The organism is Desemzia sp. FAM 23989 (genome assembly GCF_045528345.1).
In the GTDB taxonomy this organism is placed as follows: Bacteria; Bacillota; Bacilli; order Lactobacillales; family Carnobacteriaceae; genus Desemzia.
Genome location: NZ_JBGQQT010000005.1, coordinates 57,672 through 112,835, shown reverse-complemented (window position 1 = coordinate 112,835; position 55,164 = coordinate 57,672). Strand labels below are relative to the sequence as shown.

The 55,164-nt window shown below is 37.6% G+C and carries 73 protein-coding genes and 1 pseudogene (2 of these 74 running past the window's edge); 13 read left to right on the top strand and 61 right to left on the bottom strand.

All coding sequences use genetic code 11. From position 1 onward, the window contains the following. From ACEN36_RS04860 to ACEN36_RS04660, 41 genes are all read right to left on the bottom strand, one after another. Positions 1–41, bottom strand: the 5' end (the start) of a protein-coding gene (locus tag ACEN36_RS04860; RefSeq protein ID WP_407126085.1) for a phage tail protein. 670 nt of this gene lie to the left of the window's left edge; the window shows 41 of its 711 coding nt (coding positions 1–41); it begins with the start codon at positions 39–41; the stop codon falls past the left edge of the window. Beyond that, a complete protein-coding gene (locus ACEN36_RS04855) occupies positions 41–2,227 on the bottom strand; it encodes a hypothetical protein (RefSeq protein WP_407126084.1) in 2,187 nt (728 codons plus the stop codon). Before ACEN36_RS04855 ends, ACEN36_RS04860 begins: the two co-directional genes overlap by 1 nt. A 3-nt stretch (positions 2,228–2,230) precedes the next feature. Then, entirely contained in the window at positions 2,231–2,479 is a 249-nt protein-coding gene (locus tag ACEN36_RS04850) for a hypothetical protein (RefSeq protein WP_407126083.1), read from the bottom strand. Positions 2,480–2,550: 71 nt separating this feature from the next. Beyond that, on the bottom strand, positions 2,551–2,991 hold the full coding sequence (locus tag ACEN36_RS04845; RefSeq protein ID WP_407126082.1) for a hypothetical protein: 441 nt from the start codon (positions 2,989–2,991) through the stop codon (positions 2,551–2,553). 19 nt (positions 2,992–3,010) lie between these two features. After that, entirely contained in the window at positions 3,011–3,667 is a 657-nt protein-coding gene (locus ACEN36_RS04840) for a hypothetical protein (protein WP_407126081.1), read from the bottom strand. Then, positions 3,667–4,035: a hypothetical protein gene (locus ACEN36_RS04835; RefSeq protein WP_131832568.1), complete on the bottom strand. Its 369-nt coding sequence runs from the start codon at positions 4,033–4,035 to the stop codon at positions 3,667–3,669. The genes ACEN36_RS04840 and ACEN36_RS04835 overlap by 1 nt, the downstream gene beginning before the upstream one ends. 4 nt (positions 4,036–4,039) lie before the next feature. Continuing rightward, positions 4,040–4,501 carry an HK97-gp10 family putative phage morphogenesis protein gene (locus ACEN36_RS04830; protein WP_207558022.1) on the bottom strand — a complete coding sequence of 154 codons (462 nt, stop codon included), beginning with the start codon at positions 4,499–4,501 and terminating at the stop codon, positions 4,040–4,042. Further along, the gene (locus ACEN36_RS04825; RefSeq protein ID WP_407126080.1) at positions 4,461–4,781 is read right to left on the bottom strand and encodes a head-tail adaptor protein; all 321 of its coding nucleotides are present in this window, start codon (positions 4,779–4,781) and stop codon (positions 4,461–4,463) included. Before ACEN36_RS04825 ends, ACEN36_RS04830 begins: the two co-directional genes overlap by 41 nt. A gap of 1 nt (position 4,782) precedes the next feature. Next, the gene (locus ACEN36_RS04820; RefSeq protein WP_407126079.1) at positions 4,783–5,313 is read right to left on the bottom strand and encodes a hypothetical protein; all 531 of its coding nucleotides are present in this window, start codon (positions 5,311–5,313) and stop codon (positions 4,783–4,785) included. 53 nt (positions 5,314–5,366) lie between these two features. Beyond that, positions 5,367–5,630, bottom strand: coding sequence for a hypothetical protein (locus ACEN36_RS04815; protein ID WP_407126078.1), 264 nt, complete (start codon positions 5,628–5,630; stop codon positions 5,367–5,369). A 16-nt stretch (positions 5,631–5,646) separates the two neighbouring features. Next, the gene (locus ACEN36_RS04810; RefSeq protein WP_407126077.1) at positions 5,647–6,498 is read right to left on the bottom strand and encodes a P22 coat protein - protein 5 domain protein; all 852 of its coding nucleotides are present in this window, start codon (positions 6,496–6,498) and stop codon (positions 5,647–5,649) included. Further along, a complete protein-coding gene (locus ACEN36_RS04805) occupies positions 6,498–7,133 on the bottom strand; it encodes a phage scaffolding protein (protein WP_407126076.1) in 636 nt (211 codons plus the stop codon). The genes ACEN36_RS04810 and ACEN36_RS04805 overlap by 1 nt, the downstream gene beginning before the upstream one ends. Positions 7,134–7,383: 250 nt before the next feature. After that, positions 7,384–7,563 carry a hypothetical protein gene (locus ACEN36_RS04800; RefSeq protein WP_131832652.1) on the bottom strand — a complete coding sequence of 60 codons (180 nt, stop codon included), beginning with the start codon at positions 7,561–7,563 and terminating at the stop codon, positions 7,384–7,386. A 63-nt stretch (positions 7,564–7,626) separates the two neighbouring features. Further along, a complete protein-coding gene (locus ACEN36_RS04795) occupies positions 7,627–7,821 on the bottom strand; it encodes a hypothetical protein (protein WP_407126075.1) in 195 nt (64 codons plus the stop codon). 2 nt (positions 7,822–7,823) lie between these two features. Continuing rightward, a complete protein-coding gene (locus ACEN36_RS04790) occupies positions 7,824–9,632 on the bottom strand; it encodes an ADP-ribosyltransferase (protein ID WP_407126074.1) in 1,809 nt (602 codons plus the stop codon). Continuing rightward, the gene (locus ACEN36_RS04785; protein WP_407126073.1) at positions 9,607–11,094 is read right to left on the bottom strand and encodes a phage portal protein; all 1,488 of its coding nucleotides are present in this window, start codon (positions 11,092–11,094) and stop codon (positions 9,607–9,609) included. Before ACEN36_RS04785 ends, ACEN36_RS04790 begins: the two co-directional genes overlap by 26 nt. 13 nt (positions 11,095–11,107) lie before the next feature. Then, positions 11,108–12,322 (bottom strand): PBSX family phage terminase large subunit, encoded by a 1,215-nt coding sequence (locus tag ACEN36_RS04780; RefSeq protein WP_407126072.1) that lies wholly within the window; start codon positions 12,320–12,322, stop codon positions 11,108–11,110. Next, complete coding sequence (locus ACEN36_RS04775; RefSeq protein WP_407126071.1) at positions 12,312–13,148, bottom strand: terminase small subunit; 837 nt, start codon at positions 13,146–13,148, stop codon at positions 12,312–12,314. The genes ACEN36_RS04780 and ACEN36_RS04775 overlap by 11 nt, the downstream gene beginning before the upstream one ends. A gap of 71 nt (positions 13,149–13,219) precedes the next feature. Then, positions 13,220–13,774, bottom strand: a complete 555-nt coding sequence (locus tag ACEN36_RS04770) for a YfbU family protein (RefSeq protein ID WP_407126070.1) — start codon at positions 13,772–13,774, stop codon at positions 13,220–13,222. 143 nt (positions 13,775–13,917) lie between these two features. Further along, a complete protein-coding gene (locus tag ACEN36_RS04765) occupies positions 13,918–14,439 on the bottom strand; it encodes a hypothetical protein (RefSeq protein ID WP_407126069.1) in 522 nt (173 codons plus the stop codon). Positions 14,440–14,471: 32 nt separating this feature from the next. Then, positions 14,472–14,648 carry a hypothetical protein gene (locus ACEN36_RS04760; protein ID WP_407126068.1) on the bottom strand — a complete coding sequence of 59 codons (177 nt, stop codon included), beginning with the start codon at positions 14,646–14,648 and terminating at the stop codon, positions 14,472–14,474. A 256-nt stretch (positions 14,649–14,904) separates the two neighbouring features. Further along, a complete protein-coding gene (locus ACEN36_RS04755) occupies positions 14,905–15,210 on the bottom strand; it encodes a MazG-like family protein (RefSeq protein WP_407126067.1) in 306 nt (101 codons plus the stop codon). Then, on the bottom strand, positions 15,207–15,392 hold the full coding sequence (locus tag ACEN36_RS04750) for a hypothetical protein (RefSeq protein ID WP_407126066.1): 186 nt from the start codon (positions 15,390–15,392) through the stop codon (positions 15,207–15,209). Before ACEN36_RS04750 ends, ACEN36_RS04755 begins: the two co-directional genes overlap by 4 nt. Further along, positions 15,389–15,598 (bottom strand): hypothetical protein, encoded by a 210-nt coding sequence (locus tag ACEN36_RS04745; protein WP_407126065.1) that lies wholly within the window; start codon positions 15,596–15,598, stop codon positions 15,389–15,391. The genes ACEN36_RS04750 and ACEN36_RS04745 overlap by 4 nt, the downstream gene beginning before the upstream one ends. Then, positions 15,595–15,825 (bottom strand): hypothetical protein, encoded by a 231-nt coding sequence (locus ACEN36_RS04740; RefSeq protein WP_407126064.1) that lies wholly within the window; start codon positions 15,823–15,825, stop codon positions 15,595–15,597. Before ACEN36_RS04740 ends, ACEN36_RS04745 begins: the two co-directional genes overlap by 4 nt. Next, complete coding sequence (locus ACEN36_RS04735) at positions 15,825–16,109, bottom strand: hypothetical protein (RefSeq protein ID WP_407126063.1); 285 nt, start codon at positions 16,107–16,109, stop codon at positions 15,825–15,827. Before ACEN36_RS04735 ends, ACEN36_RS04740 begins: the two co-directional genes overlap by 1 nt. A gap of 11 nt (positions 16,110–16,120) precedes the next feature. Then, complete coding sequence (locus ACEN36_RS04730; protein ID WP_131832593.1) at positions 16,121–16,426, bottom strand: hypothetical protein; 306 nt, start codon at positions 16,424–16,426, stop codon at positions 16,121–16,123. A gap of 11 nt (positions 16,427–16,437) precedes the next feature. Then, the gene (gene ssb, locus ACEN36_RS04725) at positions 16,438–16,974 is read right to left on the bottom strand and encodes a single-stranded DNA-binding protein (protein WP_079650656.1); all 537 of its coding nucleotides are present in this window, start codon (positions 16,972–16,974) and stop codon (positions 16,438–16,440) included. Continuing rightward, a complete protein-coding gene (locus tag ACEN36_RS04720) occupies positions 16,967–17,164 on the bottom strand; it encodes a hypothetical protein (RefSeq protein WP_131832592.1) in 198 nt (65 codons plus the stop codon). Before ACEN36_RS04720 ends, ssb begins: the two co-directional genes overlap by 8 nt. An 11-nt stretch (positions 17,165–17,175) precedes the next feature. After that, complete coding sequence (locus ACEN36_RS04715) at positions 17,176–17,469, bottom strand: hypothetical protein (RefSeq protein ID WP_407126062.1); 294 nt, start codon at positions 17,467–17,469, stop codon at positions 17,176–17,178. Positions 17,470–17,480: 11 nt separating this feature from the next. Continuing rightward, entirely contained in the window at positions 17,481–18,314 is an 834-nt protein-coding gene (locus tag ACEN36_RS04710) for an ATP-binding protein (RefSeq protein WP_407126061.1), read from the bottom strand. Further along, positions 18,283–19,059 carry a phage replisome organizer N-terminal domain-containing protein gene (locus tag ACEN36_RS04705; RefSeq protein WP_407126060.1) on the bottom strand — a complete coding sequence of 259 codons (777 nt, stop codon included), beginning with the start codon at positions 19,057–19,059 and terminating at the stop codon, positions 18,283–18,285. Before ACEN36_RS04705 ends, ACEN36_RS04710 begins: the two co-directional genes overlap by 32 nt. Before the next feature lie 2 nt (positions 19,060–19,061). Beyond that, the gene (locus ACEN36_RS04700; protein WP_407126059.1) at positions 19,062–19,724 is read right to left on the bottom strand and encodes a putative HNHc nuclease; all 663 of its coding nucleotides are present in this window, start codon (positions 19,722–19,724) and stop codon (positions 19,062–19,064) included. A 12-nt stretch (positions 19,725–19,736) separates the two neighbouring features. Next, the gene (locus ACEN36_RS04695; protein WP_407126058.1) at positions 19,737–20,714 is read right to left on the bottom strand and encodes a DUF1351 domain-containing protein; all 978 of its coding nucleotides are present in this window, start codon (positions 20,712–20,714) and stop codon (positions 19,737–19,739) included. Next, positions 20,714–21,553 (bottom strand): ERF family protein, encoded by an 840-nt coding sequence (locus tag ACEN36_RS04690; protein WP_407126057.1) that lies wholly within the window; start codon positions 21,551–21,553, stop codon positions 20,714–20,716. The genes ACEN36_RS04695 and ACEN36_RS04690 overlap by 1 nt, the downstream gene beginning before the upstream one ends. Positions 21,554–21,621: 68 nt before the next feature. Further along, positions 21,622–21,915, bottom strand: coding sequence for a hypothetical protein (locus tag ACEN36_RS04685; protein ID WP_407126056.1), 294 nt, complete (start codon positions 21,913–21,915; stop codon positions 21,622–21,624). Beyond that, the gene (locus ACEN36_RS04680; protein WP_407126055.1) at positions 21,912–22,061 is read right to left on the bottom strand and encodes a hypothetical protein; all 150 of its coding nucleotides are present in this window, start codon (positions 22,059–22,061) and stop codon (positions 21,912–21,914) included. The genes ACEN36_RS04685 and ACEN36_RS04680 overlap by 4 nt, the downstream gene beginning before the upstream one ends. 17 nt (positions 22,062–22,078) lie before the next feature. Then, a complete protein-coding gene (locus tag ACEN36_RS04675) occupies positions 22,079–22,204 on the bottom strand; it encodes a hypothetical protein (RefSeq protein ID WP_407126054.1) in 126 nt (41 codons plus the stop codon). A gap of 19 nt (positions 22,205–22,223) precedes the next feature. Next, positions 22,224–22,403, bottom strand: coding sequence for a transcriptional regulator (locus ACEN36_RS04670; protein ID WP_407126053.1), 180 nt, complete (start codon positions 22,401–22,403; stop codon positions 22,224–22,226). Between the two features lie 3 nt (positions 22,404–22,406). Then, positions 22,407–23,120 carry a BRO family protein gene (locus tag ACEN36_RS04665; protein WP_407126052.1) on the bottom strand — a complete coding sequence of 238 codons (714 nt, stop codon included), beginning with the start codon at positions 23,118–23,120 and terminating at the stop codon, positions 22,407–22,409. Between the two features lie 13 nt (positions 23,121–23,133). After that, a complete protein-coding gene (locus ACEN36_RS04660) occupies positions 23,134–23,325 on the bottom strand; it encodes a transcriptional regulator (protein ID WP_407126051.1) in 192 nt (63 codons plus the stop codon). A 281-nt stretch (positions 23,326–23,606) separates the two neighbouring features. On the opposite strand from ACEN36_RS04660, the gene ACEN36_RS04655 reads away from it, so the two are divergent. The 5 genes from ACEN36_RS04655 (at position 23,607) to ACEN36_RS04635 (ending at position 26,801) form a co-directional block, all read left to right on the top strand. Beyond that, positions 23,607–23,930: a helix-turn-helix domain-containing protein gene (locus ACEN36_RS04655; RefSeq protein ID WP_407126049.1), complete on the top strand. Its 324-nt coding sequence runs from the start codon at positions 23,607–23,609 to the stop codon at positions 23,928–23,930. A gap of 10 nt (positions 23,931–23,940) precedes the next feature. After that, a complete protein-coding gene (locus tag ACEN36_RS04650) occupies positions 23,941–24,285 on the top strand; it encodes an ImmA/IrrE family metallo-endopeptidase (RefSeq protein WP_407126048.1) in 345 nt (114 codons plus the stop codon). Between the two features lie 126 nt (positions 24,286–24,411). Beyond that, positions 24,412–24,963 (top strand): hypothetical protein, encoded by a 552-nt coding sequence (locus ACEN36_RS04645; protein WP_131832577.1) that lies wholly within the window; start codon positions 24,412–24,414, stop codon positions 24,961–24,963. After that, entirely contained in the window at positions 24,963–25,589 is a 627-nt protein-coding gene (locus tag ACEN36_RS04640; RefSeq protein WP_131832578.1) for a hypothetical protein, read from the top strand. Before ACEN36_RS04645 ends, ACEN36_RS04640 begins: the two co-directional genes overlap by 1 nt. Before the next feature lie 117 nt (positions 25,590–25,706). After that, on the top strand, positions 25,707–26,801 hold the full coding sequence (locus ACEN36_RS04635; RefSeq protein ID WP_407126046.1) for a tyrosine-type recombinase/integrase: 1,095 nt from the start codon (positions 25,707–25,709) through the stop codon (positions 26,799–26,801). A gap of 53 nt (positions 26,802–26,854) precedes the next feature. Here the strand turns inward: ACEN36_RS04635 and guaA are convergent, their stop codons facing one another. Further along, complete coding sequence (gene guaA, locus ACEN36_RS04630) at positions 26,855–28,375, bottom strand: glutamine-hydrolyzing GMP synthase (protein ID WP_407126102.1); 1,521 nt, start codon at positions 28,373–28,375, stop codon at positions 26,855–26,857. A 232-nt stretch (positions 28,376–28,607) separates the two neighbouring features. Further along, the gene (gene coaA / locus ACEN36_RS04625) at positions 28,608–29,531 is read right to left on the bottom strand and encodes a type I pantothenate kinase (RefSeq protein ID WP_407097178.1); all 924 of its coding nucleotides are present in this window, start codon (positions 29,529–29,531) and stop codon (positions 28,608–28,610) included. Positions 29,532–29,773: 242 nt separating this feature from the next. Here coaA and ACEN36_RS04620 point away from each other — a divergent pair, with 242 nt between their 5' ends. Genes ACEN36_RS04620 through fni form a run of 6 tightly spaced genes read left to right on the top strand, consistent with a single transcriptional unit; the run spans position 29,774 to position 35,576 of the window. After that, on the top strand, positions 29,774–30,022 hold the full coding sequence (locus ACEN36_RS04620) for a hypothetical protein (protein WP_407126045.1): 249 nt from the start codon (positions 29,774–29,776) through the stop codon (positions 30,020–30,022). An 11-nt stretch (positions 30,023–30,033) separates the two neighbouring features. Beyond that, positions 30,034–31,392, top strand: a complete 1,359-nt coding sequence (locus tag ACEN36_RS04615; protein ID WP_407126044.1) for a tripartite tricarboxylate transporter permease — start codon at positions 30,034–30,036, stop codon at positions 31,390–31,392. 45 nt (positions 31,393–31,437) lie between these two features. Further along, on the top strand, positions 31,438–32,391 hold the full coding sequence (gene mvk, locus ACEN36_RS04610) for a mevalonate kinase (protein WP_407102916.1): 954 nt from the start codon (positions 31,438–31,440) through the stop codon (positions 32,389–32,391). Then, positions 32,384–33,361, top strand: coding sequence for a diphosphomevalonate decarboxylase (gene mvaD, locus ACEN36_RS04605; protein WP_407126043.1), 978 nt, complete (start codon positions 32,384–32,386; stop codon positions 33,359–33,361). The genes mvk and mvaD overlap by 8 nt, the downstream gene beginning before the upstream one ends. A 26-nt stretch (positions 33,362–33,387) precedes the next feature. Beyond that, positions 33,388–34,461, top strand: coding sequence for a phosphomevalonate kinase (locus tag ACEN36_RS04600; RefSeq protein WP_407126042.1), 1,074 nt, complete (start codon positions 33,388–33,390; stop codon positions 34,459–34,461). A gap of 47 nt (positions 34,462–34,508) precedes the next feature. Next, positions 34,509–35,576, top strand: coding sequence for a type 2 isopentenyl-diphosphate Delta-isomerase (gene fni / locus ACEN36_RS04595; RefSeq protein ID WP_407126041.1), 1,068 nt, complete (start codon positions 34,509–34,511; stop codon positions 35,574–35,576). A 738-nt stretch (positions 35,577–36,314) separates the two neighbouring features. Here the strand turns inward: fni and ACEN36_RS04590 are convergent. The 3 genes from ACEN36_RS04590 to ACEN36_RS04580 all read right to left on the bottom strand — a co-directional run bounded on the left by ACEN36_RS04590 (position 36,315) and on the right by ACEN36_RS04580 (position 37,973). Beyond that, entirely contained in the window at positions 36,315–36,848 is a 534-nt protein-coding gene (locus ACEN36_RS04590; RefSeq protein ID WP_207558071.1) for an acyl-CoA thioesterase, read from the bottom strand. An 89-nt stretch (positions 36,849–36,937) separates the two neighbouring features. Beyond that, positions 36,938–37,261, bottom strand: coding sequence for an AzlD domain-containing protein (locus ACEN36_RS04585; RefSeq protein WP_407097170.1), 324 nt, complete (start codon positions 37,259–37,261; stop codon positions 36,938–36,940). Further along, complete coding sequence (locus ACEN36_RS04580; protein ID WP_407097169.1) at positions 37,251–37,973, bottom strand: AzlC family ABC transporter permease; 723 nt, start codon at positions 37,971–37,973, stop codon at positions 37,251–37,253. The genes ACEN36_RS04585 and ACEN36_RS04580 overlap by 11 nt, the downstream gene beginning before the upstream one ends. Before the next feature lie 141 nt (positions 37,974–38,114). On the opposite strand from ACEN36_RS04580, the gene ACEN36_RS04575 reads away from it, so the two are divergent. Continuing rightward, positions 38,115–38,720 (top strand): TraX family protein, encoded by a 606-nt coding sequence (locus ACEN36_RS04575; protein ID WP_407097168.1) that lies wholly within the window; start codon positions 38,115–38,117, stop codon positions 38,718–38,720. Between the two features lie 712 nt (positions 38,721–39,432). On the opposite strand, the gene ACEN36_RS04570 is transcribed toward ACEN36_RS04575, so the two are convergent. The 13 genes from ACEN36_RS04570 to ACEN36_RS04510 all read right to left on the bottom strand — a co-directional run bounded on the left by ACEN36_RS04570 (position 39,433) and on the right by ACEN36_RS04510 (position 53,005). Beyond that, positions 39,433–40,737 carry a pyrimidine-nucleoside phosphorylase gene (locus ACEN36_RS04570; protein WP_407097167.1) on the bottom strand — a complete coding sequence of 435 codons (1,305 nt, stop codon included), beginning with the start codon at positions 40,735–40,737 and terminating at the stop codon, positions 39,433–39,435. Positions 40,738–40,941: 204 nt separating this feature from the next. Beyond that, positions 40,942–41,613, bottom strand: coding sequence for a ribose-5-phosphate isomerase RpiA (gene rpiA / locus ACEN36_RS04565; protein WP_407097166.1), 672 nt, complete (start codon positions 41,611–41,613; stop codon positions 40,942–40,944). 29 nt (positions 41,614–41,642) lie between these two features. Further along, entirely contained in the window at positions 41,643–42,101 is a 459-nt protein-coding gene (locus tag ACEN36_RS04560) for an ASCH domain-containing protein (protein ID WP_407097165.1), read from the bottom strand. A 239-nt stretch (positions 42,102–42,340) separates the two neighbouring features. After that, positions 42,341–43,414: an ABC transporter substrate-binding protein gene (locus ACEN36_RS04555; RefSeq protein ID WP_407126040.1), complete on the bottom strand. Its 1,074-nt coding sequence runs from the start codon at positions 43,412–43,414 to the stop codon at positions 42,341–42,343. Further along, a complete protein-coding gene (locus tag ACEN36_RS04550; protein WP_407126039.1) occupies positions 43,411–44,247 on the bottom strand; it encodes an ABC transporter permease in 837 nt (278 codons plus the stop codon). The genes ACEN36_RS04555 and ACEN36_RS04550 overlap by 4 nt, the downstream gene beginning before the upstream one ends. Next, positions 44,247–45,059, bottom strand: a complete 813-nt coding sequence (locus ACEN36_RS04545; protein WP_079650589.1) for an ABC transporter permease — start codon at positions 45,057–45,059, stop codon at positions 44,247–44,249. Before ACEN36_RS04545 ends, ACEN36_RS04550 begins: the two co-directional genes overlap by 1 nt. Before the next feature lie 13 nt (positions 45,060–45,072). After that, positions 45,073–46,164, bottom strand: coding sequence for an ABC transporter ATP-binding protein (locus tag ACEN36_RS04540; protein WP_407097161.1), 1,092 nt, complete (start codon positions 46,162–46,164; stop codon positions 45,073–45,075). Between the two features lie 71 nt (positions 46,165–46,235). Continuing rightward, on the bottom strand, positions 46,236–46,778 hold the full coding sequence (locus tag ACEN36_RS04535) for a helix-turn-helix domain-containing protein (protein ID WP_407097160.1): 543 nt from the start codon (positions 46,776–46,778) through the stop codon (positions 46,236–46,238). 213 nt (positions 46,779–46,991) lie between these two features. Beyond that, positions 46,992–47,909, bottom strand: a complete 918-nt coding sequence (gene murB / locus ACEN36_RS04530) for a UDP-N-acetylmuramate dehydrogenase (RefSeq protein WP_407097159.1) — start codon at positions 47,907–47,909, stop codon at positions 46,992–46,994. Positions 47,910–48,265: 356 nt separating this feature from the next. Continuing rightward, positions 48,266–48,937, bottom strand: coding sequence for a potassium channel family protein (locus ACEN36_RS04525; protein WP_407126038.1), 672 nt, complete (start codon positions 48,935–48,937; stop codon positions 48,266–48,268). A gap of 11 nt (positions 48,938–48,948) precedes the next feature. After that, on the bottom strand, positions 48,949–50,328 hold the full coding sequence (locus ACEN36_RS04520; protein ID WP_407097157.1) for a TrkH family potassium uptake protein: 1,380 nt from the start codon (positions 50,326–50,328) through the stop codon (positions 48,949–48,951). 274 nt (positions 50,329–50,602) lie between these two features. Then, a complete protein-coding gene (locus tag ACEN36_RS04515) occupies positions 50,603–51,988 on the bottom strand; it encodes a TrkH family potassium uptake protein (protein ID WP_407126037.1) in 1,386 nt (461 codons plus the stop codon). Between the two features lie 114 nt (positions 51,989–52,102). Then, positions 52,103–53,005 carry a Gfo/Idh/MocA family protein gene (locus ACEN36_RS04510; protein ID WP_407126036.1) on the bottom strand — a complete coding sequence of 301 codons (903 nt, stop codon included), beginning with the start codon at positions 53,003–53,005 and terminating at the stop codon, positions 52,103–52,105. A 126-nt stretch (positions 53,006–53,131) separates the two neighbouring features. On the opposite strand from ACEN36_RS04510, the gene ACEN36_RS04505 reads away from it, so the two are divergent. Beyond that, complete coding sequence (locus ACEN36_RS04505; protein ID WP_407102906.1) at positions 53,132–53,905, top strand: exodeoxyribonuclease III; 774 nt, start codon at positions 53,132–53,134, stop codon at positions 53,903–53,905. Positions 53,906–54,090: 185 nt separating this feature from the next. On the opposite strand, the gene ACEN36_RS04500 is transcribed toward ACEN36_RS04505, so the two are convergent. Beyond that, complete coding sequence (locus ACEN36_RS04500; protein WP_407097153.1) at positions 54,091–54,813, bottom strand: GntR family transcriptional regulator; 723 nt, start codon at positions 54,811–54,813, stop codon at positions 54,091–54,093. Positions 54,814–54,912: 99 nt separating this feature from the next. Continuing rightward, positions 54,913–55,164 (bottom strand): annotated as a pseudogene (celB, locus tag ACEN36_RS04495) (PTS cellobiose transporter subunit IIC); it runs 1,035 nt beyond the window's last position.

Genomic DNA, 55,164 nt, shown 5'->3' with positions numbered 1-55,164 from the left:
CATGAATGGCAGCCGTTAAATTCAATTCCTAAAACAGGCATTACGCAAGCCCCCTATCTTTGTTTCTTATTTGATTTCCTCCAAATTGATTAACAAAGTCAGACATTAAAGGTCCGTAATAAGCTAATATGGTTCCATCGTTAGCAACTAGTTTTATTTCCTTATTTATCATCTTTGTTAACAAATCAATCATTCTATCCAATTGAGAAGAGATATAACTGTTGCTTAAATTCATTGTGTCTGAAATTCCTTGACCGATTCCGCCTAAAGTTTCACGGTTTAATGGAAGTATTGCTTCTCTTCCAGCTTCTCCACCAACCATCATATTATTGCCGTTCATACCGAACGCCATAGCTTTAGTCATGATTCCTCCGTCAGCGTACCAGTCAATACCAAATTTTGGAACACTAGGAGGATTTAAACTGAATTTCCCACTTATATCAAAATGCGGTAGCTTCAATTTAGGCAATTTCCAAGAAAAATTAAAGGCACTTTTCATTTTAGATACAATACCTTTGATCACATTCCAAGCAGTCTGAAATGGATTCGTCATGATATTTTTAACAGAACTAAATAATTTAGTGACTGTGGAAATAAACCCTCTAAATGCACTAACTCCAGAACTTTTAAGAAGATTTATAATTTTCAGAACGGCATTTTTTGCTATATTCCAGGTTCCTTGGAATGTATTTAATCCAGACTTCGCATTATTTACGATTCCAGTGAAAAATGTTTTTATACTTGAGATCCCATTTGTAACAAACCCTTTTATTCCTGAAAGCATATTTTTAAACATAATCAAGTTAATTAAGTTCCAAGCAAAATTTAAAGCTCCAGATAAAGTTTGTTTGACACCAGACCATAACATTTTCCAGTCACCTGTAAAAATGCCAGTGAAAATCCTAATCAGACCCAGAATCATATCTAGCGCACCTTGGAAAATGCCTTTTATGTTTCCCCAAACTGTAGAAATAACGTTTTGAATTAATGGCATAAAAAACCGAATTATGCTAGCTATTAAGCTAAAACAATTCTTTACCGCTTGAGAAATTTGATCACCATTTTTTTGCCAGAATTGAGTGACCTGAGTAATGATGCTCTTTATAAAATTAATCGCATCTTGAAGGATCGGAACAGCTATCTCGCGGATCATGCCAAAAATTCTAACGAAAGTAGCGCCTAGATTTCCTTGGCCACTAAATAAGCTAGTCCAGAAACTGACTAAAGCCTGTAGATAACCTTGTAAAGTTAGCCAAATAGCACTATTCATGAGCTCACTTTTTAGAGAACCAAATTCAGACTTAAATTGATTTACTTTGTCCACTACGAGCTGAATGTAACCAGATAATACTTGCCATGCTTCAGACTGTTGGAATTGTTGCCATAAACCACCAAACCAAGTTTGCAACTCCTGCACTTTGACTCCAGCAGTTTGCAGCCATCCACTTGCCACTTTCAAGCCTTGTACGACTACACCTAATATAGGCGTACCAACAATAGCAGCAAAGTCTTGCCATGCTTGCTTTAAGTTACCTAATTGGTTTTCGTAAGAATCTGATTCTCTAGATGCTTGACCAGTAGCTCCAGCAGATTCTTGCATCGCTTTAGCAAATTGAAGTCGTGCAATTTGCTTCTCTGCCTCACCTAAGTTTTTCCAGTCAACACCTAAAGTTTTTGCTGCCCATGCGGCCATTTGCGTTTCATTTGCAAAGAGTCCGATCGACTCCCCACCTTCATAATTCCCTTTAATGAAGGAATTCAAAGCGCCATTCGCATTCTCATAACTCATATCATAGAAAGCAGCTGCATCACTAGCCATAGTTACCGCATTAGTAGCTTGTTTCATAGCTTCTTCTGTTGATAGACCTAATCCTTTAAACATAGAAACAGTACTTGTAAATGATGGCTTGATTCGGTTTGGCAACATCCCGAATTCTTTGGCCATACCATTTATAATTTTTTGAGCAGTTCCTTGTGAATTTCCGAATACTTGTTCAAATTGAGCTGCGATAGCTTGGGCACTTGCGGCTGCTTCGACTGTCATCTTCCCAAAGTCAATAAGCTTTTTTGCCGCAAAAACCGTTCCTATAGCAACTGCTGCTTTTTTGAAAAAACCCGCGATTTTACCACTCGATTTTTGAGCTTTGCCTGTAGTCTCATCAATTCCTTGGTTCGCTTCATCGTTGTTTAGTCCGATCGTACCGAACAACTTAAATATTTCACCCATATTTTAATTCTCACCGCCTTTGTTAACAGGCTTGATAAATCTGACTGCATTTGAAATAGCCTTTTGTTCTTCTTCTATACTCATTACTTTGTTTTTTGGCTTATGCAGTTTTTTCAGATATTTCTTTTTAAAATCTTTGAAATTATCTGTTTGTTCTTTGTGTAGCCACGTTTGCCAAATTTCATCTTCACTGTCTTTGTCATACAACTGCAAAATAAAATCCGCTAAACCTTCTAATGAATAAGTACTCATGAGGTCTAACGGATTTGCATATCGTTTAAACAATGTGTCTTTTAAATGAAATTCTCCATCGCTATCACCATTTATTGAAGTAATGATGCGATAGATGAGAAAAAATCGGCTAATTCTGGTTTCTTGAATAATGCAATGATTAATCCAGTATATTCTTTAAGTCCTAACGATTCGATTTCTTTTAAATTTGTGTTTGTTAGGTCAGACAATAGTGAGTTAATGTCTTTTTTTAACTTACCAGCATTCATCAATACTTTTTGCAACAAACCAGCCATGGCCTCCATACCACGTTTTTCAGCTTCTTTTTCTTCCTTGATACGTGTTTCTTCTTGTTTGCCCAACTCTGCTTTAGTTGGCTTTTTATTTTGGTGGTCCATTGGAACAACCTTTTCTGCTGATGCAGTGTTTTGCTCAAATAAAGCGATGAAATCCTCTTTAATGTCTAATTTTCCTACAATTGAAAGAAGAGTGAATAAATCATCACCCTTCAACTCGCGCATCTCTAATGTCATGTGTTATTTCCTCCTAATGTTATTCTGTTAACTCAGCTGTTTGCTCAACCGATGTAGATTGGGTTCCAGTAGTTTCCTCTACTCCATCTACCGTTGGGAATAAGATTCTCCATGGATATTGATCCGAATCCAGTTGTTCAACAGTTGCATGTGCTTCATAAGTTTGTTCCACCACTGCCTCATTATTATCTTCTGTACCTAGTTCAAGACCACCTGTAGAAATGGCATTGTCTAAAATTGCAATAACTGGTTTGTTTGTCCCACTTAACGTGCCAACTACAGCCATATTTTCTACATAATCGATATCTTCTAGATAACGTTTAGTTTCGATGACTTGGTAACCTTCAGGAGCTTCCTCCGCGGTTGCAACACGTATAGTTCCGTTTAATGATTTACGGATATTTTCAGCCGTAATCTCTTTCATGTTTGCAGTTACCGTAGCATTTGCTGATTCAAGTACTTTATTCCCTTTTACTTTCATGTGAGAAGTTCCGTCAATTTCAATGTCTCGGTATGTTTGTTCAATGGTTAGTGTCACACCGCCAGAAGTAGCTCCGTGTAAAGTGCCTATAAATCCTGCTTCTGCTTCATATTTAACACCTGTATAAATTGTTGCTGCATTAATTAAATAGTTTTTAGCCGTTGAATTACTGTAACCCGTTTTTTTCAATGCCATTATTTGTTCCTCCAATCGACTTTGCAATAAAATTGCAAGTTTCGTCTTTTTATTTTGTCGTCTCCCGTTGACACTTTAGTGGACCTCAAGAAATTAAAGCGGATAAATAAATCATCCGTTAGCTTTCTATTGTTTTTAAAGTGCGCTTTTAGCGATTCTTCCATTTGAAAGATGTCTTCATAGCTCGAATTATTATCGAATATATCCACATCTATATAAAAACCTTCTATGTTTTGCTCTAAAGCTTCGCTGTCAAAATCAAAAGTCAAATACGGGTAAAGCACTATCTCTTTTCTATTTTTCTCATGAAATGCTTCAGGGGAAACTTCTCTAAATTGAGCTGTTAACTCTTTTAAAAATTTAATCAATTAATCACTTCCCTTTGAAGGTTGCTCCATACTCTTTTCCAATGATATCCTGAATTTTTTTCTTATTTTGTCTAAACGCTGGACGCAAGAAAGGTTGCGGATGCATCCCTATAGTATGGTGCCATTTTCCATCTGGCGTTTGATAATTCCATCCACCTTTTCTCCCCGCGCCGTTTTCAGCGAATTCTCCAGTACCAAATTCGTTATATATGGCTTGTTCGTTAGGCGAACCAACTTGGCCAACGGTATCATTACCTCTATTAGTAACGCGATGATCTATTTTGTCTCTCATTTCCCCACTATCGACTGCCGCCAGTGCTTTAGCCTGTGCTTCAATCAATAGCAATGCAGCTTCCATTCCTGCTTCGTTTGCTTGGCTCATCTGCTGCTTAACTTTCTTCGAGTTGTCTTCAAACTTGAAGCCTTTAGCCATCAATAACACCGCCAAACTTGCAATAGACTTCATTGTGATGACCTATTCCCATCGGTTCATCAGTGTATGTGATTGAGTAGTATCTCTTTTTCTCGTCAACAACTCGCATGTCATCTGTTACTCCTTGTGTGAACTCGGGAATAATCAGTATATGTGTTGATTGTTCGATAAATGCGTTCTGGATAGTGTTTAAATTTGTTCCGGTAACTAAATCAATATATCCTTGGACCGTCTCAAATTCCTTCCAAGCATCGATAAAACCACCTATACCATCATCAATCTGCATTTTATGCTCGATAGTGAAGCGATTCATGCTACCACCTCATCTTTTCGTACTTCTTCAAAAACGATAACAAACTTGATGGATATCCTTCTGTATTGTCCGCTGCATTGACATCGTAATAAGTGATACTCATTCTGCTGATCGTTTCGGACTTAATCCCGACTTTGCTAGTCATTTTTTTATCGTATTGAATCAGTTTCTTGATTCCACGTTTGATGTCAGCTGGATACTCTACTTTAGTGACCATAGATTTACCCGAATCTGCCAAATAAAAAGGCGCTCCTTCAACTGTAATCTGCTTACCTTGTATTTCCTCAACAACAAACAAACCATCGTTATAGTGCGAATAATTGACTTCTATTGTGTCGCCTATTCTCAAACCGATAATCTGCTCATTTACTAGAATGATATTTTTCTCAACAAACTCAACTTCTTTAAAGCGAATGCGTGTATTTTGAAAGTTGTTATTAGTTAACTCCCTTACGCTGCTCTCAAACGCATCTAAATCATCTTGTGCAATGTTAGGATCAACTTCTTTTGCATCAGCAATAGAAATAATCATGCTTTCACCTCAATTCAAAAGAAAAAGAGGGAATGATTATCCCTCTTTCTTGGTTATTTCTTTTCTTTAGCTGGTTTTGTTTCTTTTTTAGCTTCTAATTCAGCTTTTAATTTCTCAATTTCAGCTTTCAATTCAGCATTTTCAGCTTCTAACTCTTTAGAATTATCCACTTCTTCTTCAATATATTTATTTTTCTTTAATTCATCTAACCGTTCTTTAGCTGCTGAACCATATTTACCAGGATAAGCTTCTCCGGCCACATAGTAGTGACCGTTAAAGTTATCCGTGAATGATTTGCATACTTTCATTTTAGCCATGCTTCACGACCTCCAATTAAACTTTTGGTGCTTGTTTGATGTTGAATTGTACTAAAGCTTTTGGTTCAACAATCTTACGCCCGTAAGTTACTAAACCTTTTACTGCATCAGCAAAGTTCTTTTCTGGACGGTATGCTTCTGTTTCTAATACTTGGTTAGCAAAAGAAATACCTTGTGTTGTCCCAGCCATTACTTGGAATACAGCGTCAGCTCCAGTTGTATCTTGATGAACGTTATTTGATTCTAGCAATTGGAAACCACCAACTGTTGAATTTTCTACTACACCGTTACGTAAAATGTTCAAGTCTTTAGTGAAACGTGCATCTTTAGATAACAAACCGAAGTACCATGGCGGCAACACAATTTTACGGTCCACTTTGGATACGTTGTAAGTAGTCAATTGAGTGCCTAAATCTACAAGGTAGTCATAAGCATTTAAAGCTGTAATTTCAATTGGCGCTGCAACCGTACCTACTTTTTGCGTAACGTCTGCTGATGTAATTAATTTAGCAATATCCATATCAATTTTATCAGCGGAAGCATAAGAAGCGCGTGCCATTCCTTTGTCCATAAGCGTTACGTTGGCTTGTGCTTTGTCCACGTCTTTTACACGGAAGTTAAAGTAATGCGCTTGGTCAATCGTTAACGTTTGTTGTTCTGAATTCAAATCTTCTGGATCCGCAATATCTGCACCAGTATATTCTTTGATGGTCACATCGCCCATTTGGTTGATTTTAACCGTATCACCGAACGCTGAAATTTCACCTTCGTAGTCACGGTTTACCATATTTAAAAATACCAAGTCTTTGTCTAAGTTTGCCATCAATCTAGTTGACCAGATTGTTGGAATAAAGTTTTTTACTGTCATTATTCATTTCCTCCATTTTCTAAAGCTGCCGCTACGGCATCCCAGTTTTCTGTAATTTCTTTTGCTGATAGATTTTCTAGTTCTGCGTGTGAATATGAAACGCTTTGTTTGCCATTATCAAGCTTGTTATCAATAGGCTTATAGCCTGCTGCTCCAGGTTGGTCATCTTTCTTGCTATCTGCACCAAAAAACGTTGGATTAGATTCTTTCAGCTCCTTGATTCGGTTGTCTAATCCTTTCAAGTTTCCGTCTTTATCTACTTCAACATCCCCAAGTTTAAACAGCATGTAATCAACGTCTGATACGCCTTCTTTAGTCAACGCTTCTTTCAACGCATATGTTTTTTGTTCTGCTGCACGTTCCGTTTCAAGCGTTTCAACTTTCGATTGATACTCACTAATCTTCGTTTGCAAGCCTTCAACGTCTTTGTTTGACTTCTGCAAGCCTGTTACAAGTTCGTTGGCGCTATTCAAATCACTTTCTAGCTGTTCTTTCTGTTCTTTCAGTTTGGTATATCTCGAATCAAGATTTTCTTCGGATGCAAGGTGAAACTTATTTGCCGGCATACCTTCCACCGTTTTATTTGCTTGTTCCTCTGATAGTCCAATTGAAAGTAGATACTCTTTAAACGTCATGTTTACCCCTTTCGCCACTACGCTGTTTGACATGGTTGCATCATGTGTGGTTTGCATATAACGTCATGCAATAACGAAATGTAAATGAACGGAACCCCCAACCGTACACTCGTGATAAAGCCAAAACCTCTATCATTCCAATATAAAAAGCCTCTAGCATTTGCTAATGACCTGTTTATCTAACCTTATATATTTTTAGAAGCAACCTGTTAATCAACTTAACTATGAATCGTTTCAATAGCAGCAACTCCTATCTAAGATTGTTTGAAATTCTGTTTGAAATTGCATTAGATAGCGCACCACTATCAATATGGATGCCTGTACCGTCCACTTGCCCTTGCTCCGGCTTCTTCTTGTTCATCTCATGCAGCTCTTTTTTGATGCCTTGTAGCTCTTTAACCACTGCTTTTTCAAACGGTGTCATTGCCATGCTATCCCTCCTGATTTTGGGTACAAAAATAGCACCTAACCTGTTATTGGTTACGTGCTATCGTTATTTATACAATTTTTCTTCTTTTTCCCAACGTTCTTGAATGGTTCTAGGCTTAGAATTATAAAATCTTTCAAGATATTCAATCCACTCTGCCCCACCTTGCTTTACTTCAAAAACAAAATTTACTTCTCGAATCCATCTTTCTTTATCTAAATACGGTGGAGTTAACCCTAAATAATATTCTTTATCTTTCATGGTTAATCATCTCCCTCTAACAATATTGTTATAATTCTTTCACCATCTATTTCTTCATAGCTATACTTAGTATTTCTTGCTAGTAAGAATTCTGCTTCCCCAGATATTTTACTGTTATCTCCAATAAAAGCGCCTTTTGTTCCTTTTGGAAGATTAAATTTGACTATGTTTGTATCTTTTGATGAATTTTCATTTGAAAAGTTTTTAGCAACATCAAAATCGAAAGAAGTTGATTTAAACTCTTTGAAGCTATTGTGTTCTTTCAAGTATCTCAACTCTTTTGTGCTAACGCCCCTATACGCGGCTAAATCTTCTTTTAAACTAAATTTGGATAATGCAGAGTCTAAGTCTTTGATATTATTTTCAATATTTTCCCTAGTTTTAGGATGCTTATACATAGGGCTATCTGGTTCAAGAATATAATTGTTAATAGTGGAGTAACCACTATCTGTAAAGTGTTGAATTGCTTCGACTTCTTTAGTTTCAAGTTGATTATACCACGAATTAGATTTCGTTTGATACTGAAACAAGTCTTCTTCATCAAGTTTTTTGTAAGGTAAAATAGGTTCTAATTCTTTCTGTTTCACTTTTAATCGCTTCGATTCTTCGTACAATTCATCATACAAATCAGACGCCTCATCTTCAGTCATAGAACCATAATTTTCATCTTCTAGATCCCACATCTTATCATCTATATCTTTGATTCTATTTTTAACCTGTTCAAGAGTAAGCTCTTGTTTCTTAGGAATGAATTCTATTTCATTATCCGTTACGTCTAATATGCTTAATTTCTTATACTCATCATCTGACATTTTGCCAAGCAACTTACTAAAATCAGTTGTTTTATATTTTCTACCTAATACATTGACATAATCACTATAATCTTTCTTTTTGATGTTTGTCCGTGTATCTTTGCTTTCGTACCAATCATTATAGTTCTTGTAATCAACAATTTCTTTAGTCACATTATCTTTTCGCAATTCCGGACTCATTCCATTAACGACAGCTATTGTCGTACACCTGCAATTAATATCTAACGATGCACGACCAAATAAACGAGGAGCTTCCGCTTCGTACCCATTAAAAGTAAATTTGTCATCAACAGCTACTGTTTGACCATCGAGTTCTTGATGCGCATGTCTTGTTTTCTTATCCAAGGTTGCTAACCATTTCTTTTCTAATTTGATACCTTTTTCTTCAGCTTCCTTATATGATCTTTGCTTTGTAGTAGACTGAACACGGCCGCCTTCTGTCCTGGCAATACGCAATGCTCTTTTATAACTTGCTTCTGTCTGTTCTGCAATGTTCTTAGCTACTATAGCGTAACCTTTACCTGTAACAGCGCCGTTTAGCAATTCGTTTGTAACAGTATTTGCAAGTTGCGTTCTGTGCTCATAGAGTCGTTTAGAAAGGCTTTTTCCAGCTACCTTCTTTTCAACCAATCTTTCGATATAAGTCTCATTCAACATTCCAAAATCTACTTGAACATTTTCATTACCTTCAAGAGCGTACCAGGTTCCGTAATAACCATGATTCGCTTCACCTCTGATGTAATCTTTCATGGTAGGCTGCTTTTCAGCTTCTAAATCCCAAAGAATCTCATCAATTCGATTTGCAACTTTGATTTGATTATCAACTTCAAGTCGTTTCGAGAAAGAAAGACTATCATAATTTTCGATATAGTTTTTAGTTTCTGATTTCAGTTGCTTCAAAGACTTCTTGTAAAACTTAAAAAGTTTATCATCGATGTCTTTATACGATTTGGAACTCAATAGATCTAATTCTTTATTCCACTTGTCCAACTGTTCCATCAATAGCACCTACTTCAACTGGATCTGTTTCCTCTTGTAAACCAGAAGTAAATTCCTGTTCTTCAATCATCAATTGGACCTCTCCCCAATCCAATTCAAACTGCTCACAAATCAGTTTAAGAACACTTTCATCATCTAATCTTGGAGCAACCAAAAGAATTGATTCAACGATGACTTTCTTAGCATCAGCTTCATTCTTAGCACGTTCTACTATGTCATTTTCATTAACCATCGTTTCTCTTGTGATGGTTACTTTGATATCGCTAGCTTTATAAGCTTTGTTAAACCGTCTATTGATGTCACTGACAATCATTTCATTCATCCAAGCGAGCATAGACCTTAACCGAACTTCTGCTTTATTTGCTTTCATATCCAACAATGCATAACGTGACTTGATGACTACATTAGTGATGTTTCCATCGCCTATCTGCGTGCTATCAAATCCCATTCCAAACTTGTAAATGGCATCTTTATCAATATCTAACTTAGCTTGTCTTGCTGCAACGGGTATCTCAACCGTCTTCACATCCACGCCACCGTTATCACCAACACCAACTGTTTTCTTTGCTTTGATGTTTTGGCGCAACTTACTTAAATCGTCGCCGCGGAAACCTTTTACAACGTAAATAGCTTCTGCAAAGTCTTGTAAGTTGTTCGATAAGAAGCACGCCATTAAATCATAATCATCAATCAATGGCTTAATAGGTTCTAAATCCGTTAACTCTTTCTTGTTGTTGGTTAATCGATAGAATGGCAAAGTACCATATGAACGTTCTAGCAACTGCCCATCGTTTGTTTGTGCAACAACATGTGGTCTTGGGTTCATTTCACGCTTGTTGTCCAAAACAAACCGCTTGTTTTCGTCTTTAACATAGAATGTAACCTTTTCATCATCCCATAATTCAGCATGTGTTACGGTAACGTTTTTGCCGTTTCTGGTGATGTCTTTGTCATAGTAACGAACAATAGCTTTTCGGTCACCGTTATCATCGTAAACGTCAAATGTCTGTAAGCTGTCTGATACTTGGAAGCATAATCTATCTTGGTTATTTGTCCTAGCATATGCGAATTCATGACCTTTGATCGATGCACCTTCTAATGCTTCTTGTAAGAACAGCTGCATATCTTCGTCATAGTATTCTTTCAGATGCTCCTTAAACGCTTCATCATCTACTTCTAACTCAACTGGATTAGATAATAGATATTGCACCTTTTGATCAACTTGTTCAGTAAAGAAAGCATGCGGTATCTTCACGTTCGATGCGTTGGTATCTTCCTGTAATCTATCGTTATCATCAATATAAAAGATGCGGTTCGATAGAATATCATGCTTGTAATCATAATACCGCTGCCCGACACGTGCTTTATCTTTTGCTTTTGATGTTCTATCCTCAATAACAGCTTTGTTCAAGGCTGTTGCTACTACTTGCGGGTTCTCGCTTAATAAATACTTACTATCCACTTTATCACCTCTCTTAATACAACCAACCGCCGCTATCTTTAGCATTGCTGTAAACGGCATATCTCACGGCATCTTGTACATCATCGTGTTGCTTCACCGGTTCACCAGTCTTGCTATTCCATACATACTGATAAACTTCGTCTAAGAAGCGTTCTATTCGTTGTCTAACAACGTAAAACTTGTTTTGTTTGTAACCTTTAGCGACCATTTCAATTCCGCTTAATACGGCTTTATTTGCGTTATAAGCATAGAAACCTTCATCAACAAACCGATCAACATGTTCTGGTCTTGCTGAATCGCAATAAAACGGGATCTTGTTACCGAACTCCGCAACAACTTCTTTTGCACGCTCCACCCAATAATCAATATCTTTGTGTTGCGCTGCATGCTCACGGATTAAATACTTCGTGCCATCATCCGTTTCACCAACCACCACGATAGCGCCCCAGTGTTCATAACCCCAGTCAACGCCGCTGTAATACTTAGTGATGTCTTTCCACGGCACATCATCCTCATCAACAACATGGATGTCCTCGTCAAAGTCCGAATAGATAGCACCCTCGCCAATGGTCCATAAACCAAAAATGCCACGTTCCGTAAATACTCCGGATGGCGTGGTTTCGATAATGTTTTGCTTATAGCGTTCACTTAGAAATGTATTATCCTTCAAAGTGAAGTGAAAACTAAGAATGTTCTTGGATGGGTTATCAATATAATCTTTCTTCAACCAATGCTCTGGATGGTCTGGGTTAGTATCGCAAATGATTCTTGCTCCCTCGCCCGAACAGCGCTTGATGATTTCATCAAATACTTCTTTGTTAGCAAGCGAAGCTTCATTGATGTAAGCTCCATAAGCTGTCATCCCGCGAATGCTTTTTAAACCGGCTATCGTGCCTGTAAACGTCTGAATGACCTTCACACCAAACAATTTAAAGTTGTTGTGCTTATCAAACTTGAATTCGATGCCGTATTTGTTTGTTAACTCTTGCAGAATGTTGGATTGAATAGTTCCAGATGACACACCGCCTAGGATATACATCGGCTCATCTACGCCTTCTACTGCTGCAAGCTCTTTAACACGAATCAACTCATTCAAAAACAAATCGTTATCTAATTGAGTCTTTCCAGCACGAACTGCGCCGTGATTGAGGAGCATGAACCAGTCTTCTTGACGTGTCCGTTTATAAATGTTTATTTGCTTCTCTGTATACAAATCGCTAAGAGCCATCTATTTCAGCTCCTAACTTTTCAAAGTAGCCTTTCAGCCTGTCCTCTGCTGACGTATCAACTTTCATGCTTTCTTGCAACTTATCTATTTGAGATTGCATCAATTGAAGTTTAAGGGCGTTCTCGCCGCCTATCAACTTCTGCAACTCTATTAATGCACGTTGCTTGTCGTACAGCTTGACTGAAACGCCATCTTTACCTTTCTTGACCTCTTGGATGACAGTTCCATCTACTTCTGATGATTTCTTGAAATGTAACTCATTGCGGTAGTATGGAATCATCTCGCCAAACTCATCAAGTTTCGGCATGTCTTCATCGTCTCTACTATAGTCCACAAATACTTTTCTAAACTCCACGTAATCGGTGATATCCGTGAATGCTTGCTTCATCCACTCGTTTATGATGTCCGTATCATCAACAAGCCAGTCATTTATCCTTGCTTGCTTGATACGCTTGATTTCAGCTCTTATGCCGTCTTTTGCCATCAATCTATAACTATTAGCATGCGCTGTTTTATACTCAACGTCATACGCCATTTGATAACTCTTAGTAGCATTGTGATTCTGTGAGTAATAAAGACAAAATAGCTTTTGCTGATCATTCAATTCTGAATTATCATTTATCTGTTCAATCGCTTTTTGTGTTGCAACGTTTTTCCGTTTTGTTGCGTTGCGTGTTGCAAAATTTTTTGCTGCGTTGCGCTTCTCCCACTTCTCACGATTCTTTCTACTCCGCAAAGTGCCTGGTTTAATGCCATGCTTTTCAGCAAGATCTTTCATCGTTATATCTGATTCTTCAAATTCTTTTCTTATTGCTTCCCAGTTCATGTCATTGCCACCACCACCTCTAAGTTAATTTTATGTATAACAAAAAAGACCTCGCTTTGAGGTCCTTTTTGTTACTTAAATGGATTCACGATATCCTGAATCTCTTCAACTGTAAATTGAAAATCTTCTCTTTTGATTCTCTTAGCATTATGGACTTGGAATTTTTGAAGCATTAATTTATATCCATGTTTACCTGGTCCTGCGCCATGACTATTAAGTTCGCGGATTTTACCGTTTTTAAGTAAGTCACTAGTATCATGGAATTTACCTAAATCTTCAATTAAGAACTTAGTATAAGAATAGAGTTTGTATTCGTGAGAGTCATTTAGATCAAACCCAGGAAACATTACTTTATACTCATCTACACTGTTTTTAATATCTTCATTGTTATTCCAGCCAAAATACAAGTCATCATACATGTTAACAACTTCATAGACAAATTTGCAATCATCTACAGATAGCGTATCTTCAGATGGACCGTACTCAAAATACTCATACTCAAATCCACTATGATAAACTTCTTGCATTGTTTTATGATATTTTTTGTCATCTTTATCATCTGACAGCTTTTCCAATATTTTGTGTTGATTTATTAATGATTGTCTTTGATGTATTGATAAAGTCATTATTTCACCTCCTTTTTATAACATCTATTATAACAAAAACTTCCACAAATAAATGTAGAAGTTTTCTAAAGGAGGACTTTGTTTTTACACTATCATATTACCACATAAACACTTGCACTTTTTATCCAGTTTTTATCATTCGTTCAAATTTTGAATTCCAATGCATCAATCCCGAATAGTAAAATAGCAATATCTTTTATAGCTCTTTTAGTGTCCCTATAAACAGTAGCTTGTTCCACGCTAAGCTCTTCGCACAACTCTTTAACAGTTCTTCTATCTTCTATAAGATATCGTTTCTTTAAGATGCTGTATCTTCTTTTCTCTTCTTCACTACCGTGACCACAATCCCACTCATATACGATCAGCATCTTATCAACATGTTTAAGCATTTTTACCGTTTTGTATCGATAACGCATGAGCGATTCGATAGTCAATTCTTGCATATCTAATATCGTTCCCTCGAATTCTTCAATTTCAGAATCGATTTCACTACAATGATCTTTCAATTTACGATAATTTTTAAGTAGTAATTCTGTATTACGTAAACGTCGATCTTGCTTTTCTTTTTTTTCAACTAGTAGAGTCTTTTCGTAAGTACGAATAGCCTCTTGCGCCGCTAACTCTGAAATGATTTTTAATTGATTCTTTGTTAAACCTTCTACCATTCTTTCATGCCTCCTCAAATTAATATGATCACTTAACTTTTATCAGTTCGTTTCATCTCGTGACCATAAGCCATAAAATACTGATCAATCCATATTTCTAGTAACCTCTTTTTGTTCTTATTGGTGTGTTTCATGATTTGTTGCAACTTTTCTTCATACAACGGATCAAGTGTGATGGAAACTCTTTTATTCCCTTCTTTGATAGGCATACAGTGTTACCCCTCCAATAAATCGAGTTACTAAGTGTTACCCTCGTTAGCTAATCCGTTAACTCCTCGTACTCTTCTCTTGCCCAATATGTCTGATTTCTCACATAACATTCTCGATGTACAATTCTAACATCTGAGTCGTCATGCCCTTCAATTGCTACGAAGTAATATTTTTCTGGCGGAATTACATTACTATCACAATAATCACATTTTGGAAGGTATACAGGTTGTATATATTTCACGGATTGTTTCATCACTAAACCTCCAAATCAGCTTGTTTAACAAACACACCATCAATCATCTTACCTTTACGCCCTTTAATCTCATCATAAGCCGTGTTTAAGCACTCATACAAATCTAAGTCATTCTGCATGGCCAAGATTATCAACGTCACTACTACATCGCCTATTCCGTCTCTTAGCTCGTCTTGCTGCCCTCTGGCCAATGCTGCTGCAACTTCTCCGACTTCCTCACTCACTTTTAGATATTGTTTAGCTGAATCTGCTTCATCCATTCCTTTGTTTCTAGCCCAATCTTCCACTTTTTCGATTAGTTCATTCATTTGTTTTCCTCCTGTATTCCATGAGTAAATTTATAGTGCATTTTTGCAAACTTGATTCCGTGTTCTATTCCGTCGTAGAACTCTTTGTTCAGATTTTTAAATTTACGATTATCATTTATTTTTACTTCATCATTCAACCTTTTATAAAATTCTTGCGCCTTTTGCTGATTAGTTCGGATCATCCCCCATCCTCCTCAATAAGGATTGTTTCTGCAGAAAGTGCATCAGCTAGACAATATTTATCACAAAAAATATTGTCCTCTCCATTTTCGAAATCGAAATAATTTAATATCATATGATTATCTCTAACCGTTACATATTCTTCTTTCAATTCAGTATTACAATGGGCGCATCGTGATGTACCTTTTACAAATTCCGGATAAGTCATTCCCCATCATCCTCCAATAACTTTTTAACCGATTCTGTCTGCTGGTATTCCGTTCCATATTCTCTATCTAATTTTGAAATCAAGCCGCCGATTAAATTAGGTACCCTGGTATCTCCTGTTAAATTCATCCGATTCAATTCCTTAAAAGCCATCTCTTGCAACTCATTTCTGAAATCTTGAAGATTCTTATCTGTGCCAACATCTAACTTAGTTTGAATGGAAGCCATTATTTATCACTCTCCTGGTATTTAATCCCTTCGTCCCTAGCCTCAATCTGCCCCAACTTCCAATTGCTCACCTGCAACTGCTCGCTCTTTTCCGCATTTTCTTCCTTAAGCAACTCTATTTCTCGACCTTTATCTTGGTTCTCTGCACTAGCCTCTGCTAAATGCTGATTAATCGTAGCGATGTAACTTTCGTTTCCGTAATTTATCCAGATGGTTAGTCCGAATAGTAATAAATTTAAAAACGTGATGATGGTCAGAAGTGATACTTTGATTTTTTTCTTCAATTCGTTACCTCCTACAAACTGTTTCTTTTTTCACGTAAAGCTCTATTAGCGATCGGTCCTCTTGCTTTAATCTCGTGTTCTTCATAGTGATCATTCTTACTCTTATGCTCACTGCTTTTCCTAGGTTTAATTCCTACATCTTTCAGCAGTACCATATGGCTCACGCCTTTCTTATCACGAAGGATGCAAGTATGTTCATACTGCTTAGACATCACACCTACGACCAATTGGCCATAGATGTTCACTGCTGTATACTCTTTTGCTTCTTTAGGGATTTTACCGTATGGTTTGCGCCCTTCTCCTAGTTGTGTTGGCATATTTTCCCCTCCTAGAATGGCAAATCGTCATCAGATATATTGATCGGCTGTCCACTGCTAGAAAAAGTATCTCTTTGAGTATTTTGATAATTCTGTTGCGATTTGTTCTGGTAATTTCCTTGCTGGTTATTTTGATACCCATTTTGTTTATGATTATTTTGTGGGTTGCTCTGTGTTCTCTGATTGATGTTTTGAGCAGCTTGCTGATAATTATTATTGCCACTGTCTTTTTTACTTTCCAAAAATTGAATAGAGTCAGCAACGACCTCGGTTACATATATGCGTTGTCCTTGGTCATTCTCATAGTTTCTTGTCTGGATTCTACCTGTAACTCCGATAAGAGAACCTTTTTTGACATAGTTTGCTGCTGTTTCAGCTGTTTTTCTCCATGCAACACACTGGATGAAATCAGCTTCTTGTTCACCGCTTTGACTTTTAAAGTTTCGATTCACTGCCAAATTGAACGTTCCAACAGCTGTTCCGCTTGCTGTATATTTAAGGTCTATGTCCTTTGTTAACCGACCGACTAGCACCACGTTATTAATCATTTTTATTACCTCCTGTAGTTTCACGCAAAAAGAATTTTTCTTTTTTTAGTTTCTCTAAATCAAACGAATAGTTTTCGTGTGGGTATAAATTTCCATCAGTTTTTACAAACAAATCATTTAAATCATCCTCGGAAATAAGTTTAAGCAAAATATCCAAACTTATTTGAGTGTACGTTTCTGTAACATTCATTCGACCACCCCTTAATATCCTATTCCTAATTCAATACTTGTTAGCTCGAAACATCCGCTTTTTAAAACCCTTGCAACTTCTTTTTGGATGTCTAGCATCGTTTCCTGGTGTCCCATATCAACTAAAGCAATGAACGCTTCTTTAAGTTGCATACTCAATGTTAGGTCTAGTTCATGCATTGCTTGATAGTGTGGATGCAGTGTTGAAATGTCTTTAAACCCTCCGCTTTTTAGTTCTTCGATAACTGCATCGCCTTCTAACTCTCCTGTGTATGTGCAACCTACATTGACGATTAGTTTAGCCATGACTTTTCCTCCTAAAATTCAATCGTTCTACGTTTGTCGTTCGTTTTCTCAAATTTGATGACATGTCCATCGGCACCACGAAACATTCTTGAAATCAATTTGCTATCGTACTTCTTGGCCATGTCTTTGCTGTTCAAGTTAGTAGTAATGATTGTGGGTTTGTTCGTCCGCCCGTTGATGATGGCATACAGCGTTCTAGTGGTGAAATCCGTTGCTGCCTTCTCACTTGTAATAGCTCCGGTTTCAGCTCCTAAATCATCCAAAACTAACAAATCTGCTTCGGTTAACAGGTCAATCATTCGTTGCTCAGTGTAGTAACTCTCTTTATTGTTGAAACTATCTTTAATCCGTCTCATTAATTCATCAATTGAGACAAACAAACACTTTCTGTATGGTTTGCTGTATTCGTTAACAACCTTCAACATACTCATGGACAAATGGCTTTTACCTGTTCCGGCCTTACCAGTAAAGATGGTGTTATATGTTGCACCCTGGTAGTACTCTCGTGCGATTTTTAACGCTGTTTCTTTGTTACCAATCGTTTCTGTATCATCTGTTTTGTAGGCTTCAAATGTTGCGTGTTTTAACGTTTCATCAAGAAAAATAGAATGCTTGGATAACCATTTGTAAGTGTTTCGTTTGTAATATTCATTGCTTATCCGATCAGTCATTTCTTTTTCCTGCTTCACTTTTTCTTCTTGTCCACATTGCATGCATATTGGTTCTCTTCCAAATGCAGTGATGAGTTTGCAGTTATGAATTGGACAAATTTCATCTGTTTCTCGTAACTTTTCATTCATTACGTCACCAATACTAGAAAAAGTCGTCATATTCTGATGTGTCATATCCTCCACTCCCAGCTTCAACTTGGTATTCATCGTTCCAGCGTTCTTTGTTGAACCACCTACCACCATCCATAGGCTTCAACCAATTTTTGTTTGCATCAAGATGTTTTGCGTATTTCTCTACACCTGTTTTAATGTCTTCAACGCTAGTTCCTTTTTTAACTGCTTTCTTAAATGATGCCAATGCTTCTTTTCGCATGGTTTTCTTTGGATAGAGTTTCCAGATTTCAGAAAAAAGAGTTTCCATCGAAGCTTGATTCGATGTATTATCTTTTTCTTTCTCTAACTCTATCTCTCTCTCTAACTCTATCTCTGGTGTACTAATGTCTGACGTTTGTCCGGACATTTGTCCACTTATCATTAATGATTCATTTTTGATTCGTTCTCTATACTCTTTTTTTCGTTCCGCTTCAGTACTGGATCTCCCGATAAAGTTTTGAATGTCAGAAATGAATATCGTTCCGTTATCAAAAGTTTCAATCAGTCCTAGCTCTTTAAATAACTTAACGGCCTTTTCTATGTCTCCAACACTGTGCCTAGTAACACTAGCTAACATTGATGAATTATAGGGAATGCGTTCGTTTAGCATCACTTTTCCATCGTGTTTCAAACTTTTTAGATACATCTTCAACAAAATATTTGAATATTTATATCCATCCGGCATGCTTTCTAGCACGATCATTTCTTCTGTTTCAAAAAAGTTTTCTTTTAATTTGATATAGTAATATTTCTTGTTGTCGCTCAAGATTATCCTCCTATCTTGAATTCTTTTACCTGTTCTGGTTTCAACTTAATAGGAACTAAAACGTGTTTCTTCATAAACGTTTCAATGCCAATCTGATGTTGTTCACCATGATGGTCTCTACATAGGGCCATAAATCTATGTTGGGAATGGTCAATTTTCTTTCTATTCCTACCAGCTCCAACTGCTTCAAAGTGAGCTATGTCAGCGTGTTCTTTGCCACAAACAAAACAAGCACGGTATTTCAAATAGATAAATAATATTCTGGTTATGTCACTTGCTAAGTGGAATTTTTGATATTTAAACGGAATCTGTTGCTCAAAGCAGAATTCGAGAATGTACTCAATAAATTCCCCAGCGAAAACTTGGCTGATTCCATAGTTGCCCATACTAAATGATTCGATCCCTTTGTGAGCCGAAAACATAGCTTTTAACAAGTCTTTGACATATTCCGGCGGATAACCTGTATACAGCGATATGTCGTTAAATAGTCCGTGTATCATTCCGTTCTGGTCCTTAGTCATGTTCCGTTCATCCACTAATCTGATAATGCTTCTAGGATTATCTTTTATAGTCATTCTTTGAGCTTCGGCAATGTCGAAATCACGATCTAACCTGAAAGTGACTTCATCGCCTTGTACTCTTAATAAACTTCCTTCGTACTCCATTAAACCGCCCCTTTAAAATGGCAAATCATCAATTAAATATTTGCTTGAAGGATCTTGAAAAACTTTATTTGTTTCATCAGCAACAAACTCTACTTCTATACCGCTGCTGATTAAATACTCATTCAGATTGTTTAATTGTGATTGAGATCCTTTTACTCGGATCACATTGATAATGACTGGTGTAACAGGAAAATTCTCTGTCGATTGGACAAATGGGTCTTCATAACTTTGAACTTGATCAATTTCTGCTAAAACCTCAGCTTGTTTTGACTGGAATGATTCAAATTCTGTTTTTTTCTTTTGTTGTTCTGCTGCTATTTCAGCTTTACGCTTTATATCTAAATTGATCAAATCAATCACTTCTGTTGCTGATTTAAAATCTAATTGACTAATCCATCCAGCTGGATCAATATCTTTAGCTTTACAGAACTCACTTAAAATTTTGATTTCTGATTCTTTACGATCTTTCTCTTTGATCGCTGCATCAATCACATAGTCAATTTCTTGATTGAGTTTGGTAGTCGGTTTAAGTTTGCTTGTCCACATTCCTTTGTTTAGCCAGCTCTTATTCGGCTCAATTTCAACGCCTAAGCCTTCCAATTTGATTCCTAATACCTCTTTCAAACATTCTTCTCTAAGTTCACGTTCAGCAATATCTATCTCTTTTAAACCTTCTCTGATTTGGTTTAGCGGAACATCAATCATTCCGTTAAGTTCCTTGATTTTGCTTTCATATTCGTTAAGCGGCTCGTTATATGCCTTCTTGATAATTTTGCGTTCTCGCTCAAATTTGTCTCTAACATCGATCAACTTACTACGAACTTCTTCCGCATCTTTTTTATCGTCTGCTGTAAAGACTAAATTAGTGTACTTGTCCGCTACTTTTTTCACCATTTCTTTCATTTCATCGAACCCGTGAACTTCTAATGTTGCTGGTTCAAATATCGTTCCTAAATTACTCTCTTTGATTACTTCTAATTGATTGGCCATTATTTATTCCCCCAATTCACGGTAGTAGCGGGCTGCGTTGTTCTACTTTGCAATATACTACCTTGTTCAAATTCCGGTTGTTGTGGCTGTAATTGTTTCGGTTGATTGTTTTGAAGTTTCAAATATTGAGCTTTCATATAACCTAATATGCGAGTTTTAGCCACCTCTGTCACACTTTGCACGCCTTCTTTGTTAGCGATGTAAGCATAAACTTGTTGGATGTCTATACCCATTAAATTGAGTTTTTTCACGTAACCAACAATCGCATTGCTTAGCTCCTGTTCTTGTTGCTGTGGCGTAGGTTGGCTTTGATAGTTTTGTCGTATAGGTTGACTGTTATAATTTTGTTGCGACTGTTGGTAGTTTTGGTTTTGGTAATCTTGTTGATGTTGCTCGACCTTTTGTTGTTGAGTAGTATTTTCAAAATCACGTTCCGGATCATCTCCAGTACTGATTTGGAACAACTTCATCAATGCGTATTTATGTGCTCCTGTTAAGGCTTTGAAAGGACCTTTATCGCCACTATCTTGTCCTTCTCCGGAAATGCGAATAATAATAGATTCACCGGTATCTCCATCCACAATTTCAAAGTCCCAAACTCCCTGGTACACATACTCTGTATTTCCTTTTCTAGTCTTGACTTCTCGTGTAGAATGTTCCACTTCATACGGAATCATAACTAAGCTTTCTTCGGCCATTTTTTTTGACGTAATCGCCTGTATATCTGCCTCTGTCGTATAATTGTATTTATTAAAGTTGTTCCATCCAGTTTTTGGCACGGATCCGATTTGGCTCGTTATTTTAGCTAACTTTTTAACTAAACTAGTTTTTTCAGACATTGCATATCCTCTTTTCTATGTTAAAATACAGTTGAAAAATATTTTTGTTACGGGCTGATGTTGGCGCATCAGTCTATTTCTTTTTTTAGCTGTTGCATAAGAAGAAAAGCTTGTAACGGATCTTTCTTGACTAAATCTTTTACTTGCCCTTCTATCACTTCTAGAAAAGCAGCTTGTAGAGCTAATAAATCCGATGATTTGACGTGGTTTGCTACATACACCCCGACTTTTGAATCTTCACTACTCACCTTCATAACTAACAGACTTTCGTTTTCTGGATTAAAAGAATCAACGATATTGTTGACCTGTTGCAAGGTTTCTTCACTAGTTGTTTCAACCTCGATTTTTGATGTTTTTTTCATTTTTTATTCTCCTTTTCTTTTTCCAAATAATTAATGACCAACTCTAAATCTTTTCTATCAACTGTGATCATGAACATTTCTGGATAGTTATATAAATCAGATTTTAGTTCTTTAAACGCTTTTAGTTCCTTTGGATTCATTTCCATGACTAAACTCCTTTCTGTTACAAATACAGCTGCAAAAACACGACTCCTAAACCAACAAATAAACTAAATCCTGCTTTAATAACTTCTTTGAAAGTAATTTCGCTTTCTTTTAATTCGAAAAAGTTGATCAAAAAGTTTTTCATCTTCTTCTCCCTTCAATAATTAGTACATTCTTTCATCGAAATAACGTTTGGACACTCTGCCAGACACAATGATTTTTCCTTGATCCTGCAATTCTTTATTTAACTTTCTGATGATCGAATAAGCTTTAGTCTGTTGGACATTCAGCATTTCCATCACATCCTCAACACGGTAAAATTCATGACGTTGAACTTGAGGCATGTTCTACACCTCCAATTCAACTTGGTTATTCAATCGTTTAATTTCAAAAGCTAATTCGATTGAAGGGCTCCACATGCCAGCTACTTCCATTGCTTCATCAAATTTCAGTTTAGGAATTTCTTCATAGCTGGCAACATGAAAGTAGTTTTTTATTACTCTCCAATGTTCTGAAATAGCTACTCGATAAAGCTTTCTATACGCATGTGACTTCTTTCCGCCAACTGCTGCCATAGCGTTTGCTCTTACTACTTTAGACAGTTGCGCTTTTTGGAGGCGGCTCAAGTCAATTTCTTTTTTCAACCCTTCCACATCTGTCGTCACGGTATTTAGACGTTTTTTTATTTCCTTTTGACTTTCTAGAGTAGCAATCATAATATCCTCTTGGTCCATGTTGGCGATGTAGCTACCTGTTTTTCTAACAGCAGGTAAAACTTCTCCAGTTACCCAGTCTTCAAATTTTTCGGCTTCTGGTAATTTAGATCTAAAAATCAATCTATATACATCAGATTCTGGAATGATTTTGAATTCTTGGCGACGACCTAGCGAATCGCTACCCCATGTCATAATCGATTTTTTGCAATGCTTATTAGTTGCATCGCTAGGATTTACATAACCAAGCGTTTTCGCTACATCATTTGCTACGAAATAAGGTTCTTCTTCTACTAGCAGAGTTCTAACTTCGTTGTTTTTGAAATTGAATATTTTTAATTGATCCATATTTTTCCCTCCTTTATTTGATCCCTAAAACTTTAATAATTGTCAGCAACATCATATTTGCTTTAGGACCTGTTTTTTTTCCTTTCAAAACTTCATTCAGATATTGAGGGTTTTCGTCAATCAATAGGCTTAACTGCCTTTGAGTGATATCTTTCTCCTCTAAATGTTCTAAAATTTTATTTCTCAATGCTTGTGTTTCCGGCATATCTGCAACCTCCCTTTAAAAATAAGCAAATTTGTAAGCTAATTGTTTAACTTTTTATTGACGTTTTTAGTCGAATAGTTTAATATAAAGGCATAGCTAAATAAGCGTTATTTAAACACCAACTCCCGTTCCCCAACGTTTTTTGGTTTTATTTAGACGACCTTTTAGCTAACCAACTAGCTTACACATAGAATATTAAACTATAAGCATAATTAAGTCAACTATTTTTATGCATTTTGTTTAATTTTATTTTGTGAGCCTTGAGAAAGGTTGATAAAACAATGTTTGATAGAATAAAATATTTATGCGATCAGAGAGGAATTTCAATAAACGACTTAGAGTCGGCTCTTGGATATTCAAAAAACACTCTATATCGACTTAAGAAACAAAAAGCAGGATCAGATAAGTTGGAAGTAATCGCCGACTACTTCGGCGTTTCGACAGACTACCTATTAGGAAGAGACGAAACAATAACTATTAATAACACACCGCTCGACCTTAACGAAGTCTTAGATAACACAATGAGTTTTGACGGTAAACCTATGTCGGAAAATGATAGAGAAGCGATTCGTGCTTATCTTATAGGAAGATTCAGTGATAAGTAAGGAGGCTTATATGGATAAGATTTATAGTTTGATTAAAGAAAACGAGATTAACATCGTTTTAATTAATCTCGAAGGCGAAGGATTCTATAATTCCGATCTTAAAGTTATTTTTATTAATGAAAGTTTAAGCGAGGAAAAACAAAAAGAAGTTATCCTTCATGAGCTAGGACACGCTTTAAATCATAAAGATTTATCTATTTTATATGATAAACCTGTATTTAGATCTAAGATGGAGAATGAGGCTACTTCTTTTATGATGGATTATTTAATCAAAGAATCTGATGGTCATTTTGACTATTCAGGTGTGTTCGAGAATTATAATCTTGGTTTAGGCTGGGAAACTAGAATTAAATAAAAAAAAGCCCTAAAACTGCTGGAACAGTTCTGGGCTGGTGTTGATGTCAACTGAATTATAACACGCTAAATTTCTAGCCGGAAGTGGTCTCCAGTGAAGGTTTAGTGACAAATAGGAGGAGTAAATTTGAAAAAAGCTAAATTATTAGCTGCTTTAGGTATATGTGGTTTGATCTTAGGTGCTTGCGGCGCTGAAGATGATAGCAAATACGACACTAGCACTACTGAAGTTTCAGAAAGCGAAGCTGTTGTTAAAGAACCTGGTTTGGATGAATTAGATCCTGCAGTTTCTGAAGAACTTTCTAAAATGGGAACCGATGAAGAAATAGATTGGGAAAAAATCAATTTCAATAAGCGTCAATATAAAGAGTACATAGAATCTTTAGATGAACAAGAGACAGATTCTTCTGAAACTGGAGAAAGTACTCTTACAGTAGTTTCTTCTTCTATGGTTGACGACAATACTATAGAAATTGTTATTAATAATACAGATGCCTCTGAAATGAGCGAGCTTACTAACGGATTCTTTGCTATTATGATGGATACCTTTAGTAGACAGCTGTACTTGAACTCAGATTATTCTGATGGCACCAATCAGCCAACTATCATTATTAAAGATAATGCCGGCACCGTGATTTCTGAAGAAACAGATTTTATTGAGATGGAGGAAACAGAATAATGAATAAATTTAAATATGTGACTTTATTAGGGTTTTCAAGCTTGTTATTAGCAGCATGTGGAGAATCATCTGATGTGACTGTAGAAAGTAGCAATAATGAATCTGCAACTACTGAAGAAGTATCTAGCGAAGCAGAATCAAGTGAAGAAACTAGCGCTCCAGGAAAAAGAAGTAATCCAGTTTCTATTGGTGAATCAGCAACTTGGGATGTATTATACAGTGATGCTGACTACAATCCGTTAGAAGGGACTGTTACAACTACGATTTCTAATGTAGTTCGTGGAGAAGAAGCCCTTAATCAATTAACGGAGGCAAACGAATTCAACGAAGCTGCTCCTGAAGGATTTGAATGGGTAGTTTTTGATATGTCTTTAACATTAGACGAAGGAAGTGAAGATGATCCATTCAACACTTCAACTATTTTTATCACACCTGTCGCTTCAGATGGTAGCGAAGTTTCTCAATCTACTTATGCTTCTTTTGAAGAGGGATCTGCTTTTGGATGGAAAGATTTATACAAAGGTGGAAACGATTCTGGGAAAGTTGGTTTAATAGTACCTGAAGGTGATGACACTTTAATTGAAGTATCAGACATGAATACAAGTGTTTTTTACAGCTTAAAATAATCAAATAAAAAGAACACCCTTCCCTCGCCAAAGTTTAGAGTGTTCTAAAGGATGACAAACAACCTAAAATAGGTGTATTTGCTATGCCTATTTTAGCACAAAATAGGAGTGAATAAAATGCCAGCTTACAAAGATAAAAAATCAGGAAAATGGTATGTCCAGTTCTGGTACACAGATTACAATGGAACAAAAAAGAAAAAATTGAAACGTGGTTTTAATAAAAAAAGTGAAGCACAAACTTATGAGTCAGAATTCAAATTAACTACAAGCGGATCTAGTGAAATGACATTTAGAAGTCTAGTTGCTGATTATTTAGAAGACAGTTCTCACCGGTTGCGCGAAACGACTGTGGAAAACAAAACGTACTTAATAGAAACAAAATTGTTACCTTTTTTCGGAGATATGCCCATTAATAAAATAGATGCTATAACAGTCAGAAAATGGCAAAATTTCGTTTTGAAGCAAACTACTAAAGAAGGAAAAAAGCTTTCACAAACGTACATGAAGTCAATAAACAATCAATTATCAGCTGTTTTAAATTATGCTGTTAAATTCTACAACTTGCCAAACAACCCGATACACAAAACAGGTTCTATTGGCAAAAAGAATGCTGATTCAATGGATTTTTGGACTGTTGATGAATTCGATAAATTTATTGAACCAGTGAGTAATAAAATACAGAGTGTAATGATTTTTAATTTGTTGTTTTGGACCGGAATCCGATCTGGAGAATTACTTGCCTTAACCCTTGATGACTTTGATCGTGAAAAGAAAACAGTTAGCATTAATAAGTCCTATGTTAGGTTAAAGAAAAAAGATATCATATCAGAACCGAAAACTCCCAAATCTAACAGAAGTATTACCCTTCCAGATTTTATATTTGAAATGCTAGATGAGTACCTTGCTGCTCTGGTTGACTATGAGAATGATGAACGACTTTTCACAGTCACTAAATTTTATCTCAACCATGAAATGAAACGCGGAAGTAAAAATTCAGGAATAAAAAAAATAAGGGTTCACGACCTAAGACATTCTCATGCTTCACTGCTAATTGAGTTAGGCTTTTCACCTCTTCTGATTCAAGAACGACTTGGCCATGAAGACGTACAAACAACTCTAAATACTTATGCGCATCTATATCCTAATAAGCAAGAAGAAGTATCAAATAAATTGGATGAAATAAAAAACGGAATCAAAACGGAATCAGAGTAAAATAAAAAGACCGACAAAGCCTTTTAAATAAAGGTTAGTCGGTCTTTTGTTCATTATTCCCACTCAACAGTAGCAGGTGGCTTACTAGTAACATCATACACAATACGGTTAACGTGTTTCACTTCATTTACAATACGCACAGAAATCTTTTGCAAGACATCCCAAGGGATACGCGCAAAATCAGCTGTCATTCCGTCGATCGATGTTACAGCGCGGATGCCGACTGTGTAATCGTACGTACGGCCGTCTCCCATTACTCCGACACTACGGAAACCTGGAAGGACTGTGAAGTATTGCCAGATATCGCGGTCAAGACCGGCTTTAGCAATTTCTTCTCTTAAGATAAAGTCGCTATCGCGGACGATTTCTAATTTTTCTTCTGTCAATTCACCGATAACACGAATTCCTAGACCTGGGCCTGGGAATGGTTGGCGCCATACTAAGCTTTCAGGCATACCTAACTCAATTCCTAATTCACGAACCTCATCTTTGAATAAAGCATTTAACGGTTCGATCAATTTGAATTGCATGTCTTCAGGAAGTCCACCTACGTTGTGGTGTGATTTGATTGTTTGAGCAGTAGCTGTACCACTCTCGATAATGTCTGTGTATAACGTTCCTTGTGCTAGGAAGTCGACACCTTCAAGTTTTGTTGCTTCGTCATCAAATAAGTACACAAACTCATTTCCGATGATTTTACGTTTTTGTTCTGGATCGCTGACGCCTTTTAATTTAGCCATGAAACGTTCTTTAGCGTCGACACGGATAATGTTCAAGCCGAATTTGCCGACTAAACTTTCCATAACTTGTTCGCTCTCGCCTTTACGCAATAAACCATGATCCACAAAGATACACGTCAATTGGTCGCCGATTGCTCTTTGCAATAGAACTCCTACTACACTTGAGTCCACCCCGCCTGATAAACCAAGCAAGACTTTTTTGTCTCCTACAGTTTCGCGGATTTTAGCGATCTCTAAATCGATAAAGTTGCTGATGCTCCAGTTTCCTTCAAATCCACAGACATTGAAAGTAAAGTTTCTTAACATATCATTTCCGTGTACAGAGTGACGAACTTCTGGATGGAATTGAACGGCATGAAAGTTCTTTTGTTCATTGAACATAGAAGCAATCGGACAGTGTGCGCTTGTAGCGCTGACAACGAAGCCTTCAGGAGCTTGAGTAACTAAATCTCCATGACTCATCCACACGGTTTCTTCTTCGTCTAATGTTGTAAATAGAGGTGCCGTACGGTCTTCAATACGGATATCCGCTTTACCATACTCACGGTTTGTACTTGGGCTGACTTCTCCACCCATCATTTTCGTCATCAATTGCATTCCATAACAAATACCAAAAATCGGAATACCTAAATTAAAAATTTCTGGATCTACTGAGAAAGATCCATCATCATAAACACTCATCGGTCCACCTGAGAAGATGATTCCTTTAGCATTCATGCCTTTTAATTCGTCAGCTGTTGTCGTATGCGGCAACAATTCTGAGTACACACCAAATTCTCTTATTCGACGCGTGATTAATTGGTTGTATTGACTACCAAAATCAAGAACGATCATTTTTTCCAATTCTTTTGTATCTGTTACAGTTGTCAAAATCTACACCTCTTATTATTTTTCTTACCATAGTACCATGAAAGCTACCTTGTTGTTACATAAAAGTGGACATTACCCCTCTTTTTTAATGAAAAGTTCATTTTCATAACATTTTTTGAGTTTTTACACTTTTTATACTAAAAAGAACCCTTCTAACATAGCGTTAGTCAGGCTCTTCAAGCGACAATGAGAGTATTTAGTATTTTTTCAATAAAACTTTATCAATGTAATGCTGTTCACTCTTATGCAAAATCAGATCGGCTCTTTTTCGTGTAGGCAGGATGTATTTTTTCAGATTTTCCAAGTTGATGGTTTCCCATACTTGATGTGCATGTGCAAAGGCAACATCTGGGCCTTTTTGAGCCAACTCATAATAGTAATTGTCCGGAGTCGTAAAAGCCGTATCCAGCAAAACGGCAAATCGTTCCAAATACCATTTTTCAATTTGTTCTGGCTCGGCATCGACATAGATGGAAAAATCAAAGAAATCGCTTATGTAGATTTGTTCATTGGATGGAGATTGCAAGACATTGATCCCTTCAACGATCAAGATGTCCGGTTTGTGCAAAATATTTGTTTTCCCTTCCACAATATCATACACTTCATGAGAATAGACTGGAGAAGAAATGTCGGTTTCGCCAGTTTTTACTTTGCTTAAAAAATTGATCAATTTTTTCATATTGTAGCTCTCTGGAAAGCCCTTGCGATTCATAATGCCCCTTTCTTTCAGGACTTTATTGGGATATAAAAAACCATCTGTTGTAATCATTTCAACGTTTAAATCGGTAAACAAACTTGCCAGCATACGTGTCAACAGTCGCGCAGTAGTACTTTTCCCTACCGCCACACTACCTGCAATACCGATCACGAACGGTTTGTTTTCCTTTCGATGTTCTAAAAAAAAGGTCTTTTCTTGCTGCAATTTTTCGTATTGTTGGATAAACAGATTGATTAATTGGACTAGCGGCACATAGATCTCTTTCACGTCTTCCAGTGAAATAGGATCATTCAACCCTCTAATGGTATCCAATTCTTCAAAAGTCATCTTTATGGATGTATCATGTCCTAATGTGCTCCATTCATCACGTAAGATATGGTGATGAGTTTCTGTTTCGTTCATTGGTGTGCCTGCCTCCTGGTTTTGAAAGTTTCGCATAATTGTAACAGATATCACGTCTTATTTATAGTTTTTCCTTTCCACTGGTGACAAAACTTTAAAAAAACTTAACGAGTTTTAAGCGAAGCTTAACTACCGTAAATCTTAAAATTCCTGTACTATAAAGGGTGGGAATGACTTATACAATAGAAAAGTATAGAATCTTTAGTAATTTAGTTAAATTTTTTATAGTTAGGAGGAAAAATATGGAAGATAAAAAACAATATATTGAAATCTGGGGAGACGTTGTAGAGCTTCGTGACCTTGTTCGTTCCATTATTATCTCTGCTATTTCAACTATGGGACTTTATTTTTTAGCACCTTCGGGAAATCGTACGTTGCAATTGTTTTTCGGTTTAGCGGGAGCCGTTATCGGCTTTATCATTTCAGGATTATTGACTAAACCAAAACGGATTATTGATTCCAAAGATGCTAAACACCATCACACTAGTTAGGAGATACCTTAATGGATTTTTTATTGCTCACTCAAATGTTTGTGGCTGCTTTAAGTGCAGTCGTGTTATACACTTTTATTGGATTTATACCGGGTACCGATGAAACATCCGTTTTAATGCCTATTTCACTTGCTCTTATTCTTTCAGGCGCTAACCCAATGATTGTCTTAACTTTCTTTGTAGCAGCGTTTATTACGTTAAATTTAACCAATTTAATGCCCACTGCTTTAGTAGGTTTACCTGGTGGAGTATTATCTGCTCCCATGATTGATCACGCTATTTATTTAAAAAATCAAGGCAAATCAGCTGTTACCGTTAAGAAAATGGCTGCAGGAGCACTGATTGGAACAGTTATTTCTATCCCTGTTTCTTTTTTGTTGGCTAATTTGTTGATTCCATTTGCAGAAACGATACAACCGTACGCTTCGCTCTTATTTGTTATTGGAGCTGTTTTCTTATCATTGATCAGTAAACAAAAAGTTCTTTCTTTGATCAGTATCATTCCGTTAGCTATTCTTTTTCAAAGCCTGCGCCACTTATACTGGGGCACTGGAGTCGTTCCAGAAGGGACCAATATTACTACTTCATTCTTCCTAGGCATCACCATCGGGCCGTTGATCATTTCTTTATTGCAATTGCTGAATAAAGAAAGCCGCTCAAAAATGCTGACAGACAGTTACAAAAACATCGTCATTCCAAAAGATTTAGGCAAAGAGAAAACATTGAATCCATTTAGAATATTATCGAAAAAAGAATTAAAAGCTGCTTCATTTTCTTCTTTCATCTCCAATATTTTCTTTGTATTGAGCCCAGTTGGCTTGATTTTACTATTTGGTGAAACTGTCTCTAACCGGATCAAAGATCCTGAGGAAAAAGCGACTACTACCATTACTACAATGAGTGCTTTATCGCAATCTACTTATATTTCCGGAATCATTATCCCCTTAGTGGCATTAGGCATTCCTTTATCTCCTACTTCTATAGGGCCCGGAAGTGCACTGTTTAATGCTCCTCCTGTGTACACAGTGGAAAACAATTTATTTCATATTTTATCCACAGGGGAAAAAACGATCGCTATTGTCTTAGGGGCTGTAGTAGCTACAGCTTTGAGTTATGTTATTATTAATAAGTATGCCGGAAAAATCTCCACTTTTGTCTTAGACAAAATTCCGCATGAAGCCATTCTTGGATTGTTTATTTCCTTCATTCTATTGCTTTCGTATATGGATGCAGGTTTGATCAACATATTCGGCGTATTGCTTATTGGAATTACGAGTGGAACTTTAAATAAAATGGGCGTTAATTATGGTATTCAGTTCATGACGTTATATGCAGCACCTTATATCGTTCAACTGTTGACGTCCCCTTAATCAACTAACCAATTATGAAATCAGCACATTAAGGAGTATGTATGCATGCAGACAGCACACAACCAAGCTATTGGAGAAGCTACAGGTAAAATCATTTTAATGGGAGAACATGCAGTGGTTTATGGAGAACCTTCATTAGCTATTCCCTTTCCCAAAGCCACTATTCAAACTACCGTTACACAATCTACAGGACCTGTTACCGTAGATTGTATCTATCATTCAGGGTTGCTGTCAGAAGCACCTGACCGATTGTCTAACTTAATGACGGTCGTTGAGGTGACTTTGAAAGCTTTGAAACAAGAATCAAAAGATTTTTCGTTACACATTACCAGTTCGATCCCAGCAGAACGCGGTATGGGATCTAGTGCAGCAGTGGCTGTCGCTACTGTTCGCGCTCTTTACAATTATTTTGATTGCCCCTTATCACATGACCAATTACTTGAACTAGTCAATATTTCTGAAGTGATCGCTCATGGAAATCCCAGTGGTTTAGATGCCGCAATGACTAGCGGTGACAGCCCCTTGTACTACATCAAAGGCAAACCGTTCGTTCCTTTTTCATTATTGATTGATGCTTATCTAGTGGTTGGGGATACTGGTGTGAAGGGTCAAACCAGAGATGCAGTAGGCAGTATAGCGTTATTGATGGAAACCAATCCGGTAGAAACTTCTCAAGATATTCATCAATTAGGCAGCTTAGCAGATCAAGCAAAATCAGCTATCGAAAATAATCAACCAGTCGAATTAGGCAAATTGATGCACCAAGCACATGTGCTGTTAACTAAATTGGGTGTCAGCAATGATCAATTGAATCAATTGGTTGAAGCAGCCATAAATGCTGGAGCTTTAGGTGCTAAACTGACCGGTGGCGGACGAGGCGGCTGTATGATCGCTTTAGCTGAAAATGAAACTGCTGCTCAAGACATCGCTCGGGCTTTAAACGAAACGGGAACTTCCACTACTTGGATCTATCATTTAGGAGGTGGCTCTGTTGAATAAGGAGAAAAAAGTACGTGCCTATACCAACATCGCTTTGATCAAATATTGGGGCAAGCGCGATGAGAAATTGTTTTTACCGATGAACAGCAGTCTTTCTTTGACATTAGATTCATTTTACACAGAAACTTCTGTGGCTTTTGACGATAGCACAGCAGAAGATCGTTTCTATTTAAATGATGCATTACAAGATGATAAAGCAACAGCGAAAGTCAGCCGCTTCTTGGATTTATTCCGTGAAGAAGCGGGTATCCAAACAGCAGCGATCGTAAAAAGCACCAACTTCGTCCCGACTGCAGCCGGTCTGGCTTCTTCTGCTTCTGGTATGGCAGCTTTAGCGGGTGCAGTTAATTTGGCTAGCGGATTGAATTTGGACAAAACAACTTTATCCACTTATGCTCGAAGAGGTTCTGGTTCAGCAACACGCAGTATTTTCGGCGGTTTTGTCGAATGGCAAATGGGTACCGGCAGCGATGATTCATTTGCGGTAAAAGTAGATGATGCTTCTTGGGATATCGGCATGGTCACTATCGTGGTCAATGATAAACAAAAAGCGGTTTCCAGTCGTGTAGGTATGAAAAACACCGTAGCGACTTCGCCTTTTTATCCTGGCTGGTTAACAGCTACAGCGATCGATTTGGAAAATATCAAAACGGCTATCTTGAAAAAAGATTTTGAACAAGTTGGTGCCATTACGGAAAGCAACGGCATGAAGATGCATGCAACAATGTTGGGGGCTAATCCGCCTCTTTCTTACTGGGAACCAGACAGTGTTCGAGCGATGCAAGCGGTGAGAGAACTGCGTCAATTAGGTGTTCCATGCTATTTCACGATGGATGCCGGTCCAAACGTCAAAGTATTGTGTCGCCTGTCAGATAGCCAAACGATCAAAAACTACTTGAGCAACATTTTTGATCCCACGCAACTGATTATTTCAGGACCTGGGAAAGATATCGAAGAAATTACAGACTAAAAAAGGAATTTTAAGGAGTGTCGTACATGATCACAGCTTCTGCATCTGGAAAGTTATATATCGCAGGAGAATACGCTGTTGTAGAACCCGGTCATCCTGCCATTTTGGTAGCCATCGACCAGTTTATTACTGTTTCACTTGAAGCAACGACAGATATGGGAACAATTTTATCGAAGCAATATGGAAACCTGCCTGTCACTTGGAAAAGAGAAAATGATCGACTAGTATTGGACAAGCGTGAAAATCCGTTTCATTATATATTGGCAGCTATTGAAGTGACAGAAAGCTATGTCAAATCCTTTGGAAAAAAGCTTTCTTTTTACCACTTATCTGTCGATAGTGAATTAGACAGTTCCAATGGCCGGAAATACGGTCTCGGTTCCAGTGCCGCTGTTACCGTTGCCACAGTGAAAGGGATTTTGCGTTTTTACGGTTTGCAACATGAGTCTAATGAGAGAATATTCAAGCTAGCTGCCTTGGCACATTTAACGGTCAAAAGCAATGGATCGTGCGGTGATGTAGCTGCCAGCGTTTTTGGTGGATGGTTGGCTTTCACTACTTTCGATCCAAAATGGGTATTGGAAAAGCAACAGCAATTATCGGTTCGAGAAGTGGTTGAATTGGACTGGCCTCATTTGTCTTTTAAACCGTTGACACCCCCAGCAGAATTGCGTTTATTGATCGGCTGGACAGGATCTCCGGCGTCTACTTCTCATTTAGTGGATGAAGTAACGAATAAACGGACCCAAGATGCTCTCGCCTACAATGAATTCTTAAAAGCCAGTGCAGCTTGTGTCGAAGAAATGATTCGCGGCTTCGAAACAAACGATATTCCTAAAATACAAAATGAGATTCGTCACAACCGCTCTCTCTTGAAAAAAATGAGTCAATCGACTGGCGTGATTATCGAGACTCCTGCCTTGGCTCATTTGTGCAAGCTGGCGGAAGAATTTAATGGTGCAGCCAAATCTTCAGGAGCTGGCGGTGGAGACTGCGGAATTGTGATTTTTGATCGCAAAGATGGGGTTCTTTCATTGATCACAGCTTGGGAAGAACAAGGGATCACCAATTTGCCGTTGCATGTTTATACTAAAAATTAGTGGCTGCTAAGCCTACTCTAGAATCATTATCCAGCAGGAGGTTAACAATGGAGAAAAAAAACAATCGGAAAAACGAGCACGTTTCATTAGCGGAACATTTTTACACTGAAACGCACGAAACTGATTTTGACCACATCCGGTTTGTACATCATTCAATACCAGAGACCGGTACTCAGAAGATTGATTTGTCCACTTCTTTTGCCGGACTTTCGATGGCTCAGCCCTTTTACATTAATGCCATGACCGGCGGGAGCCCTTGGACAAAGAAAATCAACGAAAAATTAGCTGCTGTAGCAAGAGAAACTGGTCTGGCAATGGCTTCAGGTTCATTAAGTGCAGGTTTAAAAGACCCTTCTGTAGCCGATAGTTTTACGATCATTCGGGAAACGAATCCTAATGGACAAATTTTGGCTAATCTAGGCGGCGGACAGACCTTAGAAAATGCAAAAAAAGCTGTGGATTTGATTCAAGCCAATGCTTTGCAGATTCATTTGAACACCCCTCAAGAAATCGTGATGCCAGAAGGAGACAGAGATTTCTCTTCTTGGCTAACTAAATTGGAACAAATCGTAAACGGTGTGGATGTACCCGTCGTGGTGAAGGAAGTCGGCTTTGGAATGAGCCGTGAAACGATTCAACAATTGACATCGATTGGCGTAAAAACGATCGATGTCAGCGGAAAAGGTGGAACCAATTTTGCTCAGATCGAAAACTACCGCCGTACTCAGAATCCGATGGACTTCCTAGAAGATTGGGGTCAATCTACAACGATCTCACTTCTTGAAGCTCACCCCTTTATGGATACAACCGAAATATTGGCTTCGGGCGGTATCCGTACCCAAATGGATATCCTCAAAAGTTTAGCTCTCGGAGCTAAAGCAGCAGGTATTTCAGGTTACTTCTTACATTATATTTTGCAAAATGGTGTCGAAAAAACGATTGCACATGTTGAACAAATCAAAGAACAATTGGTTTCTGTGATGACTTTATTAGGCGCTGAATCGGTGGCTGATTTGCAACGGACAGATGTGATCATCACTGGCCCTGTAAAAGATTGGTGTGACGCAAGAGGCATTGATTTCCGATCTTTTGCGTGTAGAAATCGAATCTCATAAAAAGCACATAAAATTAGTAGTGCAGAAACCAAATGGGTTCATTCTGCACTACTAATTTTTGTTTTTACTGATGTGACGCTGTTAATCTTCAAGTGGGAGACTGATTTGGTGCCACTTGATGAGTAAGGTCATTTTATTCTTCAAGTGAGAGTTAAATTTTGGACCATTTGATCAGTAAAACCGTTTTATTGATCAAGTGAGAGATAAAATTTGCACCACTTAATCAATAAGACCACCTTATTCTTCAAGTGAGAACCAAATTTAACGCCACTTGATCAGTAAGACCACCTTATTCTTCAAGTGAGAACCAAATTTAACGCCACTTAATCAATAAGACCACCTTATTCTTCAAGTGAGAACCAAATTTAACGCCACTTGATCAATAAGACCACCTTATTCTTCAAGTGAGAACCAAATTTAACGCCACTTGATCAATAAGACCACCTTATTCTTCAAGTGAGAACCAAATTTAACGCCACTTGATCAGTAAGACCACCTTATTCTTCAAGTGAGAACCAAATTTAACGCCACTTGATCAATAAGACCACCTTATTCTTCAAGTGAGAACCAAATTTAACGCCACTTGATCAATAAGACCACCTTATTCTTCAAGTGAGAACCAAATTTAACGCCACTTGATCAGTGAGCCTATTAGACCTGCCCACCAAAAAGCTGGCAATAAAATAAACCTGTTCAAGATAAAGGTTCAACACCTCATCTTAAACAGGTCATTTAGCCTTAGTTTGACCAAGGCAATTGGTCGGTAATCGTTTGCGCAAATTGTTCATGGAATGAACGACTGGACATACGTTGTGCTTTTCTGGCTTCATATCCTTCACAAACAAACTTCTCTTCTTTAGTACTTGGTTCAACTAAAGGTACTAGCTGTTTTTTGCCTTTTTCTTTAGCGACAGCTACAAAAGTGATAAAGCTTGTAGCTGCCAAGTAACGTTCTCCACTAGATAGATCTTCACCCATTATTTTGCAAAAAACTTCCATCGAGGTCGATCCAACACCGGTCACGTAGCTTTCTATACAAACGGAATGATTTTCATTCAGCGGATGCAAGAAATCTAATGTATCCATTGAAGCAGTAACAACATCACTGCGACTGTGGCGTGAAGCGGATATGGATGCTGTATCATCAATATAACTCATTAAGCGTCCCCCAAATAAAGTCCGATGTGAGTTGACATCTCCGGGAAATACACGATGTGTCTGAATCACTTTTGATTCCCAACTTTTTTTTACTTCTCGATTTTGATCTGCCATACTAAAAGCCTCCATCTATTTTTCTACGCCCATTATAGCACGAAAGCTGTTTATGCAATTTCGTTTCCCATTATACAAGGATAGTACTTTTAGAAAAACCAAATCATAAAACTAATGCCGATAATGCCAAATACCATCGACCAGAGTAAGCTTTGAGTCTTATAGGCTATGTAAAAGACAAGCACTGTTGGCAGCAGTTTCACGTTTTCTATCGGATTTACGTTTACTTCGCTGTCCCAGAAAAAGACATCCGAAAAAACCAGCGCGGCAAAAATAGATACCGGTATAAAAGACATCCATTTAGCGAATTTTTTAGGAATTTGGCGATTACTGAGAACCAGCATCGGAACAAAACGGGGTAAATAAGTCACTACTGCCATTCCTGCAATCAACCCTAGTAAATTACTGTTCATTTTGAATCGTCGCTCCTTCTTCAGCTCTTTTCTTCTCTCTCTGTTCATCCAGCAAGTATCCCACAAAAGAAGCTAGAACTGCGGCAATGACTAATGAAATATTGTGCTGCAATACCATCATAAGAATGACGGCAAGCACACCAGACAGCAGCCCCACAAAAACAAAGATTTTAGAGACAAATTGATTCACCAGCATACATGTAAACATCGCGATCAATACATAATTCATAATGACGGTATTCATCGAAAAAGAACTTCCTATGTATCCCCCAACAACTGTACTCCCCACCCAGCTAAAGTAAGCTAATAGATTGGTAGACAAGGCTTCTTCCGGTCTCCATTCTTTATCCGTTTGAAATTGATTGTAATTGATGGCATAAGCTTCATCCGCTAAGGTATGACTAAACAACATTAAAAACGGCACCGAGCGCTTTTTAAAGAAAGGAGCTATACTGGAGCTCATCAACAAGTGCCTTAAGTTTAAAAAGAATGTCATGATCACGATAGAAGGCATTGCAGCTCCTGCAGAAAGCATAGATGCTGCCATAAATTGTCCTGCACCCGCAAAAACCAGTGTACTCATCAAAAAGATTCCCCATAATCCGATCCCTGCATCATACAGCAACATACCACAGGCTAGTCCTAAAGGAACATAACTGATCATAACAGGATAAATATTTTTGAAGCCTTCCAACCATACTGCTTTTCCCACTCTCTTCCCTCCATTTTACAAGTTTAAAAATCATTATAGCACAATCCATTTTATTTTTTCCGAGAAAGATGAATTATTGTCTTATTCGCTAAGATTTTTTGTATAATAAAATATATACCTTTAGAGAATTGGAGGGTCACAATGGAAACTACCTCGGTGCAAGCCCACAGCTTTGATGAAAAAAGCAATTTTATCAAATGGTTGGCCATCATTATCATGACAATTGATCATATTGGCGCCTATATTTTACCGCAATATGTGATACTGCGTGTCATCGGCAGAATCGCATTTCCCTTATTTTTGTACACTACTGTATTAGGCACACACCGTACACACAACTTTAAACGCTACCTGTTTCAATTACTGCTGTTTGGAATCATATCCATCCCCTTTACGTTAGGAAGAATCAACATTTTATTTTCATTGGCTTTGTTTGCTGTTTCGATGAAAGACAAACGCTTTTTTATTCCTTGCTTGATAGCAAGCTATTTTGTTGAATATGGTATCTACGGGTTTCTCTTGGGCTGGGCTATTTACATGTTAGTTTTTGAAAACCGGTATTTTGGAATCACAGCTTACCTTCTAATGCACATTCCAGAATTTGGAACAATCCAAATGTATGCCTTATTAGCCTTGATTCCAATACTGCTCCCTTTTCGTTTTCATGTGATACGAGTCCCTAAGTATTTGGGTTATGCTTATTACCCACTTCATTTAGCTATTATTCATTTCATCGCTCAATTATAGACGTGAATATGGTGTAAGGTGCGGAGTGTGGCTCCCAAAAGATTAGAGTAAAATCTAGCTTTTTGGAGGTTTTTTATGACAAATTTTAGTGAGTATTTGGGATGATTTAAACATCAAAGGGGAAATTGGTTTGATGAAGAACGGGGTTTGAACATCAAGGACAAAATTGCCTTGATGAAAAACGGGGTTTGAACATCATGGACAAAATCGCCTTGATGAAGAATGGCGTTTGAACATCAAGGACAAAATTGCCTTGATGAAAAACGGGGTTTGAACATCATGGACAAAATTGCCTTGATGAAGAACGGGGTTTGAACATCATGGACAAAATTGCCTTGATGAAGAACGGCGTTTGAACATCAAGGACAAAATGACCTTGATGTTCAAACCCCTTCCATCCTTCATTCGCTCATCAAACATACATTTCTTTCACTCTAAATAGAGCTTCCCACTAGAAGTACACATCGAGCGGTACAACATTAATCTATCAAAAGCAAAACTGGTTAGCTAACCGTATAGAACCAGAACCACAAATCGTTAGAAAAAAATCGATTGAGTATTGGGTTCTGTTTCTTTTAACGCAAGGAGCCTTTCGAAACACGTTTATAATGTTGGTGCAGACCGGTAAGAGCCCCAAACTTGTACACAAAAAGGAGATAGGATTGGTTGTCCTAACTCCTTTACTTAACTTTATGAGCAGCTTATTACTTCTTTATTCTCCAGATAAAACATCGTAAATCAATGGTAAAGGTTCAGCTGTATCCGCAATCGTAATGCACTCCCAAATCTTTTGTTCTACATCAGGGACTTCTTCTTGATTACTATGGATCGTTAATAAAGGTTCCCCTTTTTTAACTTGGTCTCCTACTTTTTTGTGCAACACTAATCCAACTGCTAGATCAATGTCACTTTCTTTAGTGGCACGTCCTGCACCTAACATCATAGAAGCAACTCCTAATTCGTCAGCTACTAATTCAGCTAAATAACCATCTTGGTTAGCTAACACTTCTGTTTGGTATGGCGCTTTAGGCAACAATTCTGGGTTATCTGCAACGTCTGGGTTTCCGCCTTGGGCTGCCACAAATGTTTTGAAAACTTCCAGTGCTTTCCCATTTTCTAAGTTTTCTTTCAAGATACTTCTGGCTTCATCAAGATCTTTACCAACTCCAGCTAAATGCGCCATTTGACTTCCCAAAGTTAAGCACAAATCTACCACATCTGCTGGTCCATGACCTTTTAAAGTATCGATAGCTTCTTGAACTTCTAATGCATTCCCGATCGCAAATCCTAAAGGCTGGCTCATATCCGAAATAACTGCCATCGTTTTTCTTCCCACATGATTTCCGATTTTTACCATTGCTTCTGCTAATTCGCGAGCAGCTTCAGGAGTCTTCATAAATGCACCGGCACCTGTTTTTACGTCCAATACGATCGCGTCAGCACCAGCTGCGATTTTTTTACTCATGATTGAGCTCGCGATCAATGGGATAGATTCTACTGTACTGGTTACATCTCTTAACGCATACAGTTTTTTGTCTGCAGGAGTTAAATTCCCGGATTGCCCTACAACGGCTACTTTATGTTGATTGACCTGTTCGACAAATTCTTCTTGGCTCAACTCCACATGAAATCCTGGAATAGCTTCTAATTTATCAATCGTACCACCAGTATGGCCTAATCCCCTACCGCTCATCTTTGCAATAGGAACTCCTACACTAGCTACTAATGGAGCTAAAATCAAGGTTGTCGTATCTCCTACTCCACCTGTTGAATGCTTGTCTACTTTGACACCTTCAATTTGAGACAAATCGATTTCATCTCCAGATTTCACCATGCTCATGGTTAAAGCTCCGCGTTCAGCGTCGGTCATGTCTTCAAAATAGATGGCCATCAACATCGCACTCATTTGGTAATCTGGTATTTCATCTGTTGTATATTGTTTTATCATCCATTGAATTTCTTCAGCGGACAACTCTTTCCCTTGTTGTTTTTTATGGATCAAATCTACCATTCTCACTTAATATCATCTCCTTATCGCTAGTACACAGTTATTTTACCACACTTCTAATAGAAACCGTTTTCTAACTTTTGAATATGAGAAGATTTTTACGCTTTTCTTCTGAAGAGCAGCCGCTTAGAATTCATTTCCTCGCACAAATGTCTAACAAAAAAGACTGAGGTTTTTAGCCTCAGTCCCAGCCTTACTGATTTGATCCGTTTGTTATCTAGCTTCTATAATTTCAACGCCTGATTCGCGCCCAACAATAATCGTATTGACACGGTCTAAAAACAATCCATGTTCTACAACTCCTGTTAAACTATCTAACCATTCAGCCAACTCATGAGGCTGCTTGATCGTTCCCATGTGCAAATCAATAATATAATGCCCAGCATCTGTAACCAATACTTCTTCATTAGCATCATTTCTGACAACTGGGTGATACCCTTTTTTCTCAAATAAACGATACAATTGCTGGCTACCGTAAGGAATCACTTCGATAGGTAGTGGAAAGGCACCTAATTGTTCAACCATTTTAGTTTCATCTACGATCCAGATCACTTTATTGGAATTATCGGCTACGATTTTTTCAAATAAATGAGCTGCACCGCCGCCTTTGATGCCTTGATAATCGCGGCTGATCTCATCTGCTCCATCTATCGTAATATCGATCCGATCGATTTCATCTACGCTTTTCAAAGGAATCCCTAATGCTTCAGCTTGTTCTTGGGTACGATTCGAAGTAGTCACACCAGTAATGTTCAACCCTTCTTTTACACGTCTCCCAATTGCTTCCACCATATAATACGCCGTTGATCCCGTTCCTAAACCAACTACCATACCCTCTTTCACAAACTCTGCTGCTTTTTCTCCAACCATTTGCTTTAAGTCCATTAGGCCATTCCCCTTTAGTTATTAGTTGATTACGCTGCATACACCAATTCGAAGCTTTCAAAAACCACTTCCATTTTCGTCGAAAACGTTTCTCCAGCAGATTGACATTCTCTTTTAAAGAACTCTTTATGAGCTTCCATCCAATAATCGACTGTACGATCACCTTCACCTTCTGCAATGGCGATTTCTTCTGTCACTTCATCAAATGGAAAGACAAAGACGTCTAAATTTTGTATGATTCCCACTGCTTGATCATTTCCATCTAGAATGACTGAATAAGCCCCAACTTGTGGCAAATCCGCTCCTTCAACATCATACAAGCGCTTCAAACTGCACGTCGCTGTTTTTAAACCTGATAACACTAAAGCAGCTAACTGATCTGCTAATTCTTTTGAATCTCCAAAAGCCCAAACATCATAATGCTCCGGTAAATTAGGAATCTGCTGATGAAAGCTTTCCCACAACTCTTTTGCTGATTCGTTCTCCATGTCTACACCTTAACCTTATCTATGAATCTACACTTTTAGCTGAAATACGATTTCTAAAGTATAGTTTTTTTCAAACATCACTCGTATTCTATCATACTATTTTTTTATTTGTTTGGAAACTTATTATAACATGTGATTCTGCTTAAGAATCTCTAACCATCATACTCTTTAATTTGAGCTTTAAAGAATGAAAAAAATACATCGGCCTTTGTAACAAAGACCGATGTATTGGCTGTTTATCAATTCCGATGCATTTTAAATTCCAAAAACAAATCATTGTAGATTCCAATATACTCTTGTCCTAAGTTTTCATAAACCTCTAAGTGTTCCATTGTTTCATCGGATGGGTAAAATTGCTCGTCCTCAATCATTTCAGTTGGCATCAATTCCATCGCTGACGTATTGGGTGTAGAATACCCAACATACTCTGCATTCTGAGCAGCATTTTCGGGCTCCAGCATAAAGTTGATAAAGGCATAGGCAGCCTCCACATTCTGAGCGGTTTTAGGAATGACAAAGTTGTCGAACCACAAATTGGACCCTTCAGGTGGAATCACGTAACGCAGATTTTCATTCTCCCACATCATATCCGCTACTTCTCCAGAAAAAGTTACAGCTACAGAACTTTCTTCTTGGATCATATACATTTTGATTTCATCAGCGACAACAGCTTTTACGTTTGCTGTCATTGAATCCAATTTTTCAGCGGCTTCAGCCAACTCAGCATCATTTTTAGAGTTTACCGAGTAACCTAAACTGTTCAGCGCCAACCCCATCACTTCTCTAGCTCCATCGATCAACATCACGTCATCTTTGAAACGCGGATCCCATAAGTCGTCCCAATGTTCAATGGAACCTTCTACGACAAATTGCGTGTTGTATACGATTCCTAAGGTTCCCCAAAAATAAGGAATAGAATAACGGTTTTCAGGATCAAAGGCCATGTCCAATAAGTCAGGATCCAAATGTTCTAATCCTTCGATTTTTGAATGATCCATTTCAATCAGCATATCTTCTTCGATCATCCGTTCAATCATGTATTCACTAGGTACCGCTAAATCATAGGCCGTTCCGCCTTGATTGACTTTGGTATACATTGCCTCGTTCGAATCAAACGTTTCATACGATACCACATACCCTGTTTCTTCTTCAAATTTAGTGATCAGATCGGGATCGATATAATCTCCCCAATTATACAAGTTCAACGTGTTATTTCCAGTGATCCCTTGAGCTTCGTCTAGTTTGTTGGAAGAATAGTAAAGCGCCCCACAGGCAACTAAGATCACTACGGCTAGTGTAACTAATCGTTTCATAGCATCGTCACCGCCTCTTTACCTTTTCTTCCATGCTGCTGCTTATGTTTTTTGCTGATGCTGTATTGTTGGATAAAGTAATAGCCCACTACTAAAATCAATGCAAACAAGAACATCAATGTGCTTAATGCGTTGATCTCTAAGGATACTCCTTGGCGAGCACGAGAATAGATCTCTACTGCGAGTGTACTGAAGCCATTTCCAGTTACGAAAAAGGTCACCGCAAAATCATCTAAAGAATACGTAAAGGCCATAAAATAGCCCGCTAAAATTCCAGGAGTGATTGCTGGCAATATGATTTTAGTCAAGACTTGCCAGTTATTTGCCCCTAAATCGTGTGCCGCTTTGATCATCGTCGGATTCATTTCTTGCAATTTTGGCAAGACCATCAATACAACGATCGGAATACTGAACGCAACATGCGACAATAGAACGGAAGCAAAACCTAATCTAAAACCAATAAACGTGAACAGGATTAAGAAGCTTGCTCCAATGATAACATCTGGAGAAACCATCAATATGTTGTTCATACTCAACAAGGTATTGCGTGTCTTTCGATTTTTCATCAAATACACTCCAATAGCGCCTAATGTTCCAATAATCGTTGCTAACAACGAAGACAGCAAAGCGACCAATAATGTATCTAACACGATTCCCATTAAACGAGTATCCTCAAAAACAGCAGTGTAATTGTCCCAAGTAAATCCCGTAAAAGAAGTCATTGTTCCGCCATCATTGAAAGAATAAAATATCAAATACATAATGGGAGCATACAATAAGACGAAAACAAGCAGTAGATAAAGATTCGTCCATTTAAATGTCTTTTTTGCCATTATTTATGCAACGCTCCCTTCTTTTTCTTTTCTCCCGTCAGCAGCATCATTAAGAACATCGCTACGATCAAAACTACTCCAATCGTAGAACCCATTCCCCAATTTTCAGTCACTAAGAAGTGTTGTTCAATCGCTGTCCCTAATGTGATGACGCGATTTCCTCCAATTAATCTGGTCAGCATAAATAAAGATAATGAAGGAATGAAAACGGCTTGTACTCCACTTTTGACTCCATTCAATGACAAAGGAAAAATGACTCGTCTGAAGGTCTCCCAGTTATTGGCTCCTAAATCAGAACTCGCTTTCATATAAGAGGGATTCATTTCTTCCAGTGCATTGTAAATCGGCAAGATCATAAACGGAATTTCAATGTAGGAAGCGACCAGCAAAAAACTAACGTCTGTAAATAAAATTTGCTGACGCCCAATTCCAGTAAACACCAAGAAATCATTGATTGTTCCATTCATACTGAATATTCCAATAAAAGTATAGGCTTTTAACAACAAATTGATCCATGTAGGTAAGATGATCAGCAGCAACCACAATTGTTTATGCTTCGTTCTCACCAATAAATAAGCTGTAGGATAACTGATCAGTAAAGTAAATAAAGTAATCAAGAACGCATAGAATATCGAATTGAAGGTCATGGTTAGATAAGTGCCTGATTGAAAATAAGCAGCATAATTGGCAAACGTAAAATTGCCTTGGATATCAAAAAATGATTGATACAAAATCAACACTAAAGGAGCTACCACAAATAAAAGCAGCCACATCGAATACGGCGCAAAATAAAACGCTTTTGTTTGTTTCATATCCGTTTCCCTCCTATTCCTCTTCGTAACTTTCTAAACGAGCATCAAATTCTTTTTCAGTTTCTCCAAATCTCATAACATGGATATCTTCTGGACCAAAATGCAATCCTACCATTTCGCCAACTACAGCTTTCTTAGTAGAATGAACCATCCATTCATTTCCTTCTGCATCGTATCCGATGATTTCATAATGCACCCCGCGGAATAATTGGGTGTCCACCTTGACCGTCAATTTCCCTTTGTCTGTCGTCGTCAACGCTAAATCTTCTGGACGAATCACCACTTCTACTTTTTCATTCGGCGACATCCCTGCATCAACACATTCAAATGTGCGACCGACAAATGAAATTTCATAGTCTTGAATCATTGTTCCTTCTACGATGTTGCTTTCCCCAATAAAATCCGCCACATAACGGTTGATCGGTTCATCATAAATATCTACCGGTGTTCCGCTTTGAACGATCTTGCCTTCTTTCATCACAAAAATTTCGTCGCTCATAGCTAATGCTTCTTCTTGATCATGAGTGACAAAGATAAACGTGATGCCCAATCGTTGCTGCAATTCACGCAATTCATATTGCATATCGGTTCTTAATTTCAGGTCTAATGCCGATAACGGTTCGTCTAGTAACAATACATCTGGTTCATTAACTAAGGCACGAGCGATAGCCACCCGTTGGCGCTGACCACCAGACATTTCACTGATGGCGCGATTTTCGTAGCCAGATAAACGCATCATTTTTAAGACTGCTGCTACTTTTTCTTTGATCGTTTTGTTGTCTAATTTTTTGATTCTCAAACCAAATGCAATGTTCTCAAATACACTCATGTGCGGGAACAACGCATAATCTTGAAAAACGGTATTGACTGTACGTTTATTGGGAGGAATATCATTTACTTTTTCACCGTTAATGGTAATCAACCCATCAGAAACTTCCGTAAATCCAGCAATCAAATTTAAAATGGTTGTTTTTCCACAACCGGATGGTCCTAACAAGGTATAAAATTTTCCCCGCTCAATATCAAAAGTGATATTTTTTAAAATAACGTCATCTTCATACTGTTTTTTTACATTTTTAAACGTAATAATAGCATTTTCTGGCATTTTTACTATTCTCCTTTTTGTTCCAATCTAGTGGATCTTTTTTTGAAATACAAGTAGAAAGCTTCTGGAGTCTACAGATAGGATTCTGTAACGACCATCAATAACCGGCTTTCTCCATCTGCTTGATTAAATATTTGGTGAGTATCATTAGCATGGTAATAAATCGCATCGCCTTTTTTGGCATAGTATCGATTCATCCCAATTTCGATACACACTGCTCCTTTTGTCACATAAGCAAAGGTTTCTGCCATAGAAGGAGAAAATTCTTTGAAGGCTCCATTTTTTTCCAATGTCAATTGGATAGGTTCCATTTCATTTTCATTGGATTCTGGAACAAGCCATTGGATCGTATATTGTCCATCCACAGCTTCGTAATGAGTGTGCTCATCCTTTTTGTAGACCACTCGCTGTTCCTCTTGTTCTTCGTCAAAGAAATCTTTTGGACTGCAACCCAGAACTTCCAGCATATCAAAAAAAACATCCATTGAAGGCATACTTAAATCTCTTTCTACTTGAGAAATATATCCTTTGCTTAGATTCGTTCGTTCTGCCAATTCCTCTTGTGTAAGATTTTTTTGGATCCGTAAATTCTTTATTCGCGTGCCTATTTCCATTTTTTTACACCCTTTTTTGTTTACTATCATTAAACTAAATAGCACAAAAGTATTCTGTCACTAATTATTTTGTTTAGTAAAACCTCTTCTTATTATAGATAATTTGGACAAAAATGCAATAAAAAAAACTAAAAAACAGAGAGATTCTGTTTTTTAGTCCTAATTCGTTCCAATGGCTTCTCTTTTATTGTAATGTGTCGTCTCTACCTTCTATTAAGCAAGTTCTTTTACCAGGTCTTCCCCAATAATTCTTACTTCCGTTTCTAATTGCACCTTGTTTACTTTAAGGATGACTTCTTTGATGTGTTCGATCAATTCGATATAATCTGTGGCTGTAGCATGATTGATATTTACGATAAAACCTGCATGTTTTTCGGATATTTGTGCACCGCCCCAGATTAAACCTTGTAAGCCAGCTTCTTGGATCAATTTGCCTGTAAAATACCCCGTTGGACGCTTGAACACACTCCCACATGATGGATACTCTAAAGGTTGTTTAGACTCTCTTAAAGCAGTCAATTCATCCATTCGCTCTTTAATAGCCTTTTTCTTACCATTTTCAAGAGAAAATACTACTTCCAACACAATATCATGGCTCTGTTGGATGGCACTGTGACGGTAACTGAATTCTAAGTCCTTATTTTTCACTGTTTTTACTTCACCTTCAAGCGTTAGCACCGTGACTGATTCAATGGATTCGCTGACTTCTCCATCGTAAGCTCCAGCATTCATGTAAACTGCACCACCGATACTGCCTGGAATACCGCAAGCGAATTCCAAACCTGTCAAACCGGCTTCATAAGCTTCATTAGAAGTATCGATTAAACGAGCACCACTTTGAACGATAATTTTTTTATGCTCCACTTGAATACGTTTCATTTTTGTTAAGATCATCACTACACCACGTATTCCGCCATCTTTGACAATAAGATTGCTGGCATTGCCCAACACAGTTAGAGGCAATTGTTCCCTATTTACCCACTGTACGACGTTTGTGACTTCTTCAATAGTTGTGGGGAAAACCAGCACATCAGCTGGACCTCCAGTTTTAGTGTAGGTGTATAGTGATAGTGGTTCATTTTCTTTTATAATTAAATCAGGAATTTGTTTTTTTAATTCTTCGATTACCATAGTATTTAAATACCCTTTCCTATGAATAGAGCAAATACTCTACTTTTTAATGATCCCAAGTAATGTTTTCATTAGGGATGTCTCTTGCCTGTTTTTTAGTTTACCATGCAAAGATGTATTTTTGTAGCTTGTCTTACTATAACAATCAAAATTTTAATTCTTTTAGAATAACTTTTGAACAAAAAAAGATGTGCTAGGTTCTGTCCCATCACATCTTCGCTTGATTTGTGCTCTTAAACGCGTTGCGCAAGGCAGCTCACACTACCAAAATCCAAACGACGAGAGTTAGGTAAAGAACACCTAACTCTCGTCGTTTGGATTTTGTCCGGTGAGCTAAACGCCTTGCTCCACGCTCTCTATTTTAGTTTATTCAAGTAGTCGTAGCGTTCAAATATTTCAGATTCTGCAATCCCAACCAAGACAGTACCTTGTTCAATTTGGTAGTCTGGGCTAAAGGATACATCCATTCGTTTTTGAGAAGATTTTCGCACTCCGATAATATTGATTTCGTATCGTTTTCTTAAATCCAATTCATCGAATGTTTTCCCTACCCAAGGAGCAGGCGGAATAAACTCGATTACAGCATAGTCTTCATCCAAGTCAACAATATCCGTGATATGTCTTCTTAACACACTTTTTGCCACACGAGTCCCTGCTTCTTTTTCCGGACGAATAACCTTAGTTGCCCCTATCTCAAGCAGTACTTCCATAAAAGATTTATTTTTTGCTTTTGCAACAATCGTAGCGATCCCTAATTTTTTACAGTTCATGACAGCTAAAACACTTGCCTCTAAACTAGTCCCTGTAGCTACTACTACCACATCACAATTTTCGAGTCCTACACTTTGTAAAAAATCCAAGTCTGTGATATTCCCCTGTACAGCTTGTGTTACATAAGGTTCTACGCGTTCAACATTGTCTATATCGATATCAATTGCAATCACTTCACAATCAAAATCATTCAATTCTTTCGCTATTGATGATCCAAAGACTCCCAGCCCCAGTACACCAATTGTTCTTACTGCCATATTCTTATCTCCTATCCAATTAAAATAGTTGTTTTCGCATATAATTTGTCTTTTGTCTTTTTATTGTTTCTGATTAAACCTAATAGTATAGTGATTGGTCCAATTCTACCAACATACATCAAAATCATCAACACAATATGGCTGATATCTGACAACTCAGGTGTTAAATTTACACTGACCCCTACTGTTGCTAAGGCAGAAACGGCTTCAAACAGTAAATACAAGAAGGGTTGGTCTTCAACCAGCATCAAAATACTTACACCCATTACTAGAAAAGCACAGAATGTAGCTACAACAACGATCGCACGACGTACGATTTCGATTGGAATCGTGTGGTGTGCGTAATTGATGTGTTTTTGCCCCTTGACCTCATTAATAATCAACAGAACAATCAAAGCAAATGTAGTTGTTTTGATACCACCGGCTGCACCTCCAGGAGACCCTCCGATAAACATTGTAAAAATGAAGAATAATAAAGTAAAAGGTTCTACCAGTTCATAATCCAATGTAGCAAAACCAGCTGTTCTCATTATTACTGTTTGAAATAGAGAAGCCATCACCTTGTCCCCAAATGAAAAATTTCCAATGGAGTCTGGGTTGTTCCATTCGACTAATAAGAAAACCAGAGTACCTGTTACAATCAAAATAAGTGTCACATTAATAGCTAAACGCGTATGAATCTTTAACAACCGATAAGCACGTTTCCAACCGTGCTGAAATTTATTTTTTACAATGGATTGAAGGTTGTGTGTGACGTCAAACCAAACTGAAAAACCAATACCGCCTAAAATAACCAGCGAAATAATAACTAGATTGACTAAAGAATCATGCGCATACTCTTGTAGACTAATAGCTCCGATATTGTCGAAACCAGCATTACAAAATCCAGAAACCGCTAGAAATAAAGAGACAAATAGCCCTTTAGCCCATCCGAATTCTGGTACAAATCTAAAAGATAACAGCAGCATTCCTGTTCCTTCAATAGTCATTGTATATTTAATGATGGAAGCTAAATAAGTATTAAAATTGCTTAATTCATCTCTATTAAGAGCTTCTTTTACAGCTATAGTATCCGAATAGCTGATTTTTCTTCCTATTCTTAAGATAAAAGTTGCCAATATAGTCATCAGACCCAGTCCACCTATTTGCATCAAAACGATACAAACGATTTGGCCAAACACCGTATAAGACGCTGCCACAGGCAATGTAAATAATCCCGTCACGCATACCATGGATACCGCTGTAAATAAGTTATCAAAATAAGTGGTTTGTGATGTTTCCAGATTGCTGATGGGCAGTGTTAACAGCAGTGATCCTGCAAAAATAACTATTGCAAAACTAATAGCAATCTTTAAAGCTGGAGGTACCTCCCTAATCTTTTTTGCAGACATTCCCTTCTCCTCTTTCATTCATACTTTATCAAGTTCTCATGTATTATATTCTTATTCGCATAAAAGTAAAGCAAATTCTTTCCTCAAAAAAAGTTTTTTTACACTCTTTTTTTCGAAGGTAAATCTCTTATTGATTATTTTTTTACTCAGTTTGTAAGTTTGTGCGATTCGTTTACTCTATGCCACAATTAGATAAGGATTGTTTCGGATTAAACTAAAGCACTAAACATCGAAAAAGGAGCCCGACTAATGAGGTTCTGACTACTTTTTTCTGTTACCCAATCAAAATTTTTGTTTCTGCATAACGGTAATTTTTTTGTTTTTTGTTTCTTCTACCCAAACTCAAAAATATGGTGATAGGGCCAATTCTGCCAATAAACATTAAAATCATGATCACTACTTGACTAACTGTAGATAACTGGGGCGTCAAGTTATCTACAGTTAGTCCGATCGTTGTTAAAGCAGAAGCCGTTTCAAAAATCAAATGAAAGGGTCTCTGATCTTGCTCAAATAACAACAATAAACCTGTCCCTACCATAAAACAAACAAAAAAGGTGACCAATACTACCAAAGCTCTTCGCACAATTTCAGTTGGAATCGTGTGGTAAGCGTAATTGATGTGTTTTTGTCCTTTGATTTCGTTGTACATCAATAAAACAACTAAAGCTACCGTAGTTGTCTTCAGACCTCCAGCAGTCCCACCTGGAGATCCTCCGATGAAGCTGATGACAACAAAAAAGAAGTTGGTAAAATTTTTAAAGTCCAAAAAATTTACTGTAGTGAATCCAGCGGTTCTAAAAGTAGTGGATTGAAATACTGCTGCCAAGATCTTTTCTCCGACAGAAAAATCTCCAATACTAGAAGGATTGTTCCATTCAACAATTAAAAACAGCATAATTCCAAAGAGCAATAAGAAAACAGAAATATTTATAGCTAGACGAGTGTGCACTTGCAGACGTTGGTAATTTCTCTTTAAATTGCGGCTACCTGTTTTCTTAAAAATCGATTGTACATTTTGCGTGATATCAAACCAGACAGAAAAACCGATCCCTCCTAAAACAATCAACACCATCATAACAATATTGACCACAGGGTCGTGAACGTAATGTTGCAAACTATTTCCTCTCAGCGTATCAAATCCAGCGTTGCAAAAACCCGAAACAGCCAGAAAAAGCGCATGGAAGAAACCGTTCTTCGTTCCGTATTCGGGGATAAGTCTAACTGCCAAAAATATAAATGCTGTTCCTTCAATAACAGCCGTATACTTGATAATAGAGGTCAGGTAATTCTTAAAATCCCCTAATTTATCGCGGTTTAGAGCTTCACTAACCGCAATCTTGTCTTTAAAGCTTATTTTTTTACCTACACCGACTATAAACGCAGCGAGAATCGTCATTAAGCCTAACCCGCCAATTTGCATCAAAAGAATGCAAACTACTTTACCGAATAAACTGTAAGTAGTGATAAGAGGTGTCGTCAATAAACCTGTCACACAGACCATAGAAACTGATGTGAACAGATGCTGAAAGTACCCTGCCTCTGAAACTGCAGATTGGCTGACGGGCAGACTCAGAAATAGAGATCCGATAAAAATAATCATTAAAAAACTGAAAGTAATTTTTTTAGATGGTGATAAATGTCGTATTTTATCTCCAATCATAAAAGGTTGGATTCCTCCTTCGTAAATTTTTCTCCTCTTTTTTCATAAAAACATGATAAGCCAAGAACGGCAGTTACGTCCACCGCTTTTGACTGATCATGTATTTGTTATTATCTAGTCCTCGTTGTCAGCCACTATTTCGGCACATATTTGGTGACTCATAAAAGAAGATTCCAGACTTACAGGATTATCTCCAGTTTTCACAGCTTCAATGAACTGATGGATCAAAGGAGCAAATCCTCTCTTTTCAAGAGTGTGGTCCCAGTCTCCGAATGCTCTTGTCTCTTGTTCTCCATAAGAATCGCTTTCGTAATCGGACAAGTTCGTTACGCGATGCGTTCCTTCAGGAGACTGTACTTCAGCTACTTCCAGATTAGCTCCAGCTTTATAGTTCATTGAAACGATACACATCGTTTGATCCGTTTCCAACTGCACGACACAGTTTTCCAATTGTCCGTCCGTTTCGGTAATAGTATGTGACATTTCTACTACCTCATCATCCAATAAGTACAAGGCTGTATCAATGACGTGAATAAACATATCAAAAATACCAAACTGTACTGTTCCAGAACCATTAGGCTTGTTTTTTTGAACGAAAATCATATTTTTATGCGGAACTTTTTTTAGTTCTTGAATCATTGGTGCAAAGCGGCGATTAAATCCGGTAGTCAATACCAGTTGTTTGTCTTCAGCTAAAGCTAGCAAGGATTCTACCTCTTCCAGGTCTTCACTGATTGGTTTATCTACATACACATGAATACCATTTTCTAAAAATTGTTTGATAAATACTGCATGCGTATGGGTTGCCGTATGGATGAATACTCCTTCCACTCCGCTTTCAATCATAGATTCGATTGTTGGATGCAGATTTTTTACTCGGTATTGTTTGCCGATTTTGGCCAATTTCTCTTGATTCCGTGTGTAAAAGTGCCACTCGACTTCTTCACTCATGGACATCATAATTGGCAAATACGCTTTTTGAGAGATGCCGCCTAAACCTACTACTCCTATTTTCACTACTTTTCCTCATTTCACTAGTTTAATGGAATTTCTTGCTGAACAACTAAGCTCTACTGCTTCAAGTTTTTTTTCGTTTACTGTACAATAATAGTACCATGTTACACTAAAGGAGCAAACTAATAAATGAAACTAATTTCTTGGAACGTCAACGGATTACGCGCTATTGTCAAAAAAGGTTTCTTAGATATTTTTACAGAATTAGATGCTGATTTTTTCTGCCTTCAGGAGACCAAACTTCAAGAAGGTCAAATCGATCTGGATATCCCTGGATACTACTCTTTTTGGAATTATGCCGAAAAGAAAGGCTACTCGGGTACCGCTATTTTTACTAAACATGAGCCTATATCGGCAGCTTATGGAATCGGTATTTCTGAACACGATACAGAAGGAAGAGTAATCACTTTAGAGTACGACGATTATTATGTGGTTACTTGTTACACTCCTAATTCTCAATCCGAGTTGAAACGACTAGACTATCGTGTACGTTGGGAACAAGATTTTTTAGCTTATTTAACTGAATTAGATATCCGAAAACCAGTTATTCTTTGTGGAGATCTAAACGTTGCCCATAAAGACATTGATTTAAAAAATCCGCAACGCAACCGCGGCAACGCTGGCTTTTCTGATGAAGAAAGAGCTCAATTTGAGGCTCTTTTAAGCAATGGATTTGTCGATACTTACCGCTATTTCTATCCTGAAACAGAAGGAAGCTACACTTGGTGGAACTACCGGTTCAATGCCCGCAAAAACAATGCCGGTTGGCGCATCGATTATTTCTGTGTTTCACAAAAATTGATTCCATTTCTAGAAGATGCGAAAATACACAACACTATCTTGGGTTCAGATCATTGCCCAGTAGAACTGACTCTTAAAGATACCCTAGCTAAAGCTATTTAAAAGGCTCTTCATCTTCTAACGTTGGTAAAGAAATTTCCTCCGGCCTATGGGGTTGCTTATGGAAGGCCATGGGAACGCCCTTGAGCCGAAAACCGCGTCTCAAGACTTACAAGCATCAAATGTTGTAAAACCATTTAAAAAAGAATGGGTCGTCTTAAATGGACGGTCCATTCTTTTTATATCGCTTACCCTTTATTTTTGTTTTGCAAATCAACGACTGTGTAACTCCGTTTGTCGTATCTATTTCTACTCCGGGAATATTCAAAAGGTGTCCCATCTTCTAAATGGACAACTTGCTCTACTTCCAAAACTGGATCATCGACAGCACAGCCTAAATATTTCTGATCGTATTTGGAAGACTTCGCTGCGTGAATCTTTCGGTAAGCTCCTCCGAATTGCAACCCTAATTCATTATGAATATATTGATAAATAGAGGAGTTTAAGGCTTCTTCGCTTAACCCCGGTATCAAATTCGCATTCATAAACGTATGCTCAATAATATACGGCTCTCCGTCTACAATACGCAAGCGGATAATTTTATATACCGGAACATGTTTATCCAGCATCAGCGTCTCTCGTATCTCTTCTTCAGGAAATTCTACCGAAAAGGAAATAATTTCTCCTTTAACTTCATGACCAACCAATTGTTTGGTCAATCCTTCATATTCCATTGCGTTAGCATTTAGGCCATTTTTTAGAGCCGTTTTCTTCACATAAGTTCCTGATCCGCGTTTCCGAAAAATCAATCCTTCTAATGCCAAAACGTCCATGGCTTTTTTTACGGTCATTCTGCTTACACCAAATTCTTTTGCCAAAGAAATTTGATCAGGGATCAGAGAATCCACTGGATAGAATTCTTCTTGAATACGTTGTCTAATTTTATTCGCTATCATTTCATATTTGATCATGTTCTTCCCTCCGGTGGTTTATACTCTCCCCTAGCATACTCCATCTTAAAGAAAAAGACTAGTTTTTTGTATAAAAAAACTAGTCTTTTCAACATTATTTTATTCTGCTGTACTTAAATCGACTGATTTAAGGTTTGTTTTATCAACAACTTTCAAGAATGGATACCAGATAACACCAATAATTGCCATATCAATCAATTGTAATACCCCACCCATTGGAGAGTTCGTAGCTAACATACCGTTAAAGAATACTGGTACTGTCCACGGCACTGATACCCCGGTCGGAGTTGGGAAAATGCCTAAATCCATAACTACATAGTTTAGAGCAGTTGTTACTAATGGAGCTAAGAT

Coding starts and splice junctions, on each gene's coding strand:
- ACEN36_RS04650 (WP_407126048.1), top strand. CDS start 23,941: ATGGATAAGATTTATAGTTTGATTAAAGAAAACGAGATTAACATCGTT.
- ACEN36_RS04635 (WP_407126046.1), top strand. CDS start 25,707: ATGCCAGCTTACAAAGATAAAAAATCAGGAAAATGGTATGTCCAGTTC.
- ACEN36_RS04830 (WP_207558022.1), bottom strand. CDS start 4,501: ATGAAGTCTATTGCAAGTTTGGCGGTGTTATTGATGGCTAAAGGCTTC.
- ACEN36_RS04800 (WP_131832652.1), bottom strand. CDS start 7,563: ATGGCAATGACACCGTTTGAAAAAGCAGTGGTTAAAGAGCTACAAGGC.
- ACEN36_RS04790 (WP_407126074.1), bottom strand. CDS start 9,632: ATGGAACAGTTGGACAAGTGGAATAAAGAATTAGATCTATTGAGTTCC.
- ACEN36_RS04685 (WP_407126056.1), bottom strand. CDS start 21,915: ATGAAAAAAACATCAAAAATCGAGGTTGAAACAACTAGTGAAGAAACC.
- ACEN36_RS04540 (WP_407097161.1), bottom strand. CDS start 46,164: ATGCCAGAAAATGCTATTATTACGTTTAAAAATGTAAAAAAACAGTAT.
- ACEN36_RS04515 (WP_407126037.1), bottom strand. CDS start 51,988: ATGATTGGAGATAAAATACGACATTTATCACCATCTAAAAAAATTACT.
- ACEN36_RS04550 (WP_407126039.1), bottom strand. CDS start 44,247: ATGGCAAAAAAGACATTTAAATGGACGAATCTTTATCTACTGCTTGTT.
- ACEN36_RS04715 (WP_407126062.1), bottom strand. CDS start 17,469: ATGGCTAAACTAATCGTCAATGTAGGTTGCACATACACAGGAGAGTTA.
- ACEN36_RS04640 (WP_131832578.1), top strand. CDS start 24,963: ATGAATAAATTTAAATATGTGACTTTATTAGGGTTTTCAAGCTTGTTA.
- ACEN36_RS04755 (WP_407126067.1), bottom strand. CDS start 15,210: ATGAATGAACTAATCGAAAAAGTGGAAGATTGGGCTAGAAACAAAGGA.
- fni (WP_407126041.1), top strand. CDS start 34,509: ATGGAGAAAAAAAACAATCGGAAAAACGAGCACGTTTCATTAGCGGAA.
- ACEN36_RS04825 (WP_407126080.1), bottom strand. CDS start 4,781: ATGAATCGCTTCACTATCGAGCATAAAATGCAGATTGATGATGGTATA.
- ACEN36_RS04850 (WP_407126083.1), bottom strand. CDS start 2,479: ATGAGTACTTATTCATTAGAAGGTTTAGCGGATTTTATTTTGCAGTTG.
- ACEN36_RS04770 (WP_407126070.1), bottom strand. CDS start 13,774: ATGACTTTATCAATACATCAAAGACAATCATTAATAAATCAACACAAA.
- ACEN36_RS04555 (WP_407126040.1), bottom strand. CDS start 43,414: ATGAAACGATTAGTTACACTAGCCGTAGTGATCTTAGTTGCCTGTGGG.
- ACEN36_RS04520 (WP_407097157.1), bottom strand. CDS start 50,328: ATGTCTGCAAAAAAGATTAGGGAGGTACCTCCAGCTTTAAAGATTGCT.
- ACEN36_RS04620 (WP_407126045.1), top strand. CDS start 29,774: ATGGAAGATAAAAAACAATATATTGAAATCTGGGGAGACGTTGTAGAG.
- ACEN36_RS04680 (WP_407126055.1), bottom strand. CDS start 22,061: ATGGAAATGAATCCAAAGGAACTAAAAGCGTTTAAAGAACTAAAATCT.
- ACEN36_RS04845 (WP_407126082.1), bottom strand. CDS start 2,991: ATGACATTAGAGATGCGCGAGTTGAAGGGTGATGATTTATTCACTCTT.
- ACEN36_RS04665 (WP_407126052.1), bottom strand. CDS start 23,120: ATGGATCAATTAAAAATATTCAATTTCAAAAACAACGAAGTTAGAACT.
- ACEN36_RS04820 (WP_407126079.1), bottom strand. CDS start 5,313: ATGATTATTTCTATTGCTGATGCAAAAGAAGTTGATCCTAACATTGCA.
- ACEN36_RS04840 (WP_407126081.1), bottom strand. CDS start 3,667: ATGGCATTGAAAAAAACGGGTTACAGTAATTCAACGGCTAAAAACTAT.
- ACEN36_RS04655 (WP_407126049.1), top strand. CDS start 23,607: ATGTTTGATAGAATAAAATATTTATGCGATCAGAGAGGAATTTCAATA.
- ACEN36_RS04600 (WP_407126042.1), top strand. CDS start 33,388: ATGATCACAGCTTCTGCATCTGGAAAGTTATATATCGCAGGAGAATAC.
- ACEN36_RS04575 (WP_407097168.1), top strand. CDS start 38,115: ATGGAAACTACCTCGGTGCAAGCCCACAGCTTTGATGAAAAAAGCAAT.
- ACEN36_RS04780 (WP_407126072.1), bottom strand. CDS start 12,322: ATGGCTCTTAGCGATTTGTATACAGAGAAGCAAATAAACATTTATAAA.
- ACEN36_RS04710 (WP_407126061.1), bottom strand. CDS start 18,314: ATGACACATCAGAATATGACGACTTTTTCTAGTATTGGTGACGTAATG.
- ACEN36_RS04545 (WP_079650589.1), bottom strand. CDS start 45,059: ATGAAACAAACAAAAGCGTTTTATTTTGCGCCGTATTCGATGTGGCTG.
- coaA (WP_407097178.1), bottom strand. CDS start 29,531: ATGAACGAAACAGAAACTCATCACCATATCTTACGTGATGAATGGAGC.
- guaA (WP_407126102.1), bottom strand. CDS start 28,375: ATGATCGTTCTTGATTTTGGTAGTCAATACAACCAATTAATCACGCGT.
- ACEN36_RS04810 (WP_407126077.1), bottom strand. CDS start 6,498: ATGACAGTAAAAAACTTTATTCCAACAATCTGGTCAACTAGATTGATG.
- rpiA (WP_407097166.1), bottom strand. CDS start 41,613: ATGGACTTAAAGCAAATGGTTGGAGAAAAAGCAGCAGAGTTTGTGAAA.
- ACEN36_RS04805 (WP_407126076.1), bottom strand. CDS start 7,133: ATGACGTTTAAAGAGTATCTACTTTCAATTGGACTATCAGAGGAACAA.
- ACEN36_RS04815 (WP_407126078.1), bottom strand. CDS start 5,630: ATGGCTAAAATGAAAGTATGCAAATCATTCACGGATAACTTTAACGGT.
- ACEN36_RS04695 (WP_407126058.1), bottom strand. CDS start 20,714: ATGGCCAATCAATTAGAAGTAATCAAAGAGAGTAATTTAGGAACGATA.
- ACEN36_RS04560 (WP_407097165.1), bottom strand. CDS start 42,101: ATGGAGAACGAATCAGCAAAAGAGTTGTGGGAAAGCTTTCATCAGCAG.
- ACEN36_RS04615 (WP_407126044.1), top strand. CDS start 30,034: ATGGATTTTTTATTGCTCACTCAAATGTTTGTGGCTGCTTTAAGTGCA.
- ACEN36_RS04700 (WP_407126059.1), bottom strand. CDS start 19,724: ATGGAGTACGAAGGAAGTTTATTAAGAGTACAAGGCGATGAAGTCACT.
- ACEN36_RS04675 (WP_407126054.1), bottom strand. CDS start 22,204: ATGAAAAACTTTTTGATCAACTTTTTCGAATTAAAAGAAAGCGAAATT.
- ACEN36_RS04660 (WP_407126051.1), bottom strand. CDS start 23,325: ATGCCGGAAACACAAGCATTGAGAAATAAAATTTTAGAACATTTAGAG.
- ACEN36_RS04535 (WP_407097160.1), bottom strand. CDS start 46,778: ATGGAAATAGGCACGCGAATAAAGAATTTACGGATCCAAAAAAATCTT.
- ACEN36_RS04775 (WP_407126071.1), bottom strand. CDS start 13,148: ATGAACTGGGAAGCAATAAGAAAAGAATTTGAAGAATCAGATATAACG.
- ACEN36_RS04585 (WP_407097170.1), bottom strand. CDS start 37,261: ATGAACAGTAATTTACTAGGGTTGATTGCAGGAATGGCAGTAGTGACT.
- ACEN36_RS04670 (WP_407126053.1), bottom strand. CDS start 22,403: ATGCCTCAAGTTCAACGTCATGAATTTTACCGTGTTGAGGATGTGATG.
- ACEN36_RS04500 (WP_407097153.1), bottom strand. CDS start 54,813: ATGATCAAATATGAAATGATAGCGAATAAAATTAGACAACGTATTCAA.
- ACEN36_RS04730 (WP_131832593.1), bottom strand. CDS start 16,426: ATGCCAACACAACTAGGAGAAGGGCGCAAACCATACGGTAAAATCCCT.
- ACEN36_RS04760 (WP_407126068.1), bottom strand. CDS start 14,648: ATGCCTATCAAAGAAGGGAATAAAAGAGTTTCCATCACACTTGATCCG.
- ACEN36_RS04590 (WP_207558071.1), bottom strand. CDS start 36,848: ATGGCAGATCAAAATCGAGAAGTAAAAAAAAGTTGGGAATCAAAAGTG.
- ACEN36_RS04750 (WP_407126066.1), bottom strand. CDS start 15,392: ATGATCCGAACTAATCAGCAAAAGGCGCAAGAATTTTATAAAAGGTTG.
- ACEN36_RS04765 (WP_407126069.1), bottom strand. CDS start 14,439: ATGGTAGAAGGTTTAACAAAGAATCAATTAAAAATCATTTCAGAGTTA.
- mvk (WP_407102916.1), top strand. CDS start 31,438: ATGCAGACAGCACACAACCAAGCTATTGGAGAAGCTACAGGTAAAATC.
- ACEN36_RS04855 (WP_407126084.1), bottom strand. CDS start 2,227: ATGGGTGAAATATTTAAGTTGTTCGGTACGATCGGACTAAACAACGAT.
- ssb (WP_079650656.1), bottom strand. CDS start 16,974: ATGATTAATAACGTGGTGCTAGTCGGTCGGTTAACAAAGGACATAGAC.
- ACEN36_RS04690 (WP_407126057.1), bottom strand. CDS start 21,553: ATGTCTGAAAAAACTAGTTTAGTTAAAAAGTTAGCTAAAATAACGAGC.
- ACEN36_RS04745 (WP_407126065.1), bottom strand. CDS start 15,598: ATGACTTATCCGGAATTTGTAAAAGGTACATCACGATGCGCCCATTGT.
- murB (WP_407097159.1), bottom strand. CDS start 47,909: ATGGTAATCGAAGAATTAAAAAAACAAATTCCTGATTTAATTATAAAA.
- ACEN36_RS04740 (WP_407126064.1), bottom strand. CDS start 15,825: ATGGCTTCCATTCAAACTAAGTTAGATGTTGGCACAGATAAGAATCTT.
- ACEN36_RS04720 (WP_131832592.1), bottom strand. CDS start 17,164: ATGAATGTTACAGAAACGTACACTCAAATAAGTTTGGATATTTTGCTT.
- ACEN36_RS04505 (WP_407102906.1), top strand. CDS start 53,132: ATGAAACTAATTTCTTGGAACGTCAACGGATTACGCGCTATTGTCAAA.
- ACEN36_RS04525 (WP_407126038.1), bottom strand. CDS start 48,937: ATGGCAGTAAGAACAATTGGTGTACTGGGGCTGGGAGTCTTTGGATCA.
- ACEN36_RS04795 (WP_407126075.1), bottom strand. CDS start 7,821: ATGAAAGATAAAGAATATTATTTAGGGTTAACTCCACCGTATTTAGAT.